This window comes from Janthinobacterium sp. 17J80-10 (assembly GCF_004114795.1).
Taxonomy (GTDB): Bacteria; Pseudomonadota; Gammaproteobacteria; order Burkholderiales; family Burkholderiaceae_D; genus Paucimonas.
Map to the genome: position 1 here is coordinate 515347 of NZ_CP035311.1, position 57671 is coordinate 573017.

Below are 57671 nucleotides of genomic sequence, written 5' to 3' on the forward strand. Positions count from 1 at the left end.
CAGGCGTCAAATTGGTGGGCAAGAAAAGCATTAGCGTGAAAACACCATTTTTCTGGCTAATACAAGCAGTATGCCAGCGAAAATACCTGCAATTGCGGAGGAAATGAGCGCAAGAAACACGTCAGGTGACGTCTGAGTTACCGGCACATGAATCGGCGTGACCAGCGATGTTTGCCGGGTTTGCGGCGGCTGCAATGTGGGTTGAATGTCATTTATCTGCTTTCGCAAGTCCATGATCTCATTTTCTTTTTGAGTCAGCGTAACAAGCAGCAGTGCAGTCGCCGAAAATTTCGGGTCGCTGAATTGGAGCTTCGCCTTATCGAGCGACAGTTGCGCAGCGAATTTTTCTGCCGACTTCAGCTTTTCTTCCAATAAAACCAGTTGCGATTTTTTGGTATTAAAAAGAGGTGCCCACACAGAATTTTGATTTCGCTGAATATCGCGCAGTACCGCTTCCAGGCATTGTTTTGCTTCGTCGGCTGTTGCGCCTTTAAATTTGAAGCGGATGATCGGTGCATTTTTATTAACAGAGGGTTTAAGCTGGTCTGCCAGGAATTCACCGGGCGACGGTTTTTTGTTTTCTGCCTTGCAGGCTGAAAAGGTGGCAACAGAATAATAGAGTGGCAGTTTCAGTTTTTCTGCCAGAATATTTGGTTCTTCGATCAGCTGGCCTGCGACAGCGGCCATTTCGATATTGGCAGAGACCTCATATTTGGGAGGGGCAAACATCACATAGGCAATCCCGACCAGCATAAATACTGCAAAAGTACTAACGATCCACTTTCTACCGTCTTTAAGAAACTGAACGACATCCCGCAGGCTGATTTCTTCCCGATTTTGATGGTTGCCAAAATTTTCCGGCGACGAGTTGTTTTGCATAAAACTTTTTAAGAAATTTAATTAGGGGTAATAATTGCTTCAGCTACTGGGTCTCAGTTTTTCCGGGAATCAACTTGCATGCAAATAAGCATTAAAAGAAGGCAAGTTTCCAGCTATAGCGAGCAGATGGGTTTTCTGAGCATCATTATTTTATTTTGGATAATCTATTTTACGCCAAAGTCTATCGGGCAATTGCTCATGACGCACCAACTTGCTTATCCCAAATTTAAAGACATATCTGTTAATTACGCCGCAGATTTTCAAATTGTACCGGGCCGGGATGGCCGATGGTGGCAACGAAATCGAAGAAATGGGCACGCAATTCGCCTCGAGTACGGGATAAAATCTGGCCCTTTGGGTATCAACCTGACGCTTGCCCAAACAGGAAGCAGCAAGCATTTGCCAGACCCAATTACTTTCATAATCAGCCAAAATGCCAGTTGCACAAATTAATAATGACAATCAAGTGGCCAGCAATATTAATCCGGATAGCGCCTTGACGCATCCTGCATATCGTCCCGATATCGATGGATTACGGGCAATTGCTGTACTGTCGGTCGTAGGGTTTCATGCATTCCCCAAGATATTTACAGGCGGGTTTATTGGGGTGGATATATTTTTTGTTATATCCGGCTTTCTAATTTCGACCATTATTTTTGGCAGCCTGAATCGCAATAGTTTTAGTTTTGTCGATTTTTATAGTCGTCGCATCAAGCGTATTTTCCCGGCATTATTGTTGTTATTGACTGTCAGCTTGGGCGTAGGCTGGTTTGTTCTCTTGCCAGACGAATATGCGCAGTTGGGAAAACATGCGGCAGCAGGAAGCGGCTTTGTATCCAATTTTGTCTTGCTGGCGGAGAGCGGTTACTTTGACAATGCCGCAGAATTGAAGCCCCTGTTGCATTTGTGGTCGCTTGGAATCGAGGAACAGTTTTATATCGTTTGGCCGTTGATCCTGTGGTGGGCCTGGAAAAAGCAATTCAACTTGCTGAAAATTGCCGTAGTTGTTGCTCTCCTTTCCTTTGCGTTAAACATTGGCAGCATCTCAGGCAACGCAATCAAGGCCTTTTATTCACCTCTTACGCGATTTTGGGAATTGCTGGCGGGCTCTGTTTTGGCCTACATGGCCCTTGTTGGGAATAGTGCCGACGCCAGTATCAGGCGAAAATTTCTTTATTTTTTACCTGGATATCTGAAGCCGGACCCGGTGGTGCAAACGTGCATTCAGAAGCCGCACAATGTCCGCGCACTGCTGGGAGCGGGACTGGTCCTGGCCGGTTTCATCTTCATTAATAAGGAACGCGCGTTTCCAGGATGGTGGGCACTATTGCCTGTGGCAGGCTCGGTGATGCTCATTTCTGCCGGGGAGCGGTCATGGATCAATCGCGTCATCCTGTCCCGTCGTCCCTTGGTGTGGGTTGGCCTGATCAGTTTTCCTCTGTATCTTTGGCATTGGCCGCTGTTGTCTTTTGCCCGTATTGTGGAGGGTGAAACGCCTTCTCGGCCGATTCGCGTGGCTGCCGTAGTCATTGCCATTGTCCTTGGCTGGCTGACGTACCGGTTTGTTGAAAAACCTTTGCGATTCGGGAAGGGCGGCCAGTATAAAACTTTTGCGCTGCTTATATTGATGGCACTTGTCGGTATTGCCGGATATGGCCTGCATCGGCAGGCTGGCATGCCTTCACGCGCATTCGCGCCGCAACTCGATGCCTATTTAAAATCAATTGCGGTGCCTGAAAAAAGTGCGGAATGCTTTGAGATCCCGTTCGCCTTTGAGAAACGCGATAACTGGTTCTGTCGTCTGGGCGCTAAAGGTGCAGCACCTAAAATTTTTGCCTATGGTGACAGTCACGCATTAAGCCTTGTGCCCGCCCTGGATAAACTCGGCACAGAGGCAAACATCCAGATTCAATTTACTGGCAATTCCGGTTGTCCGCCTTTGCTTGGTATCCAGTCGATGCGCGGCGCTGAGTGGGCAAAAAAATACAACTGCCAAAAATTGAACAGCAGGATATTCGAGCACGTTAAAAACAGCCGGATTGATACCGTTTTGCTTGTCGCGCGCTGGACTTATTACACCGGCAGCGTAACGAGACCGAATGAATTCAACCCAGTCTCCATGAACGAGTCAGAAGAATCAACGGTGGTTTTTTCAAAAGCCTCGTTCGAACATGGTCTCCAAGAGACAATTGCAAAATACCGCAGCATTGGCGTGAAAGTATTTCTAGTTGAAGACAATCCGCAGCAGATCTATGACCCCAAAGACTCGCTAAAAAAATACCGTCGACCTTCGGACACGCTCATTAACAGGCTATCGGTGTCGAAAACAGAGCATGTCAATAATCAGCAATCGGTTTCCAAGCTGCTGAAAAGCTTCGAAGGGGAAATGGTGAAAACCATAAATTTCGATGACTTATTGTGTACTGATGAAATATGCCCCTTGGTTAAGGACGGTCAATTCCTTTACTCGGATGACGACCATTTAAGTGTGACCGGAGCGTTGCATATTTATCCAAAATTACGTCAGGCGCTGAGCAGTGAATGAGTGGCGGTGCAATGTACTTTCCCGCGATTTCCAGTTTCTGCTGTGACGCAACGGGATTCCCCCGGTTGCGTCCGCCCCGGTTAACAATCGGGAGACTTTCCCTTGAGATATCTCAAGGGTCTCAATTCGCCTACCAGCATTGGCATTTTGCTTGAGGAATTGCTGCGCACCCGAGATCCGGAGTGGTTACTGTATGTGATTGCGCGGGAAAACGCTTTCTCGCAGCAACCAGTCCGGGATACAGAGGCATGCCATGAATCTGGAAAAGGTCATTTTCGCTTTCTTCATCGTCTTTGCGGCGACCCTCAATTTCGGCTTTTTCCTCGGCGATATCGACCGGCCGGAACTCCACAATATCTATGAGCTGTTCGCGGCCATCGTGATCAACATGATTGCCACCGTGCTCAAGTTCGGCGACCGCACCCAGATCGGCGCGGTGCTGCTATCCACCAGCCTGGTGGCCGACCTGCAGCTGATTGCGGCGGCAGTGATCTGGGCGGTTGCCGTGCATGTCAATGGCGCCGGCATGACGCCGGACGTGACGGCGAGCGTCGTGTCCCTGTCCGGCGGCGCCCTGCTGGCCAATATCATTTCCGTCACAATGCTCGTGGTTGAAACGGTCATGATGCGGCGCTAGCCATGAACAGCGTCTTTTTCCTGGTCCTGCGGAGGATGCGGGCGCCGATCATCGTGCTCATCGTGTTCTACGCGATCGCCGTGCTGGGACTGACGCTTGTGCCGGGTGTTAACGCCGATGGCACACCGGCCCCGGCCATGAGTTTTTTTCACGCGTTCTATTTCATCAGCTATACCGCCACGACCATCGGTTTCGGAGAAATTCCGGTCGCCTTTTCCAACGCCCAGCGCCTGTGGACGACAGCCTGCATTTACATGACCGTCATCTCCTGGTCTTACTCCATCCTGACGCTGCTGGCCCTGCTGCAGGACAAGGCATTCCAGCATACGCTGGTGGCATCCGGTTTTTCGCGCCGCGTGGCACGCCTGCATGCGCCTTTCTTCCTCGTGTGCGGCTGTGGCGAAACCGGCAGCCTGATTTGCCGGGCCCTGGATATCCTGGGGTACGACTTTGTCATCCTGGACAAGGATCCGCAGCGCGTGGAAGAGCTGGACCTGGAAGATTTCAAGACCAATGACCCTACGCTCGCCGCGGATGCCGGCGCCGCGGCCAATCTGCTGATGGCCGGCCTGCGCCATCGGCAATGCAAAGGTGTCCTGGCGGTGACCAACGATGAAGAATGCAACCTGGCCATTGCCATCAACACCCGCCTCCTGAACCCGGATATTCCCGTCCTGGCGCGCGCCCGCAGCCCGGGCGTCATGGCCAGCATGGCATCGTTCGGCACACACCACATCGTCAATGCCTATGAGCGGTTTGCGGAGTACCTGGCCCTGGCGGTGTCGTCACCGGAGCGTTTCCGCCTGATCGAGATCCTGACCGGCCTGCCGGGAACGGCGCTGCCGCAAGTGCACCGCCCGCCGCACGGGCGTTGGATCATCTGCGGCTACGGCCTGTTCGGGCGATCGATTGCACGCTACCTGACACTGCCCGGCATTACCCTGACGGTGGTCGATCCGGAAAGTGACGGCCCGGCCAATGGCCGCACCGTGCGCGGCATCGGCACCGAAGTCCACGTGCTCGAAGCCGCCGGGATTCGCGAAGCCCACGGCATCGTCGCGGGCAGCCCGAACGATATCAATAACCTGTCCATCGCCATGATGGCCAAGAAGCTCAATCCGCACATATTTGTCGTGGCGCGCCAGAACCAGGGCGCCAACGATGTGCTGTTCGACACGTTCCGCGCCGATTTCAGCATGGTGCATACGCGCATCGTGGCGCAGGAATGCATTTCGGTCATTACGACCCCGTTGCTGTCACGCTTTCTCGCCGCCATACGCCAGGCAGATGAGCGCGAAAGCCAGGCGCTGGTGCAGCGCCTGGAAGAGGTGTGCAAAGGCCATGTGCCGGAAGTCTGGAGCGTCACGCTCGACCAGCACAATGCCCTGGCCGCGCACAAGGCCTTGCTGAACAAGAGGCCGCTCAGTGCCGGCCACCTGCTGCGCAACGGCGCCAGACGCGAGACGAGCCTGCCCGCAATCATCCTGATGATCGAACGCAACGGCGAAGTGTTTCTTTTGCCGGATGCCGACTTCATGCTCATGGCAGACGATACAGTGTTGCTCGCCGGTCTGCATCTGGTCCGGTCGTCACTGTTGCTAACGCTGCACAATGCGAACGTCTTGCATTACATCCTCACCGGCGAAGACAAAGGCGGGGGCTGGTTGTGGCAGCGGATATCTGCCAGGCGGCACTAAGACAATTTCCGGGACAGGCCCGACACCGTGGCACCTGCCGGCAGCAATCCGACATGCCGCGGCCAATGCAGGGCCTGTTATCCCTTTGGCGTTGGCGTGCTACATGCCTGTGCGCGTAATCAGGGGCGTTCCTTCTGCCGCAGTCACTGTCACGCGGTCGCCTACCTGAAATACCTGGCCGCCCGCAGCCACATGATAGAGTTCACGTTTGCCGTCTTCAAACTGGACCGTCAGCATTTGTCCGATCACGGGGGCGCCTGAAGCCGCTGTCCCGCTGCTGCCGCTGCTCATGCCCTGGCTGCCGCTGCTGCCTGCGGTATCCTTGTTTTGCACGGCAACGACGGTGCCTCCGCGCGCTGCCGCAGTTGATTGCGCAGCCGGTGCCGCTTGCGTTTGCGGTACGACGACGACGTTGGTTGAAGCAGGTTGCCGGGAAGCGCACCCGGAAATTACTGTTGCCGCAGCAACAGCTGCGAGGGCCAATTTTTGATATTGTTGCATATGCACCTCTTCAGTAAGCACGCCTGCGCCCCACGGACATACCAAAGGTAAGGGTGCACAAGCTGGGGATCGATTGCCTGACCACTTTCATCAAGCCTGCCAGCCGCGCGCAAGGTGAATTAATTCCTTTCTTATTGGAATAATTTGAGCACCTATTGTTCGGCTTCATAAACATTGACTTCAAGGTAAGTGGCAAGTTCGACAAAATTGCATCCACGATTTCGCAAAAAGCAAAATCGCAGCGGGTTGTGGGGCCGTCTCGCTCACAGGCGATTAGCGCAATCTGACCGCGACAGGCTTTTCGGCAATACCCGTTTGCGCCAGCCAGGCAAAGACCGAATCCACCGTGACCGTCTCGATGCGGTCGCTGAAACGCTTGTCCGGCGGATGGTCATAGAAAGCGACATTGGCCGCCGTCATGCGTCCGCCAAGCCGCATCAACGGGCCGATTTTCAGCGTTGTCGGCCGGTAACCGCTACGCGACAACCATTCCTGGGCTTGCATGCGCGAATCGACCGAAGGGGCCAGCGCCATGGCCATGGTCTCGATTGCCCACTGGTTAGACTGCTGGTACATGCCGCCCCAGGCATAGCTGACAATACTATAGGGACGGTGATGCAGACGGGTGGCGTGCCAGTCATTCTGCAGCACAGCAAGGATTTTCTCCTGGGCGGCGGCGGACGGTGCTGCATACGCCGCTTCGAAGCGCCACAAGTCATCCAGGAAGAATTCGCCGAGGCCCTGCCGATAGATTGCCGCAACGCTGGTGCCGCACTGGTTAAGCTTGTGTAATACGCGCCAGACGTGGCCGCCATTGCCGGTTGGCTGCTTATACGCAATGCCAAGGTGGGAATAGCGCAAGTTGTAGCGTGACAGATCCTGGCCGGCGCGCGCCAGAAGCACCACCTGGTGGCCGCTTGCATCGAGCGCGCGCATGGTTTGCTCGGCCAGCGACATGCCACGTTCGATAGTCTGTACGGTGGGCTTTTTCTCTTCGCAGGAGCGGCCGGCGTGAGCTGTTACAGCGACGAGCATGCCGGCTGCGAGTGCGCTCAGGGTACGTCCGGTAAGGTAGATGAAGTTGGCCATGATAGTCAGTTCGTCACTTGTTCGTTGTGCAGCAAGGCGCGGCCGATGTCATTGGCGACAAAGGCGATTGCTTCGCCGGCGATGGACAGTAGCGCGCCGGTGCTGATGACGCTGACCGTCACCATGGTGCCAATGCCAACCGATGCTGCCGCGCCCCCCTTGCCGACGACTTCCACGCTGGCGCGCGCGCCATCCGACAGGCGTTCCAGCACGATCAGCGTGCCGCGCGCGGTGCTTTCGACTGTCTTGACCACCAGTACGGCACCCGACACCGACAGGGCAACGGGCAAGGCGACGATGCCGGAAACCGCGGCGCTGCTGCCGGCAATGACCGATGCCACCGGCAGCGCCGAAATGGCGCTTGCGGCCGAGGCGTCATTGTGCGCGTGGGCGTTTGAAAGACATGCAAGACACAAGGTACTGATGATTGCGGCGTTACGGATTTTCATGGGTTCCTCCTGTGAAGATGAGGTCATTCTTGTCGCCTCCGTCGCGCGGCGCCAGCAATAATGATCCAGGTCCGACTATTGGTAGCCGAAAGTATCGCCAGGTGATACTCTGTGCGCAATTGCACGCAGGAGGAAAACATGAGCACGACCGCCAACCTCGTTTCGACGCTAAAGGAAGAACTCAAGGCCGCAGGCATCACCTATGCGAAGCTGGCGCAAAAACTCGATATCGCCGAATCGAGCGTCAAGCGCATGTTTGCCAAGGGCGACATGCCGCTGTCGCGCGTGGATGCCATCTGTTCGGCGATCAAGCTGGACTTTGCCGACCTTGCCCGGCGCGTGGCGGACAGTCAGCCGCTGCTGGCGGAGCTGACGCTGGCGCAGGAAAAGGCGGTGGTGGCGGATAAGAAGCTCTTGCTCGTGGCGATTTGCGTATTGAGCCAGTGGACGCTGGAGCAGGTTACCGCGGCTTACCGCATGAATGACGCCGAGGTGATCAAGTGCCTGACGCAGCTCGACCGCCTGGGCATTATCGAACTGCGGCCGCTGAACCGGTACCGCCTCAAGCTTGCCAAGACTTTCCGCTGGCGCGCGCACGGCCCCGTGATGGGCTTTTTCCGGGAACATGCGCTCACCGACTATTTTGCCGGCGGCTTCGACCGGGAAGACGAATCCCTGGTGCTGGTGCATGGCGCCATCAGCAAGAGCCTGGCGCCGGTGTTCGTCGAACGGCTGCAGCGCGTTGCGCAGGATTTCGCCCAGCAGCACCAGGCTGACCAGAAACTCGGCGAGCAGCACAAGGAAGGCTACACCCTGCTTTTGGCCATGCAATCCTGGGAACTCGAGGCATTCAGGAAGCTGCGGCGCTGATGCCGCAATTGCGCATAAAATAGCGTGAAAAATGGAGGCTGTGCATATGGCAGGACCAACGGTGGAGTTTTGGCAAACCCGGTTTGAATCGGGCAATGTGCCATGGGATCGTGGCAGCGCAAATCCCCAGCTGGAGCAATGGATTGCGGCCGGAATGATTGGGCCGGGTACCACCATGCTGGTGCCGGGATGCGGGCGCGGCTGGGAAGTTGCCGCACTGGCAGCGCATGGTGTTCATGCCACCGGGGTTGATTATGCGTCTGGCGCCATTGACGCATGCGCCCGCCTGCTGCAGTCGCAAGGACTGGCGGCCGAACTGTTCCAGGCCGATGTACTGGATTGGCAACCGGCTGCGCCCGTGGATGCGGTGTATGAGCAGACTTGTTTATGCGCATTGCATCCCGACCACTGGCGTGCCTATGCCGATCAATTGCGCGCATGGATCCGGCCAGGCGGGCGGCTCTTTGCCCTGTTTGTGCAAGCCATCGCGGAAGAGTCCGGGCAGGGATTCGTCAAGGGCCCACCGTATCATTGCGATATTCATGCCATGCGCGCGCTGTTTCCGGCGCGGGACTGGGAATGGCCGGCGCCGCCTTATCCCCGCCTGGCCTCCAACCCTGCCTTTCAGGAGCTGGCGGTCGTCTTGACCCGGAAGGGCTAGCTGCTGCCGCGCTGGTGCGCGGATCGACGACAAGCGTAAATTTGTCATCAATTTGTCACCAGATGCATTCTTTCCGACATGTACAATCCGCCTGTCGATACAGAAGGATGACTATGCCGTTTCCGCAATTGCTACAGCTTCTCCTGACGCTGACCTGTGTCTTCGCGCTGGCTTACATGTTTGCCAAAGTCGAGATTCATATCGAAGGCGAGGGTGGCTGGGCAGCGAACTTGCCGACCTGGCGCATTGAAGAGCATTGGCTGCTCGATATATTCTGGGGCGGGCGCCCCATGACCGGCTACCATGCCTGGGCATTCCCGTTCATTGCCGTCTTTTTTCATTTCCCGCTGTTTTTCATGGGCGAGTGGTCCTGGCAGCTGGAAGCGCGCGTCCTGGCTTCGATCATGGCATTCTGGATCGTCGAGGATTTTCTCTGGTTTATCCTCAACCCTGCCTATGGGTGGAAGCGGTTTCACCAGGATCACGTGTCCTGGCACAAGAACTGGATCGCCGGCGCGCCGGTGGAATACTGGATTTTCGCCATCGTCAGCGCACTGCTGTTCTGGTATGCATACCGGGCGTGAAGGCCGCACCCGGTGTTACTTTCGCTAGGACGAAGCTGGCAAGTCCAGCGCATGGCATACCCGTGCACAGAGTTCTCTGGAAGTGCGCGAAATCACGTCCGCCGGCACGCCGAATTTTTCCGTCAGCCTGGCATGGTCTTCAAAGCCATATGACACCATGAACGGGTGCAGGCCGGTATTGAGCGCCGCATGGAAATCCTTGTGCTCATCGCCGCAGATGTAGCCGCGCGCCGGATTGATATCGAAGCGTTCGCGGATAGCGCGAAATTGCGCCGTCTTTTTTTCTTTCAGCGGTACGTGCACCAGAAAATCGAAAGCATGGATGTCGAGGTCATGGCGCGCGAACAACTGCCGCAAGGTCTCCAGGGGCTCGTTGGTGATGTTGCGCGTCACCAGGCCAACCATGACATCGGGCGCAGCCACCAGCGTACGGATCAGGTCGGCAATGCCCGGATACAGGCGCGCTTCCGTGCGGTAGACCTCGGTCAGGGTATCGATCAACTCTGCCCGGCTCTTTTTACGGATGTTTTTCTTGAAGATGGCGGGGAATTCCTTGATCCCGCCCAGATACTTGAAAAGATTGTGGCGCTTCTGGAAGTGCTCTTCCTCGCCGAGCGACAAGCCATGCCGGTCGAACGCCGCCTCGATGGCCTGGAAAGCATCGATGGTGGTGCCGTCCGCGTCGAGGATCAGAAGTCGTTTATTGCTTTTATACATAGGCCTGTGTGCCTTTTGGAAAGCGGTCCAGGCGAATTATAGAGGTCCGATTATGACGGCTTGATGACAGTGTGTATCATGTCCGGCTACGGGCCTTGGTCTTTCGCGCAAACAGGAGCACTGATGGAAACACCCGAATCAATCCTGGCATTCTGGTTTGGCACCGCTGCCGACGACGCGGCGGTGGCGGCAGCCCAGTCGAAGCTCTGGTGGGCAAAAGATGCTGCCACGGATGCGCTGATGCATCAGCGCTTTGAAAGCACACTGGCCATGGCGGCCAGCGGGGCATTGGCTGACTGGGGCGGCACGCCGCAGGGGCGCCTGGCGCTGATTCTGCTCACCGATCAATTTTCCCGCAACATGTATCGTGATAGTGCTGCTGCATTTGCCTATGACGCACTGGCACTGGCGTGGTGCAGGCAGGGTCTGGACCTTGGCATCGACCAGCGCTTGCGGCCGATCGAGCGGGTCTTTTTTTACCTGCCGCTGGAGCATTCCGAAACCCTCGACGACCAGGCGTTATCGGTGGCGCTGTTTGGGCGCCTGCTGCAGCAAGTGCCGCCCGAGCAGCGCACGGTGTTCGAAGGCTTCCATGACTTTGCCGAACGCCATCGCGTCATCATCGCACGCTTCGGGCGCTTCCCGCACCGTAATGCCATCCTCGGCAGGGCTTCGACTGTCGAAGAAACCGCGTTCCTGCAAGAGAAAGGTTCTTCATTCTGAAAATGGCGCAGGCAGGCAAAACAAGGTAAAACTTGCTTATTTGTCCATAACTAATGCGATAATTGCGTGATATCTCTCATTGCGGGGCGGGTGCGAACCTGTTGCAGTCACTATGAATGAATCTGCCGGCACAGCATCAATTACAGCAGAGGCGCCCTTGCCCCTAGCACTTTCGCTGGCAAGGCTAGTCAAGCAGGTTCATGTACAGCGGCCGTTCCATGGGTGCATCAATCCGTTCACACTGGCGCTGACGCCAGGCTTTGCCGGCACGACGGCGGACGTCCTGCTCGCAAAGGCGGGCAATCAGCAGCTGCTGGCGTATACGGCCCCGGAGCAGCTCGGACGCATCGGCAAGACGCCGGATGCACGCAGCGATCTCTATGCCCTGGGCGTGGTGTTGTATGAACTCGCCACCGGCCAGGTGCCTTTTCGCGGGAACGACCCGATTGAGCTTGCCCATTGCCATATCGCCCACCTGCCGGTTCCGCCGCAGGAAATCCGTGCCGATATCGCGCCTGCATTTGGCAACATCATCCTGAAACTGCTGAAAAAAGACCCGGAAGAACGTTACCAGAGCTGCGACGGCCTGATTGCCGACCTTGCCTATTGCATGGACAGCCTTGCCGATCAGGGGCGCATGCCAGAGTTTGCGCTGGGCCGGCACGACTTTTCCGGGCGCCTGCAATTGCCTGGAAATCTACTTGGACGAGAAGCAGAAACGCGCACCCTGTTCCAGGCCTACAGCCGCGTCTCGCGCGGGGCAACCGAGCTCGTGCTGATTTCCGGGTATTCCGGCATTGGCAAATCGCGCCTGGCACGAGAGATTGCACCGACCATTGTGGCCGCCGGCGGCATTTACCTTTCCGGAAAGTTCGATCAATACAAGCGCAATATTCCGTATGTAACCATCGTCCAGGCCATCCAGGAATTCATCCGGCGCATGTTAAGCGAGCCCGAAGCAAAGGTGGCCGCATGGCGGGCGGCCATACAGGATGCGGTTGGCAGCCAGGGCAACCTGCTTGTCGATGTGGTCCCGGAACTCACCTATATCATTGGTCCCCAGCAGTCGCCGGCCGTCTTGCTTGACCCCTCCGGGGCGGAGAACCGGCTCCTGACTGTTTTCCGCAAATTCATCAGCGTGCTCGCAACTGCCGAGCACCCCCTGGTACTTTTCCTCGACGACTTGCAATGGATCGATGCCGGAAGCCGCAAGCTCCTCGAAGACCTGGTCACGCACGCCGACGTACGGCATCTGCTGCTCATCGGCGCATACCGCAACGAGGAGCTAGACCCGCATCTGGGGTTTGCCCAGCGCATTGAAACCATCCGCAGCCTGCAGGGCGTCGTCCATGAAATCCACCTGGGCCCGCTTTCCCAGGATATCGCCGGGCAGCTGATCGCCAGCATGCTGGGGAACACGCCGGCAGAAGCGGCATCACTGACGGCATTACTGCATGCCAAGACGGGTGGCAATCCGTTCTTTATCGTGCAGTTTCTCGCAGCGCTGTCCGAAGACCGCGCCCTCGAATTCAATCCGCAATCACGCGCCTGGCAATGGGATATCGAGCGCATCCGTGCGATGAGCCTGACGGATAACGTGATCGAACTGATGGTGGAAAGCTTGCGCCGCTTGTCGGAAGGCGCGCTGGAGCTGCTCAAGGTACTGGCGTGTCTCGGGACTACGGCGCAAGTCTCGACGCTGCAAGCCGTTCTTGAAGCACCACCGGAATCGGTCGAGGCGTTGCTGGACGCAGTCGAGCGTACCGGCTTGATCCGCCAGGCGGACGGGCAGGTCAAGTTTGCCCATGACCGAATCCATGAAGCGGCCTATTCGCTCATTCCCCAAGCCGAACGCGCCGCCCGCCATCTCGAAATTGGCCGGAAATTGCTGTCGCAAGTTGCGCCGGGCGAACTTGATCAGCGCATCTTCGACCTTGCCTATCACTTTAATGCCGGGCTGGAACTGGTCGCCGACGAGAGCGAAAGAGCCAGCGTTTGCCAGCTCAACAGGACGGCGGGCGCACGCGCACGGGCATCGGCGGCATTCCAGGCCGCGCGTGATTACCTGGCGCAGGCGATTGCCCTGTTGCCGCCAACGGCATGGGAAGACCAGCATGCGGAGGCTTTCGAGCTGCACCTGGACTGTGGCGAATGCGCGTCTGTGATCGGCAACTTCGAGCAGGCCGAGCGCCTGCTGGACAAGGCTGCGGTGCAGGCACGATCCAACCATGACCGCGCGCGCGTGGCTCGCGTGCGGGCCCGCATGTACCATTTCTGGGCACGCGGGAAAGACTGCATGCGCGTCGGACTGGAAACGCTAGCGCTGTTTGGCGTGTCGTTCCCGCAGACAGATGAGGCGCTGCATGCGTATGCTGAAAAAAGCCTGCAGGAGCTTGATGCCAGGATAATGCAACACGGCATCGATGCCCTCATCGACCTGCCCCGGACAACGGATCCTGAAGTGCGGATCGTGATTGGCCTGATGGCGGAATTGCTGACAGTCGCCTATAGCACGCAGCCTGCAGTTGCCCTGCCTCTGCTGCTCAAGGGGCTTGAGCTATCGCTCACCCTTGGCTATGTCGAAGAATCCTGCGCTCTCTATAATAATTACGCGCTCTTGCGCGTCGGGTTGTTCGGCGACCTCGATGCCGGCTATGCCTATTCTGAACTGGCGCTAAGGCTCAATGCGCGCTTCAATGATCCGAAGCTGCGCGGGCGTCTCATGTATATCTACGGCTATGCGTTTGCCGGCCTGCGCCGGCCATGGCGGCAATGCCTGCCGATTCTGGAAGACGCCTTCAAGGCATGCTGCGATGCGGGTCATATCGGCTTTGCCGGCGCCAGCATCGATGCCTTCATCTGGACTGCCTGGGAATCTGGATTGCCGTTAGCCACGGTCAAGGAAATGGCGGCGCCCTATCGCGACCTGTCCCGCGTCACCAATACATTCCAGGCAAACTGCGTCATCGCCATGCTCGAACTGCTGTTCGCCAAGTTACAGGGCACAGCGGAAAAAGACAGTGATGCCGCTTTCTTAAAACAGATCGATGGCGCAAGCTGGAACTATACGCTAGGGCATTTTTACATTACCCAGCAGATTTCCCACTATATCCTTGGCAATTACGACAAGGCACTTGAATCCGCCCACGCTGTCAAGGTCATGCCCGGGTCCCTGCAAGCGCTGACGTCGATGGTGACGCACCATTTTTACCATGCGCTGACTCTGACCGCCCTCCATGACCGGGCCACATACGAGCAGCAACAAGACTGGAAAGGGGTGCTGCAGCAGAAGGCTGCCCTGCTGCAGAAATGGGCAGAGCGCAATCCGGAAAACTATGGCGCCCGGTACAAGCTCGTTGCCGCAGAAATTGCACGCATCGATGGCCAGGCGGAACGCGCCGTGCAATTGTATGAACAGGCGATCATGCAGGCGCGCGCCAGTAAGAATTTGCATGACGCGGCGATTGCCGGCGAGCTTGCCAGCCGCTACTTCCAGGAACGCGGCTTGCCCATGACGGCGTCTGCGCATCTTGCCATGGCCCGCAACTGCTGGTTGCGCTGGGGCGCGACTGCAAAAGCCGCGGCATTGCAGCAAGCCTTCCCTGCGCATGGCTGGGATGCCGCTGAATTCATCCCGGCGTCCACGGCGCAGCCGCCCCGCTTTCCTGACCTGGACATACTGACCGCGGCCAAGGCCGCGCAAGCCGTATCCGGCGAAATCGAGCTGAACCGGCTGACGCAATCGCTGCTGCGCGCCGTCCTGCAAAACGCCGGCGCAGACCGCGGGGTGCTGCTCCTCTCGGCCGGCACGGATTACCGGATTGTCGCCGAAGCCGTGACAGACGATGGCGCCATCCATGTCATCCTGAACCAGGCGCCGGTTACGGCCGAAGCGCTGCCCGGTACGATCCTGCAGTATGTCACGCGTACCGGCGAAAGGATTTTGCTGGACGACGCGACCCAACACCATTCCTACTCCGCCGATCCGTACCTGGAGAAGCACCGGCCCAAGTCGCTGTTGTGCCTGCCGCTGCTCAAGCAAGCCAAGCTGGTGGGCGCGCTGTACCTGGAAAACCGGCTGACCGGATCGGTATTCACCCAGGACCGCCTGGCGATGCTGGAGCTGCTGACAGCACAAGCGGTGATTTCGCTGGAGAATGCAACGCTCTACGACAAGCTGCATACCGAGAACAGCGAGCGCAAGCGTATTGAGAATGCCCTGAAATCCAAGACGCAGGAACTCGAGGCGCAGGCCTCCTTCATGAATGCGGTGATTGAAAACATTCCGGTCGCCGTGTTCGTCAAGGACGCGCGCAATGAATTCCGTTATACCCTGTGGAACCGGGCGGCAGAAGAGATTTTCCGGATCCCCAAGGAAGCTGTGCTCGGCAAAAAAACGGATGAGATCTGGGCCGACGAAGACATCGCGCAGATACACGCGAGTGATCAGGCCGTCGCCGGGACCAGGCAGCGTATCGACATTCCGGAACAATCCGCATCGACCCGGCAGCAGGATACGGTATTGCTCAATACGATCAAGGTACCGATCCTCAACAGGGCCGATGGCGAGGTCGAGTACCTGCTGGGAATCAGCGACGATATTACCGAGCGCAAGCGCTCCGAGTCATTGATCTGGCAACAAGCCAATTTCGATTCTCTGACGGGCCTGCCCAACCGGAGTCACTTCCGTGACCGGCTGCTGGAAGCGATGGGGAAATCCAGGGCGGAAGACAGCAAGATCGCAGTGCTCTTCATCGACCTGGACCGCTTCAAGGAAGTGAATGATTCACTTGGCCATGCCTGCGGCGACATGCTGCTGGTGGCCGCTGCGCGCCGCATTTCCGATTGCGTGCGCACGGGCGATATCGTGGCGCGACTCGGCGGCGACGAATTTACCGTGGTGCTTTCACAGCTAGATTATCCCGGCCATATTGAAGAAATCAGCCAGCGCATCATCGATGCACTGGCAGTGCCGTTTCAGCTCGGCAACGACCAAGCCTATATTTCCGCCAGCATCGGCATTACCGTATATCCCGACGATGCCAGCGACATCGATGAACTGGTCAAGCGGGCGGACCAGGCGCTGTATATCGCCAAGGATAGCGGCCGCAATCAATTCGGTTACTTCACGCCGGCGATGCAGATGGCGGCCATTCACCGCATGCGCCTGACAAACGACTTGCGCGGCGCAATCGAACGCGATGAATTGCAAATTTATTTCCAGCCGATCATGGCGCTGGCGACGGGGCGCATTGAAAAAGCCGAGGCATTGCTGCGCTGGCGCCATCCGCAGCTAGGGCTGATCGATCCGGCGGAATTCGTGCCGCTGGCGGAATCGAGCGGGCTGATCCTGCATTTCGGCGACTGGGTTTTTCAAAAGGTGGCGCGTGCCGTCAAACACTGGCGCACGTCGTACTGCGCCAACTTCCAGATAAGCATCAATCAATCGCCGCTGGAATTCCAGCGGCATGACGACCGGTATGCGCGATGGCTCGCCACGCTGGAAGAACTGGAGATTTCCGGGCAGGGCATGGTGATCGAGATTACCGAAGGCTTGCTGCTCGATGCCAGTTCAAACGTCACTGAAAAATTGCTCAAGTTGCGACAGGCCGGCGTGCAGGTTGCCCTTGACGACTTCGGCACGGGCTATTCTTCGCTCGCCTATCTCAAGAAATTCCATATCGATTACCTGAAGATCGACCGGGCATTCACGCAAAACCTGGAAGTGGGGTCCGACAACCTGGCCTTGTGCGAGGCCATCATCGTGATGGCGCATAAGCTCGGCTTGAAAGTGATCGCCGAGGGTGTGGAAACGCTGCAGCAACATGAGCTGCTGCAGGTGGCCGGCTGCGACTTCGACCAGGGCTACCTGTTTGCGCGGCCGCTGCCCGAGGATGAGTTTGATGCCATGTTGATGCGATCGCTCGCAGCTTAGGCGGTCGTGTCCGCGGCCTGGTCGGTGCGGCTGCCGGACAAGAGTTCGTATTGCGCAATCACTTGCGCACCGAACAGAAGCAGCGTGGCGGCAAGTTCAAAGCTCAGCGTGACGACCACCGCTGTCGTCAACGCGCCATACACTACGCTGGCTTGCGACAGATGGGCGAAGTACCACATCAGCAAGCGCCGCACACCTTCCCATAACAGCGCGGCTGTCACGCCGCCGATCAAGGCATGGCGGAAAGACAGGCGGCCGACCGGCATGAACCAGTAAATCAGGGTAAACATCAGGATCTCGCTGGACAGCCCCAGCAGGTACAGCAACAATCCCGAAACGCCTTCCAGGCTCCAGTGCCGGGCACCCAGCACCAGATCGTGTTCGCCAAGCAGTTCCACGCCATGCGCGAGGACCGTCAGCATCAGGATGCCGAAGCCCAGCATCAGGATGGCCGTGTATGGCAGCAACGCGGAAATCAGGAAATGGCGCCGGCGCTTGAGAAATCGGTGATAGAAAATGATCGACATCGCCTGGTTCAAGACCGAGAAGGCCAGCGAGCTGAAAAACAGCATCGTTCCCAGCAAGGCCCAGCCGATTACGGAACGGTTTTCCAGGAAGTGCGACAGTTCCTCCACGACCACCGTGGATTGGCTCGGCACCAGCCATTCCAGGTAGTGGCCGGCGGTCTGCAGCAATTCCCCCTGGTCGATGAAATGCGATAGCGCCACGACAATCAGGATCAGCAGCGGCACCAGCGACAGCAGGGCATAGTAAGCCACCGCCCCGGCCAGCAGCAGACCATTGTTGGCAAGAAAGCTTTTGGCCGCCTTGATTAAAAACGCGCCGGGGTGCTTGAGGATCTGCGCAGCATTTTTGCTTATCAGGTGCATTCGCGTCCAGGCAGGATTGAATGTTGCAACAACAAAATCATTCGACATCGCCTCCCTTGAAACGTTTATGCCCTCCCATTTTCGCTACCGCAATGGCGGGGCGATGTTTGGGGTGGAAAAGCTTGCGAAGTGATTAAGACGTGTACCGCCGATCTGGCGCTGCATTGGTACTGCTTCATGCTGTTGCAGCAAGAGCAACCATTCCTCATATCTGCTTGTCTGAAGTAGGCATATTCATACCGCCATACGTAATGAGATTCCACTTCGGTAAGTTGACGCTGCGCACGCGCATCTTGTTCATCATCCTGCTTGCATCGCTGCCGGCTGCCGGCTTGTTCGTGCTGGCGAGTTCCAGACAATATGAAAAATCGCTGCGCGAGGCTGAGAATGCCTTGATGACAATGGCGAGGCTGGCGGCGAGCAACGAAAGCAAGGTGGTGCAAGGAATCAAGGACACCTTGATCGCCATTAGCGAACAGCCTTTCATCCAGAATCTGGACTTGCCGACTTGCCGCACCAAGCTGGCGAGCCTGACGAAGCTGTATCCCGCCTATGACAATTTTTCCTTTATTGATGCCAATGGCAATATTTTGTGTGCCGGCATTCCCCTCGCCGTTCCCATCAATGTAAGGGACCGTCCGTATTTTGTAACGATGCAACGTGAACAGCGTTTCGTCGGCGGTGCCTACCTTGTCAGCCGCGTTACCGGGTTGCAAGCCGCTTCCTTCACACTTCCTCTGCTGCACGATGGAAAATTCAACGGGGCCATCACAACGGCATTGCATCTTGACGAATTTGCTTTCCTGGCGCGCGACATTCTGCTTCCCGCCGGCACCGTTATTGTGATCACTGATCCGCAAGGCATCGTTTTGACACGTCAGCCCTTCCGGCCCGATACCGCCGGCAAGCCAGTGCCGGCGGCAACCATGGGCCGCAGCCTGTCCTTGCAGCAGCCGCATTTTTTGGAAGCGCAAGGGATCGACGGTATCCACCGCTTGTTCGCAGTCGTTCCCAGCCTCTTTGAGGGCAGGCCCTTCTTCTACGTCTACGTCGGGCTCGACAAATCCTTGCTTGCGAAGGCGGCCCGCAAGTCGCTGGCGACCAATCTTGGCGTGTTGGCGCTGATCGTTCTGCTTTCGTACGCCGGCACATGGCTGCTGAGCCGGCGCTTTCTCCTGCATCCCCTGCAGCGCATGATTGCGGCTGCACAAGGCGTGAGCGCCGGCGACCTGACGACCCGGACTGGGCTGAACCATGAAGCCGGGGATATCGGCGAGCTGGCCAGGCACTTCGATGCGATGGCCCACGCGCTAGAGGTACGGGAGCAAGCCAATCGCTCGGCCAGCCAGTACATCGAATACATCGCTCAACACGATCCTCTCACCAATCTGCCAAACCGCCGGCTGCTGGGCATTTCCCTGGAGCAGCAGATCGCCCGCATGAAAGCAGCCGGCCAGCCGCTGGCTGTCCTGTTCATCAACCTCGATCGCTTCAGGCTCATTAATGATTCGATGGGCCAGGCGGTTGGCGACCAGCTGCTGTTAACCGTGGCAATGCGCCTGGAAGACGGCGTGCCGCCCGAAAGCACGGTGGCGCATCTGGGTCGGGATGAATTCATCGGCATCATTCCCGGCGTTGGCGCACAGGAAGTCATGTCGGGCGGCGTCCAGGCGCTGGTCCGCCGGATGACCGAGCCGTTTTTCATTGACGGCGAACGCATCGAGATTGGCGCGACAGTCGGCGTGAGCCTCTTCCCCGAACATAATGAAGATGGGCCAACCCTGGTGCGCTTTGCTGAAGTGGCCATGCATGAAGCCAAGGAAAGTAGCACGCCGATACGCCTGTACTCCCCTGACATGGGGGCCATTGCCATCAAGCGCAGGGTGCTGGAAACCGAGTTGCGGCGGGCTTTGGCTAACCGCGAATTCCTGCTGGTCTACCAGCCCAAGGTCGACGCGCGGGGCAAGCACATTGTCGGCGCCGAGGCGCTGCTGCGCTGGCAGCATCCGGAAAAGGGCTTGCTGTCGCCCGCCGGCTATATCCGCCTGGCCGAGGAAATCCAGCTGATCGTGCCGATCGGCGAGTGGGTCTTGCGCACCGCGTGCTTGCAGAACAAGGCCTGGCAGGATGCGGGACTGCCGCCCATCCAGATCGCGGTCAATGTGTCGGCGCACCAATTCAAGGACCCGGCATTTGTCGACACGGTCAAACGCGCACTGGATGACAGCAAGCTCGATGCCCATTACCTGGAGCTGGAAATCACGGAAGGCGCCTTCCTGCACGGCAGCTGCGATGTGCTGCACGGATTGCGCCGCATGGGCATCATGCTGGCCATTGATGACTTCGGCACGGGTTATTCGAACCTGGGCTACCTGAAGGAACTGCCGGTCGACAAGCTCAAGATCGATCAATCCTTCATTCGCGATATCGTGCGCGATCCGAACGACGTGGCAGTCACGCGAGCGATCATCAATGTAGCCCAGAGTTTGAACTTGAAAGTGGTCGCCGAAGGCGTGGAAGATCGCCCCACCTTTGACATCCTCGAGCAACTGCACTGTGACGAGATCCAAGGCTATTACTGCGGCAAGCCTCAGCTACCTGAAGATTTCAGCGCATTGCTCCAAAGTGGCCATGCAGTGCCGCACGGGTGAGCGTGGCTCAGCCTGGCTGTTTGAGCGAAGCCATATCAATGACAAACCGGTATTTCACATCGCTCTTGAGCATGCGCTCGTAGGCCGCGTTGATGTCCTGGATGCGGATCATCTCGATGTCGGAAACGATGCCGTGATCGCCGCAGAAATCGAGCATTTGCTGTGTCTCTGCAATGCCGCCGATGAGCGATCCGGCCAGGCGGCGCCGCTTCATGATGAGGTTGAAGACTTGCGGGGAAGGGTGCGGCGTGGCCGGTGCGCCGACCAGTGTCATGGTGCCATCGCGCTTGAGCAGTTCAAAGAAGGGGTCGAGCGAATGCGGCGCTGCCACCGTATTCAGGATGAAGTCGAAGGAATTGCGGTGCGCCGTCATTTCGCTCGCATTCTTCGACACCACCACGGCATCGGCGCCCAGTCGTTTCGCGTCCTCGCGCTTGCCAGGGGACGTGGTGAAGAGCACGACCTGAGCCCCCATCGCATGCGCGATCTTGACGCCCATGTGGCCGAGGCCGCCGAGTCCGACGATGCCGACTTTTTGACCGGCGCCGACACGCCATTGCCGCAAGGGTGAATAGGTCGTGATGCCGGCGCATAGCAGGGGTGCGGCGCCCGCCGGGTCGAGGTTTGCGGGAATCTTCAGCACGAACTTGTCGCGCACGACGATATTGCTGGCATAGCCGCCGTAGGTCATGCCGCCGGTATGCATTTCCTCGCCGTTATAGGTACCGACGAAACCGTTTTCGCAATATTGCTCCAGGCCTTCTGCACAGGCACTGCATTGCAGGCAGGAATCCACCAGGCAGCCGACGCCGACGATATCGCCTTCCTTGAAGCGCGTGACCTGGCTGCCGAGCGCCGTGACGCGGCCGACAATTTCATGCCCCGGCACGACCGGATACACAGTATTGCCCCATTCGTTGCGCGCAGTATGCAAGTCGGAATGGCAAACGCCGCAGTAAAGGATATCGATCTGGACATCGTCGGGTTTCGGGTCGCGGCGCTCGAAATCGATTTTGCCGAGCGGTGCGCTGGCGCTGGTGGCGCCGTATCCGGTAGAGGCAAGCATGGCGGGCCTTTCGGTTTTGACAAGCAGAGTAAGTGGACTGGCCGGTTTCAGCCAAGTTCCGGACGGCGCGGGAAAGGGCGGGGATTATTGACGGCCGGGGATATGACGCGCTGCCCGGCGCGGGCAGGACCTACGGCATTTGGTTATGCCAGACGGACTTAGTGGATTGCAAACGCAAGCATGAAAATCTGTAATGCACCTTGATATATATCAATAAAGTCCCTATAGGCAATATGTTCTAATGCGAACAAAATTTTTATCATTGCGTAACCCGCGATGATTATTGTTTACGCAATTCCTTGTGGGGCTGTTTTCTTCAACACAAGGTCACAATGCGCATCGCAATTTGGCGATTCTACCTTGTAATCAGAGGGCTTGAAAAGTAAAAGGCAATACTGGCAAACGGTTCCAGAAGGCGTGCTTTGCCATTATATAAGTTGAAAAAGTTTTCTCACACTAGCGCTATTATGAACAATAAGAATAAAGATAAGCGACCGGGATTTTTCAACTGGATCCAATCGGGAATTCTACCATTTGGATTGATCGCAACGGCCATATTAACTTCAGTAATCCAGTCTGAAATCAAGGACCACAACAAAGTCAGGTTCGAAGTACATTCGAAGGAAATCGTCTCGCGCATTGAGCAGGAATTGGTCCGCTATACCGAAGTTTTGCGTGGCGTGCACTCTCAATTCATTTCAAGCCCCAAGCTTTCCGCCGAGTCATTTGAGCATGCATACAAGACGCTCGAAATCAGCGAACGGCTCCCCGCTATCCAGGCGCTGGGATTTAGCCGGCGAACGGAAAATCCCCAACAAGCCTATGGCAGTCGCAAGGCGCATCCGGTTAGCCAGCGCGCCACCACGCATGACAGCGAACGCTACCTCGTTGAATACGCTGAACCGTTCATTGTAAATAAACTTGCCATCGGCTTTGACCAGCTTAGCGAGCCAACGCGGAGCGAGGCAATGAGGCAAGCCCGCGATAAAGGTGGCCTGGTTGCCACTGGCCCAATCAGACTGCTCAACCCTGTAGATGGCAATGAGGGCGTGATTTTCTTTATGCCGGTATTTGAAGATGGCAACGTGCCGGAAACAATTGCAGACCGGCGAAAGAAGATTATTGGCTTTGTCTTTCTTGCGGTTCGAATTAATGAGGCGCTGACGACGGTATTGAATCCGCAAGTGCTTAAAGGCTTTGATGTCGCCATATCCGATATCCAGGGCTTGAAGCAGACGTTCGAAGGTGAAATGAGCGACCGGATGATCTTCAAAACCTCGGAGTTGGTGGCGGACGGGGCCACCAGGAATTCTTCGAGCGTCTATAAAGAACAATATACCTTGCCCTTCAGTGGCGGGCTATGGCACTTCGAGATTTCAGCGGATCAAAAATACTTTAAAAGCCCGGAATCCTGGATGCCTTTGATGACTGTCGCGAGCGGCATACTGGCAACCTTGTTACTGTTCTTTATTGTGCGCCACCTGCAGGCCCGGCACGAGCAATCACTCATGCAGAAGCTGGCGGCACAATCGGCGCTGATGGTGCGGGAGCGCGCCATTGAGGCCAGTGCAAATGCCATCATCGTTTGCCGTGCCCAGGGTCCGGATTATCCAGTCGAGTACGTCAACCCTGCTTTTGAGCGCATGACTGGCTATGCGCCAGAGGATATTTGTGGAAAGAGCTTAAGAATTCTCCATGGTAGTGATTATGACCAGATCGGCTTGCGTGAAATCCGTGCGGCGGTTAGCCAGCGACGAGAAGGGCATGCCGTTTTAAGGAATTATCGAAAAAATGGCTCAATGTTTTGGACAGATGTCCGGCTTGCGCCAGTTAAAAATGACGACGGGATCGTGACGCATTTTGTGGCAGCCAAGTATGACGTCACGGAAAGCAAGAAATACCAGGAAGAGCTGGAATTTCAAGCAACGCACGATTCGCTTACCGGCCTGCCCAATCGCTCACTTTTGCAGGACCGGCTGGAGCGCACCGTTGCCGATGCCAGGCGCGATGGACGAAAATTCTGGGTTGTCTTCGTTGATCTTGATCGCTTCAAATACGTCAATGACACCATGGGGCACTCTGCCGGAGACATCCTGCTTCAACAGGTTTCTGAGCGGCTGAAATCGGTATTGCGAGCATCGGATACGGTCGCGAGACACGGGGGCGATGAATTTATCCTGATTATCGGCGCCAGAGATAACAGTGAGTTAAACGCCAGCATCATTCAACGCATCATGGATGAATTGGCTGATCCGATAAAGGTGAATTCGCAAGAGTTCTTCGTCACGTCAAGCATTGGAATTGCTGTCTACCCAGACGATGGAACAGAGTCGGAATCCCTGATCAAGCATGCTGATGTTGCGATGTATCGTGCCAAGGAACTGGGTAGAAACAACTATCAATTTTATTCAGCCGAGCTCAACCACAAGGCACTCGATCGCCTGAAACTGGAAAAAGATCTACGTCTGGCGTTGGAGCGCGACGAATTCGTTTTGCATTACCAACCGCAGATAAGCCTGGACGACGGCACTCTCGGGGGCATGGAGGCCTTGATACGATGGAACCATCCGAACCTTGGTGCCGTTTCGCCAGGTCGGTTCATCAGCCTGGCGGAAGAAACCGGACTGATTGTCCCAATCGGTTATTGGGTCATCGAATCGGCTTGCCGGCAAAACAAAATTTGGCAAGACGCCGGGTTTCCCAAGATTCGCGTCGCAGTGAATATGTCGGCCAGACAGTTTGCCGAAAAAAACCTGGTCGACACAATCATCAACATCTTGAACGCAACCGGATTGGCGCCCCAGTACCTGGAAATTGAGCTCACCGAAGGTATGGTGATGCAAAACGTCGAGTATGCCATCGGCGTTCTATCTGCCCTCAAGCAAATTGGTATCCATGTGTCGATTGACGATTTCGGCACAGGCTATTCGAGCCTGGCGTATTTGAAGCGTTTTCCAATCGACATGCTGAAAATTGATCAATCGTTTGTGCGCGACATTGCGGATGATGCAGACGATGCCGCCATTGTCCGGGCGATTATTTCGCTATCTCACAGCTTGAGGCTCAAGGTCATTGCCGAAGGCGTGGAAAACGAAGTGCAGCTGAATTTCCTGAAATCTAACCACTGCGACCAAGTCCAGGGATACTATTTTTCCAGGCCGCTGCCAGCCCAGGAGATGGAAAAATTCCTGCATTCCACATGGACAGTGCCGGTTGCTGGATGATTTTTTAAATGCGGGTGCTTACTCTTGTAAGAGTGCCGCCGATTTTTTTAAAATTTAATATACGTAATTAAGACAGTGAAGTCGTGCATTCGGAAACAACACGTGCGGGGCTGATGCTTTATTGATCGCGATTTGATTGCAAAACGAGATTCCGCCATGCGCGAAAACCTTCCGATTACCCACCACGAATTCATACTGGAAAATGGCAGACCCATTGTCTCCAAAACCGACCTCAAGGGAAATATCCTTTATGTGAATCCCTACTTTGTCGAGGTGAGCGGCTATACCGAAGCGGAGTTGCTTGGGGCTCCCCATAACCTGGTACGCCATCCTGATATGCCACCCGATGCGTTCAAGGATTTATGGGCGACATTGAAGGCAAAGGAAATGTGGTCGGCACTGGTAAAAAACCGCCGCAAAAATGGCGATTTTTATTGGGTCAAGGCCAATGTCGCGCCCACGGTCGAAAATGGCGAAGTAACAGGGTATATCTCGGTGCGTACCAAGCCCACGCGAGATGAAATCACTGCAGCTGAAACACTGTATCGCGATATGCGCGAAGGGCGGGCAAAGCGGCTTAAAATCTTGCGCGGCCATGTGGTCCGCACCGGCATCGCAAACATTTTTGACCAGATCCGGCATGCGTCGATCGAGAAGCGAATTGCATGTACTGCGATTTTTCAGATGATCATTCTTGCCAGTCTCGGCGCATATTTCATTACCACCGCCGACCAATCCGCCGGCGTGTCGCCGCTGCCTTTGGCGGCCATTGCCGTTGGCATGGCCGCCATGGCGACTCAGTGGTTTTCGCTGCATCGGCGGGTCATGCTGCCGCTGATTGACGCTGTCAACACGGTGAAAAGAATTGCTGGGGGTGATCTTTCGCTGTCGCTGCAAGCGACACGACGCGACGAAGTAGGACGCCTGTTGCAAGGCGTGCAGCAGATGAACGTTACCCTGGTTTCCCTGATTGGCGACGTCATGAATAATGTAAATTCCATGACGCATGCCACCAAAGAAATCGCAGCCGGCAACATGGATTTGTCCAGCCGGACAGAACAACAAGCGTCCAGCCTGGAACAATCGGCTTCGACGATGGAAGAGTTTGCTGCGACGATACGCCAGAATGCCGATAATAGCCTGAAGGCACAATCACTTGCCCGATCAGCGCATTCTGTCACGGGAGAGGGACGTAAAAAGGTGGATCATCTTGGAACGACCATGACTGACATCGTGCAGTCTTCCAGGCAGATCCGCGACATCGTCACCTTGATTGACGGGATCGCTTTTCAAACCAATATCCTCGCGCTGAATGCTGCCGTCGAGGCCGCGCGAGCCGGGGAACATGGACGTGGATTTGCCGTCGTTGCGACCGAAGTTCGCACCCTGGCGCAGCGCAGCGCGGCAGCAGCAAAAGAGATTGGCAACTTGATTTCCACTTCCGTCGAAAGTGTCCGTGCCGGTGAGCGGATGGTGCAGGAAACGCAAGGCATGATGCAAAAAATCGCTGAATCCGTGAAGGATGTCGACGTGATCATCAGTGAGATCGCTCTTGCAGGCAACGAGCAGGCGACGGGAATTCAGCAAGTGAACCAGGCCATCTCGCACATGGACGAGGTGACTCAGCAAAACGCAGCACTGGTAGAAGAAGCCGCAGCTGCATCATCAAACCTGTATGACCAGTCAAACCAGCTCAGGGAAGCGATTTCTCTCTTTAACATTTCTCGCAAGTAGGGAGTACCCCGTTGCGGTAATTTACGCCGCGGCCATGCGAGCCAGGCTGTATTACAGAATTGTAAGCTTGCAGTCAGTATGGCGTTGGCATGCCCTAACTAGAATGGCACCATGGATCAGCAGCGGTATATTGCGGCTGGTCCAGTCACTTGGTTAATTTAGATAGGGCTGATATGAAGATTTATAAAAAACACACGCATGCAACAGCAATTACGCTGGCTCTCGCGACACTCTTGACTGCAGCAAGCGCACAAGCCGGCGACGGACTGGTGCAAGGGCTGGATCCAATGAGCCAGGCTGTGGGGCAGAACTCTGTTCAAGCCCGCGCGGGCGCCTTGACGGCGGCGGTGAATGTGAACCGCGCAAGTTCGGGTCAGCAATCCAATGTCGAGAGCTTTGCAGGGCCGGTGCAGCCGTTGGATCCCTTGAGCCAAACATGGTATCTTCACGGCAGTCAAACTGGCTCGCCTGCAAGCTCGCATGGTAGCCACGGTGCAAACTAAAGAACCCAGTTGTTGAAAGTGCCACCTTGGGCCGTATGCACTACTTGTACGGCGCAAGGGGCAATCCTCCGCCAGGTTTTTTATACATGCACTTTTGAATTGTCAATTTCATACGATGCCGCATTCCGGGTTAATGCAAGTACGCTAATGAAAGTTCTGATTGTCGAAGATGAGGCGAAAACCGCGGATTACCTGCGTAAAGGTCTGACAGAACGCAGTCATATCGTTGATGTCGCCAATAACGGCATCGATGGCAAGCATTTAGGCACTGAAAATGACTATGATGCGATCGTTCTGGACGTGATGTTGCCTGGAGCTGATGGGTTTGCCGTCCTGGAAGGCGTGCGGCGCGTACGTCAAACCCCGGTGATCATGTTGACGGCCCGCGATCGCGTGGAGGACCGGATACGTGGGCTGCAGGCTGGCGCAGACGATTACCTGGTGAAGCCATTTTCATTTCTGGAATTGGTGGCCCGGCTCGAGGCTGTCGTCCGGCGTGCCAAGCCTCAGGAAACAGCCCAGTTGCAGGTCGCCGATCTGCACATCGATCTAACCACCCGCAAAGCGATGCGGGCTGGTGTGCGCCTCGACTTGACCTCGAAAGAATTCGTCTTGCTCACTACGCTCGGGCGGCATGCCGGGCAAATCCTGTCCAAGACAGAGATCGCAGAACGGGTCTGGGACATGAATTTTGACAGCAATACCAATGTTGTCGAAGTGGCGATCAAGCGCTTGCGGACGAAAATTGACGACCCGTTCGAGCACAAGTTACTACATACGGTACGGGGAATGGGCTATGTCCTTGAGTCCCGCCTGCGTAGCAGCGACCAGAATGGCGTTTCAAGGGTGAACTGATGCGTTCGATTGCGGTAAGGCTTGCCGTCGCATTTGGCCTGACGGCATTGGTGGTGTTCTCGCTGACAGGCATTGCGCTGTACTATGCGCTGGCTGAAACGCTGGGCAGGCAAATTGACGAGGACCTCCACGGCAAGCTCGAGGTGGCTGAGCGACTGGTAGGCAGTGTGCGAACGATCGAACGATGGGATGAGTTGCGCAACACCCTCGCCACGATTACGACGACTGATGGCAATACGCGTTTCTGGATTGCTTGCGCCGATTCTTCCCTCAATTATGGCTCGCAATTTCCCCATTCCAGTCACCCGCCGACGGATGGTAAGGTCCGAATCTTGCGGCTAAAGGACCATCCGTACGCAATGAAAACCTTGAGCAGTACCTTACGTCCGCTCATAGAAATTCCAGAAGTCCATTTGGTCGTGGGTGTCAGTACCGGGCCAATGTATAAGACCTTGAATGCCTTTGCGGTTGCATTGACTGCAATCACATTGGCGGGCATTGCCATCGTTTCTCTGTTGGGCTTCCGGTTTGCCCGCTACGGCTTGAAGCCTCTCATCGATCTGTCAACAGGGGCCCAGTCACTCAATCCTAAAAACCTGTCACAACGCCTGGCGCTGGGATCGAAAGTTTCGGAACTGGTCCCGCTGGCCAACTCGTTCAATGGCGCGCTCGATCGGCTGGAAGCTGCTTATGTTCAGCTTGAAAGCTTCTCCGCGGATGTGGCCCATGAATTGCGTACGCCGCTTGGCAATATCATCGGCATGGCGCAAGTCGCGTTGACACGTGAGCGCAGCGAGTCCGAGTTGCGTGAAACGCTGGCGTCAGCCCTGGAAGAACTGGAGCGTTTAAGCGCAATAGTGACCGATATGCTGTTCCTGGCCAGGGTTGAACAAGGGGAGGCGCTCCATAACCTGGAATCAGTGTCATTGGCGGCCGAAGTCTATAAGACGATCGAATTTCTTGAACCCTTGATTGAAGAAAAGTCGCTTTCGGTCCATACCGTTGGCGATGCCGTCATTCCTGTGGATAAAGCCTTGTTCCGGCGCGCGATGAGCAATCTCTTGCATAATGCAATTCAGTACTCTGCGGCAGGCGCAAGGCTGCAAGTAGAAATGCATCAATCGCAAGATGAATGTGTTATTGCGGTATCGAACCCGGGAGATCAAATTGGCGAAGAATCACTTCCGAGGCTATTTGACCGTTTTTACCGTGCGGACCCGTCACGTGTCTTCAGTGCCGGTAATCATGGACTCGGGTTGGCAATTGTAAAGGCGATTGCCACGATCCATAAAGGCAAGGTATTTGCAAGAAGCGGCGGCGGCATCAATACCTTTGGACTGACGTTCTGGGCTGGGCAGCCAATGCCCGCGCATTCTTCCGTTTCAGGCTTTCAATAGTAGAGGAACCCCAGGGCTTCGCGCAGACGATCTCCGGTGCTGCGCATGCGGTCCCAGCGTTCCATCGAGACATCGCCTTGACGAAACTCCCGGAAAAATTCGTTCGACTGGAGTTGGGTCATGATGGCTTCGATATTGGCAGGGCTGCTGTTGGCAAAGCCGAATTTCTCGCGCAAGGCCTTCATGCGGCTTGCCATGGAGTCGCCAGCACCTGCAGCGGCTTCGGCGATCTGGACGGGCGCTCTCGGCGTCACCAAAATGAGCGCCGAGCGCTGCAGGTCATTGGTCTTCTTGTTCGAAAACAGGTACTGCACCACGGGCACATCCTGCAGTCCCGGCACACCGTCACGCGTGCTGGAAGTCGATTTTTCACTCAATCCACTCAAGACCAGGGTGTCACCCAGGTTCATTACAACGTTCGCGTTGGCCGTGATTTCGCCGATCTCGATCTGGTAAGCCACCCGGGGGTTGTCGGAACTGGCGTTCAGAGAAGTTCGCTGCGCCTCGACCTTGAGCTGAACGCGCCCCTGCGGCAGGAATGTGGGCGTGACGGCCAGCTTGATGCCGAAGCGTTTATCCAGCGGCACGATGGTGGTGCCGCCCTGGACGCTGGTCGAGACCACCCCGGCGCTCAGGTTGGTGCCTGAAAAAAACTCCGATGGCAGGCCCTCGATTGCGGCCAGGGTGGGGCGCGCCAGCACTTCGTTCACCGAATTGTTGGCGTTGGCGATGTTCAGCGAATAGGACAGCGCCGGAATGGTCACGGCCCGCGTGATGGCGGTGCTGACTGTGGCGGCGGCATTGTTTACGCTATTGTCGGTGACGACCCTGGAATAAGCGGGAACGTTGCCGGCCACCGAGCCAAGCTGGAGCGTCAACGCGCTGAGCAGGTTGACGCCTTTGGATGTCGAGATGAGCTCCTGAGTGGACAGCAGCACCACATCGATGAGCAGCATGCGCGGACCGCTGTCGGCCGCATCCGCGCGCGCCGCCGCTGGCGCGGCGACGGCAGGCGCAGCCGGCGCCGCGTCAACGTCCGACTTGGGGCTGGCACCGGCCGGCGCGGGTCTTTCAGGGGGGGTATAAACTTTATTCGGCAAGGTGAATGCCTGCGCGAGTTCTACGGGGCGCTCCCTGGACGGGACTGGGGGCATGCTCGTCCGCACCATGCCCGCAGCGGCCAGGCTTTTTGCGCCGCCGGCGTCCTGCTCCTGCTTGAGATAAAAAGACTTCCATTGCGCCAGCCGCCGATCCACGCGCTCGAGCTCAAGCCCGCCGCCGCTGAGCTGGTTCAATCGCTCTCGCATCCGGTCGGCCTGTGCAAAATTTTTGCAGGAGGCATACACCGAAATGCTCGACCGGATGAAGCCCCGATTCGGCTCCATCGGCGTTTTCTGGAATTGGTCGGCCATGGCGCAAGCCGTCCGGGCATCCCCCGTCAGATACGACGCCACCATCAAGCCGTAAATGGACACGGCGCTCTCCGGGGTCATCAGCAAGACCTCGGAAAATGCCATCCTGGCGCGGTCGAACTGCTTGAGGTCCATGTATGCCAGCGCCAGGAATTCCTGGGCGATCCAGTTGCCCGGATCGATGCGCAGCGCCTGCTGGTAGCCTTCCAGGGCCATTTCATTTTTTTGCGTGTCGCCCTGTCTGGCTTGCAGGTGGTAGACGAAGCCGTTCAGGAAATGCAGGTGCGAGTTGCGCGGGTCCAGCTGCAAGGCTTCGTTGACCGCCAGATGGGCTTGCGGCAGTTCCAGGCGCTGGATGAAGTTGACCGCCACGGTGACCTTGGCCAGCATCTCCGAATCGTGCGAGCCCACTGGCACCAATGGAAGTTCCTTGACCATGTCGGCGAAGGACTTTGCAGGCTCTTCAGCCCACGCGGCGGGCAGCACGCAGAGCGCAGCCGCCATCGCTGCAGCGATTTTGCCGCGGCGGACGGTTTGGGCGATGTTTTTCATTTTTTTCATTAGCGCGGCCCTGTCGATGAAAAGATCAGTTGATCGGTGGCCTTGCCGGAGCGGCCGGCCATGCAACCCAGCTTTTCGCCGGGCGTGACCGTGTATGCGCCGGGACTGCCGCCGTCGCCGCCATACGGACCATAGGTCTTGCCACGGTTGGTTGTGAAGCTCAGCTGGTCGACGCGGTCGCCGCTGCGATAGTCGACACGCACGATGTACTCACCCTCCCGCAGCGTCACGTCTGCCACCAGAGTACCGCCGCCCTGATTGCCCTGGGCTGGCGCCCAGCCCCGTTTGGCGTACCTGAACTGCACCATGTCCATGCTGCGCCCGGTGCGCACCCGGAAGCCATTGACGTATTGGTTCCCGCATGTTGCATCGTCGCGCCAGGCGCCGCCACCGCCGCCACCCGCGACTTGCGGCCCCGATACCGGTCCGGCAAATGCAGAGTCGGGGCTGCCGTTGCGACCGGCATCGACACCGTCGTTCAACCAGTGCTCCAGCGCATCCGTGTAATTGCCCTTGCCGAGATTGCTCTCGAGATCGGGGTAGCGATCCAGGTAGTCTGCGACGCTGAAGTCGGCACTGCCTTGACGGCCTTGCTCGATACCATTGTCCAGCCAATGCTGCAATGCACATTGATAATCTTTTTTGCCGCACATTTCCTGCACATCGAGGTAACGGTTGCGGTAGTACCTGACGTCGAATTCAAGGCTGCCTCGGCGTCCCTCACTGATGCCGTGGTCAAGCCAGTGCGTCGCCAGATCGACGTTCGCCTTCACGAGATCAGGATACCTGTCGTAGTAATAATCCCAGTCGAACACGGATGCCGCGAACCTCGGATCTGGCCCCTTCTTGTGTTTTTTCTTCTTGCCGATGCCCTTGAAGGCGTTGCCCGCCGCATTGAAGGCATTGGTGGCGGCGTTTGAGGTTTTATTGGCCACATCGCGGGCGGCATTTTTCGTCTTCTCGTACTCCTTGCGAGAAGCTTCCTCTGCCTTGCGTGCCGCGTCCTCGGCCTTTTTCAATTCGGCGTTGGCAGCATTGCTGATCTTCTTCAATTCTGCATTGGCGGCGCTGGCAGTATAGCCGCTCAGATTTTTGTATTCCCCCGCAATCTTGTTGAGCGCCGCCTCGAGTTCCTTGCCGACGCAGCCGCCGATCCTGGTCGGATCGACGTTGGCGCCGCCCTGGCCTTCAAACACGTCAGCGATGTTGGTGCTTGCCTGTAGCGCGACCGTTGTCTTGATCTCAAACGGGTTTGCGCAGCTTGCGGGGACATCGATCGTCAGCGAGCTGCCGCTCAAGATCACATTCACCGCCTGACCAACGACATTTCCCTTGAGACTGATGGTCTGCGTGCCTTTGTCGATATCGGCCATGGCTTGCATCCTGATCTTGAGCCTGCCCAGCGGACCCAGCTTGAGGGTGATAGCTTCGCCGGCTAACCCATGCAGTCCGGATCGGCCTGCGGACGCATCCAGCCAGCCCATCTTTTGCCCCAGGATGACCGTGTCGCCCGAAATTGTCATGAACGGCCCGTTCTGGGCCAGAGGTCCCAGCAAGGCGATATTGAAATACCTGGGGTCGTTGGGCCACGGCTTGCTGCTGTCGCCAAAGCGGTATTCCGGCGCCGGTTGCGGATTTTTCATCTGAAATACCGACAGGGGCTTGGTCGCATCCAGCAAAGCATGTTTGAACGATTCGATGTTGCGGATGAAGCCGCCGCCATACTGGGCCAGGCGCTTATCAGGCGTTGCCATGGCCACCATCACATGCGCAGCATCTTCCAGGGTGAAGTTGGATGGGGTGGCCATGCGAAACTGGAAGTCGAGCAAGTCCAGGGCGCCCGCAGGATCCAGCGGCGTTTGAAACTGGATGAGCACCTTCTTGTCGTTGACGCCCTTGAACGCTGCATTTCCCTTGTAACCGAAGGTGAGGGCGTTGTTGATGAAGAATGTGGCGTCCGTCAGGTTCATCGGTGGCGTGGTCAGCGGCAGCCTGGCATTTGGCGCAAACTGGAATTCCACATAGGCCTCCGGCTTCAAGGCCTCGGCCCCGGCTTTTTTCATGGTGTCGCCATGTTGTACGGCACTGGCCATCCCAGCCCCGGCACCCGCGCCGCCTGCCAGATCGATGGGGATCGGCATCACCACGGCCGCGCGCATCGTCAGCTGGTCGCCCTTTACCCCAAAGGCTTCCATCGTCGACTTGATGGGGCCGCCCAGATTGGCGCGGGCCGCCAGTTGCACGCCGCTGGCGAAGGAAAGCGCGTTGACGTTGAAGTAGTTCTCGCGCACAACCTTCTGCAGCTCGGGTGGCATCTTGACGGTATCCAGGTCGAAGTCCGTCGTGGAAATCGAGATGATCGGTGAGCTCAGCGAGGTATCACCCATGACCTTCTGCACCTTGTCTCCTAGCAGCCTTGGCATGGCGAGCTTCTTTTCGATCACCACCAGGAAGGTTTGCTGGGCTTGGCCGCTCGTGAAAAAATACAGTTGCAGGGGCCCCGACTGGGTGGCATAACAACCTGTGAGGTTGCCACCGCAACTCGTCTTTTTCAGGGCGCCGACCATGTTTTGCAATTCTTCCCTGGCGTCGTCCACGGGAAGCGCGCCCAGCATTTTTTTCAGGCTGGGCGAAACATCCGGAACGCCTTGCGCTTGCACCGCTATGGGGAATGCGAGTGCACCGAGCAGGAGGAAGCCAGCCTTGAACATTGCTTTTTTCATGGGGGGCAAAAGTGGCTATAAAGCCAAGAGTATAGACATTTCCAAAAGGAAACTTCCTGAGCGATTCTGAGCAAATCTGAGCGTTCGCCGTCTGGAAATACGTGCCGTGTGGCACTACAAAGTCCACTGTGAATTTCCAGAGATAGCAAAATTTCGCGCTGAGTGCCGCAATGGATGATGCACAGGCATCCACTGAAATCACTGAAGACCTGGTCTCACGAATGGTCCGTGATCAGCGGCAGATCTTGGCTTTCTCGTAAAAGTGGAAGCCAAGGCTGCGTAACGTATTTACCGGAAGTTGTTGGCCGCAAGCTTCCGTGACCTTGCGTCGCAAACGACGCATTTGCGTATCTAACCGGCGCTGGTCATATTCCAGGAAATCTTCCCCTAACGCTTCGACAATGGTTCTTCGCGTAACGCATTCGCCTCCGCTCATCAGTGTCAGCAAAACGATGTGGTCTTGGCCGGAAAGCGAGATGCTGATCCCCTGGGGCGAGATCAGCCGCCTTGGTGATGCAGACAGCTGCCAGTACGATGGGTCATCAGGAAGGAGCTGAGGCGCAACCATTTCGCCGTCATCGAATTTGCGCTGGGTGATGTCGCGTGCCACGCCGATTCTTAGCTGATGCTCTTCCGACCAAGATGCCGACCAACTGATATAAACGACCTGTCCATCCTTGCGTATGTAGCGGTTTTCAAAATAGCGCTGGAGGTAACCGCCCATCACTCTGTCGATCGATTGCAGCGTTCTCTCGCGGTCTTCGGGGTGGACGAGGTCAAGCATCTGTTTACCCACCATCTCTGCAGGCGTATAGCCAAAAATCCGTTCGCACGCACCAGTGACGGATACGCACTTGCCTTGCGCGTCAACCGCGCAAATCGCGTCGAGCATCAAGTGTCCGTAGTCGCTTTTCATGGCGCCGTCTTTTTATTCATGTGGTGCACTTTCAGGAATTGATCTCGATCGTCGTTCTTCATGCCAGGGACGGTCTGGCGTGGCAGTCGGCTTTGGCGCTGGACATGGCGGAAAACGACATTTTACGGAATACCAGGGCCGCTTGCAGCTTGTATTGAAACAGGCAAGCGTTACCTCTCGAGACAATGGATGCACTGACAATGCCTGCTATCTGGTTTGGGAGGGTAACTCGCCAGGAAAATGAGCAATGATGGCCAAGCCCAATGGGCGTGCACCTGCGTTAGCCCCTGACCTTGGCAACAGGGCTATGCCGCAAGCGAAATGCATCCGGCATGCCCGACCCCAAAAGCGGCCGCAGATACAAGCGGAAGGCATCGGTAATGTCCGTGCCGCTGGCGGCAATGAATTCATCTTCCATGGTGCGCGTCTTGCCTGCCACCGCATCGAGCGCCAGCAATTCGTACTCGACCGAGTAATAGCCGGTGCGCCTGATCGCCACCGAGCCGTCGCGGTCGCCCCAAAACGCAAATTGCACCGCCTTTTCGCCGACTTCGCGCGCTTCGCGCTGGTCCACGTCCGACACGCAGCCGATGAAGGAGCGCTGCAGGTAGCCGAAAGTGTCGCCGCGTACCCGCTTGATGCCGAGCTTCGACTTGATTTCCTCGCACAGCAGATCCGCCAGCGCGCCGGTACCGGAGAGTTGCACATTGCCATGCGCATCATGTTCCAGATCTTTGGCCAGCAGGCTGGCAATGGGCGTGCCGGACGCATCGTGGATGCCTTCGGAGACGGCAATCACGCAGCGGCCGAAGCGCTCATAAGTCGCCTTCACATCGGCCAGGAATTTTTCGAGAATAAAGGTGCGTTCCGGCAGATAGATCAGGTGCGGGCCATCGTCCGGGAATTTCTTGCCCAGTGCCGACGCCGCCGTCAAAAAGCCGGCATGCCGCCCCATCACCACGCCCACATACACGCCGGGCAGCGCAGCGTTGTCCAGATTGGCGCCGGCAAAGGCCTGCGCCACGAAGCGCGCGGCCGATGGGAATCCCGGCGTGTGGTCATTGCCAACAAGGTCGTTGTCGATGGTCTTCGGGATGTGGATGCTGCGCAGAGGATAGCCAGCCTTGCGCGCTTCCTCGGACACGATGCGTACCGTGTCCGAGGAATCGTTGCCGCCGATATAAAAGAAATGTTCGATCTCGTGGGCGCGCAGCACCTGGAAAATTTCCTGGCAATACTTCAGGTCCGGTTTGTCGCGAGTGGAGCCCAGTGCGGAAGAAGGCGTATTGGCGACCAGTTCGAGGTTATGGCTGGTTTCTTGCGTGAGATCGACAAACTCTTCATTGATGATGCCGCGTACGCCATGGCGCGCCCCGTACACGCGCTCGACCTGCCGGAAACGCCGCGCTTCGAGCGCCACGCCGACCAGGGATTGGTTGATGACCGCAGTAGGGCCGCCACCTTGGGCGACCAGGATTTTTCCGGAAGGCATTCGGTTCCTCCATGTTGTTATCGATATCGATCGGCGCGTGCGTCGATTCTATACCCTGCTGCATCCAGAAAACCGAAACCTACCTGCGCGATGTGCCGGGCGAATGCGCCACTTGCGCTGCCATTACCGGCCTGCACCGGGTGCCGCAACCGGATGCGCTGCGATAAACTCGCCTGTCAGGCGGCAGGTTTCATCCAGGTATTCATCGATGAAGCCATGGCGGGCGCCGTCGATGATGGCAAGCTGCGCATGCGGGATCGCGTCTGCCAGAATTTGCGCATTGGCCGTTGGATTGACGCGGTCAGCCGAACCATGCAGGACCAGGGTCGGGCAGTCGATGTCGGGCAGCCGGTCCCATACGTCGTGGCTTTCACTGGCCGTGAAATGCAGCTTTTTTGCAAAGTCTGGCGTGGCAGCCGATGGCAGTGAAAACTTGTGGTGCTCCAGGTATGCGGGGCTGTAAAACACGTCGGCCATGCCGGCTGTATCGCCCTTGACGAATAGTGCCGAGACCCAGGGTTCTCGTGCGACGCCATGGCGGTTGCCGGGCGTAGTCGCGCCCAAAATCAGGCTGGCCACGCGTGTGCGATGCTTGATCGCCAGCCACTGGCAGACACGGCCACCCATCGAATAGCCGAATACATGCGCACGTTCAAAGCCGGCGGCGTCCAGCACGGCAATGGCATCATCGGCAAACATTTCGGTGGTGTAGGCCGGCGCCGCAGGTTTGTCGCTGTCGCCAGTGCCGCGGTGGTCATACCGGATCACTGTGCAACGGCTGGCCATGGCAGCGGAAAATTGATCCCACAAGTGTCGGTCGAAGCTCTGCCCGCTAATCAGCAGCAATGGGTCGCCGGCACCTTGCACATCATAGGCAATGCGGGTGCCGTCAACGGCGATGGCAAAAGGCATTTCATTCTCCGAGTGTCGTATCGAAAGGCGGCGCAACGCCGCTGTTCCGCCTTGCTGCCACTCTGTCATGAATCGCTTACTTTCGTCCAGCGGCGGGGACCGCAAACCCCTGATTTTTCAAGCCAGTTTTAAGCTGCGGCGCAGGCGCCTTCCTGCGTTTCAGCCGGCTGCATAACCGATGCAAGCATTCTGTCCATGGTTGTAATATGGGAAGTGAGCCACTGGGAGAACAGGCCGCCTATTTCCCTTCCCTCTGCTACGGCGCCTTCCTTGACGCGCAGATTGGCATACCGAAGCGCGTTCAGGGCCTGGCCATGCTGATCGCGATGACATGCGATGCCGGGAAAGGCGATTTCTTCCATCGCCTGTTCTTCCGCCTTGAAATGATCACGGACTTGCTGAAGCAATGCCTCAAATACCGACGGAAAATCGGCATCGGACACCGATGAAAGCTGATCGAGCTGTTCGTGCAGCATCTGGTGGGACTCATCCATGAAGGCGATGCCCAATGCGAACGGATTTGACAAAGACTCGGGAGACGGATTAATACACATACATGTTTTCTTGAAAAGGAAATTGGCTACGGCTCCGTGCATCGGGCAGGCGTGAAATACGTAGCGGCCCGATGCAATAATGACGATGCCGAGCGGCGATGGTAGAGCTCGCGGCTGAGAATTTGGTTGATTTAAGTCAAAGTGCCCAAAACCGGTTGACTCCAAGGAGGGTCGTAGACATTCATCTTTAAACACGCTTCCAAATAAAAAGGCTGCATTCTTGCGAACGCAGCCTTTCTTTTCCTTTTTAACCCCAGGTCTTAAGTCAATTGCATCAACTATGCTACTCCAGCAACAGAGTTATGGCACGAGTTGCAATGAGTTTGGCGGCCTGCGGATCCTACAACATCAAACGTCAATATTCCCCGCCTGGAGCGCATGCGATTCAATGAACGCCCTGCGCGGCTCGACATCATCGCCCATGAGCGTGGCGAAGATCTGGTCTGCTGCAATCGCATCTTCGATCTGCACCTTCAACAGTCGGCGCACGGCCGGGTCCATCGTGGTTTCCCACAGCTGTTCCGGGTTCATCTCGCCCAGACCCTTGTAGCGCTGCTTGGAAACGCCACGCTCGGCTTCGCTGCGCAGCCATGCCATCGCCTCGTGGAAATCGTGGATCGCGAATTCCTTGACCTTCTCGCCGGCGCCGCGACGCACCAGCGCGCCTTCGCCGATCAGGCCCTTGAATGTCGCTGCTGCCGAAGACAGCACCGCATAGTCGGGGCCGGCGACGAAGTCGGCGTCGATCACGGAAACTTTGAGGTTGCCATGGTGGCGGCGCAGGATGCGCAGCATGTGCTTGTCGGACAATTCATCCGACGACACTTCGACCTGCACCGCCGGATCATTGATGGCCTTGGCCATGACCTGGGCCGATTGCTCGGCGTCGGCGACCGTCTCCAGGTGCAGGGTCACGCCGGTCATGATCGCCGACAGCGCGGCCGCATCGACCGCGCGCGTCAGGCGCATGATGATGGCATTGGCGGTGTTGTACTGGCGTACCAGCTCGGCCAGCGCATCGCCGGTGATCGGTGCCGCGTTTTCGGTCGGGATCAGCGCGGCGTCCTGCAGCGCAACTTCCATCATGTAGGTCGCTTCCTCAATATCGCCCTGCAGGTAGCGTTCGTCGCGGCCATGCTTGACCTTGTACAGCGGCGGCTGCGCGATGTACACGTGGCCGCGTTCGACCAGGAGCGGCATCTGGCGGTACAGCAGCGTCAGCAGGAGCGTACGGATGTGGGCGCCGTCGACGTCGGCATCGGTCATGATGATGATGCGGTGGTAGCGCAGCTTGTCGATGTTGAATTCGTCGGCGCCGATGGAAGTTCCCAGTGTCGCGATGAGCGTGGTGATCTGCTCGGACGACAGCATCTTTTCGAAGCGTGCCTTCTCGACGTTCAGGACCTTGCCGCGCAGCGGCAGGATCGCCTGGAACTTGCGGTCGCGGCCCTGCTTGGCCGAGCCGCCTGCGGAGTCACCCTCGACGATGTACAGTTCGCACAGGGCAGGGTCTTTTTCCTGGCAGTCGGCCAGTTTCGACGATAGCCCCAATCCATCCATGACGCCTTTGCGACGTGTCAGTTCGCGCGCCTTGCGGGCTGCTTCGCGCGCGCGCGCAGCTTCGACGATCTTGCCGCAAATGATCTTGGCGTCGTTAGGCTTTTCCGCCAGGTAGTCGGTCAGGGTCTTGGCAACGATTTCCTCGACCGGGCCGCGCACTTCGGAAGACACCAGCTTGTCCTTGGTCTGCGAGCTGAATTTCGGCTCTGGCACCTTCACCGACAAGACGCAAGTGAGGCCTTCGCGCATGTCGTCGCCGGCCACTTCGACCTTGGCCTTCTTGGCGAATTCATGTTCTTCGATGTACTTGTTGATGACGCGGGTCATCGCCGCGCGCAGGCCTGTCAGGTGGGTGCCGCCGTCACGCTGGGGAATATTGTTGGTGAAGCACAGCACCTGCTCGTTGTAGGCATCGTTCCATTGCATCGAGACGTCGACTGTGATGTTGGTGCCGTACTCGGACACCTTTTCGCCGGTGGCCTGGAAGATGGTCGGATGCAGCACCGACTTGCTCTTGTTGATGTATTCGACAAAGCCGCGCGTGCCGCCTTCGAACGCAAATATTTCTTCCTTGCCGGTGCGCTGGTCGGAGAGCTTGATGCGTACGCCATTGTTGAGGAAGGACAGTTCGCGGATGCGCTTGGCCAGGATGTCGTAATGGAACTCGACATTGTTGAAGATTTCTTCATCGGCCCAGAAGTGCACTTCGGTGCCGCGCTTGTCGGTGTCGCCGATGACCTTGATCGGCGAGACCAGCACGCCATCCTGGGTTTCCGTCTCGCGGTTTTGCGGGATGCCCTTGGCAAATTCCATGTAATGGGCTTTGCCATCGCGGCGGATGGTCAGCTTGAGCAGCTTGGACAAGCCGTTGACGCAGGAGACGCCCACGCCGTGCAGGCCGCCCGAGACCTTGTACGAGTTCTGGTCGAACTTGCCGCCGGCGTGCAGTTCGGTCATGACGATTTCGGCAGCGCTGCGCTTGGGCTCGTGCTTGTCGTCCCACTTGATACCGGTCGGGATGCCGCGGCCATTGTCGGCCACCGAGATCGAGTTGTCGGCATGGATGGTGACGTGGATTTCGGTGCAATGGCCAGCCAGCGATTCATCGATCGAGTTGTCCAGCACTTCGAATACGCAATGGTGCAGCCCGGTGCCGTCGGAAGTGTCGCCGATGTACATGCCGGGGCGCTTGCGCACCGCTTCCAGGCCTTCGAGGATCTGGATCGAGGAGGCGCCATACTGGGCTTGTTGCTGCGGCTCGCGCGGAGTTTCCGGGGTTTCTTGCGGTAGTGCGGACATTGGCTGCCTTTACAAAAACTGACGACTGAATAAAGCTAAAGAACGAAGGATTTATTTGTTTCTGCAAACAAATTTACTGCTTTTAAAATGTGGCAAAGGGGCGCGCTGACCTTCCGCACCCCCCTTTGTCGGTTGCTTCTTGCTGGATCAAATACGCATCGGCATCACAACGTATTTGAAGTCGGCGTTCTCCGGAATCGTGATCAGCGCGGAGGAATTGGCGTCCCCGAGGGCGATGTTGATGCTGTCGCACTTCAGGTTGTTCAAGACATCCAGCAGGTAAGTCACGTTAAAGCCGATATCGATGCTGTCGCCGCCGTAGTCGATTTCGATTTCTTCGACGGCTTCTTCCTGGTCGGCATTGGTGGAGCTGATCTTCATGCTGCCAGGGGCGACGATGCAGCGCACACCCTTGAATTTATCGGAAGTCATGATCGCGGCGCGCTGCAGCGATTGCAGCAGCGTCACGCGGTCGATGGTGAAATTGTTCTTGTAACCCTTGGGGATCACGCGGGTGTAGTCCGGGAACTTGCCCTCGACCAGCTTCGAGATCAGTTCGATATCGGCAAAGGTCAGCTTGACCTGGTTGTTGGCGATTTCGAGATTCACCGGGTTTTCCAGGTCTTCCAGCAAGCGCTGCAATTCCAGGATGGTCTTGCGCGGAATGATGACTTCCTGGCGCGGGAAATCCTGGTCGGTCTCGACCTGGCAAAACGCCAGGCGGTGGCCGTCTGTTGCGACTGCAATCACGTTCTTGCCATCGACGACCAGCAACAGGCCATTCAGGTAATAGCGGATATCCTGCTGCGCCATCGAGAAGTGCACCATGTTGAAGAGGTGCTTCAGGGTCTTTTGCGGCAGCGTGACTTTCGCATTGAAATGCTCGGCTTGCGCCACCGTCGGGAATTCTTCGGCGGCCAGCGTCTGCAGGGCAAAGCGTGATTTGCCGCTTTGGACCGTCATGCGCTTGTTGGCCAGCGACAGCGACACATCGGTGGAATCCGGCAGCGCGCGCAGGATATCCAGCAGCTTGCGCGCGGCCACCGTGATGGCGGTCGCCTCACCGCCGCTGCCGACATCGGCGTGGGTCGTGATCTGCACTTCGATGTCGGTCGACAGGAAAGAGACGCGCTCGCCATCCTTGCGAATGAGGATATTGGCCAGAATCGGCAACGTGTGCCGACGCTCGACAATACCGCTCACTATCTGCAGTGGCCTGAGAAGCGTGTCTCGGGTGGTTTTGACCAATTGCATAGTTATATCCCTGATAGTGATTGAGAACCGTGATGATTTACAGGTATCAATTTTGACCAAAAATCCCCGCTCTGACCACCAATTTATTTATGGCTTTACAACGGGGCTTGTTAGGTGCAGTGCAAAGTTATCCACAGGCACTTAGGCAAGCCTTTAAAAATTTCTATCCTTTAAGAGTTTGCTCAAGTACATGAAGTTCGTGGTTGATTTCCGGATTCTTGGCGCGGTCACCGGCAATCTTGCGCACCGCGTGCAAGACGGTCGTATGGTCACGCCCGCCAAACAGTTCGCCGATTTCCGGTAAACTCTTTTGCGTTAGCTCTTTGGCAAGATACATGGCAATCTGGCGTGGCCGGGCAATATTGGCCGGGCGCTTTTTCGAATACATGTCGGCGACCTTGATATTGAAAAAGTCCGCCACCGTTTTCTGGATGTTTTCGACAGAAATTTGCCGGTTTTGCACTGACAGTAAGTCTTTTAATGCTTCCTTGACCACATCGATGGTGATTTCCTTGCCGTGGAAGCGCGAATACGCAAGGATCTTGCGCAAGGCCCCTTCCAGTTCGCGCACGTTGGAGCGCAGGTGCTTGGCAACGAAGAACGCCACGTCATCCGACAGGGGCGTACCTTCCTGAACCGCTTTTTTCAGCAGAATCGCCACCCGCATTTCCAGCTCCGGCGGCTCGATGGCCACCGTCAGGCCCGAATCGAAACGGGAAATCAGGCGGTCATCCATGCCGGTGATTTCCTTGGGATAGGTGTCGCTGGTGATGATGATTTGTTTCTTTGCTGCAATCAGGGCTTCGAACGCATAAAAGAATTCTTCTTGCGTGCGGCTCTTGCCGGCAAAGAATTGAATGTCGTCGATCAGCAACAGGTCAAGCGAGTGGTAATACCGCTTGAAGTCATCGAAGCCCTTACGTTGGTAAGCGGTCACTACGTCGCGAACGTACTGTTCTGCGTGGATGTAGCGAATGCGTGCATTCGGATTGTCGACCAGGAGCTGGTTGCCGATGGCATGGATCAAGTGGGTTTTACCCAGGCCGACACCGCCATACAGGAACAGCGGGTTGTAGGACGTGCCGGGGTTGTTGGCGACCTGGATGGCGGCGGCGCGTGCCAGCTGGTTGGCCTTGCCGGTAACGAAACTGTCGAAGGTCAGGTCCGGGTTGATGCGGCTTTGCTCGCGCCGCGGCGTCATGGTCTCGACCGGGATTTCCTGGAAGGCATGCGGCATGCTGGCTTGCTGGGGACTGCCGGAGTGGGCGGGTGCGGACACGCCGGTGGCCGGTTTTTTGGCGACGTTGGTGCGCGGGTCGAGCACGAACTGGACTTCGATCGGGCCATCCCAGTGCTGGGCAGCCAGCGCATGGATGCGGCTGGCGAACTGGGTCTTGACCCAGTCCAGCTTGAAACGGTTGGGCGCGGCAATACGCAACAAGCCCTCCTCGAAATCCAGCGGTGCGAGAGGCTTGATCCAGGCGTTAAATTGTTGCGGAGTCAGTTCCTGCTCCAGTTGGGCGGAACAGGCCTGCCAAAAATTTTCCATGTATTACTTAGAATGACTTGATTAGGAGCGTGCGGTGCTGCATGTTGGTCGTCCCGCAGTGCACGGTTGAGGAGGCCCGAAAAGCGCGGGAAGGTGCCGGGGCGACCGGAAATTTAACGCTATTTTACCCTTCATCGCCCAAGTTATCCACAGGCACGCCATGTATTTCTACTGTGCGGGGCCCGCATCTGCTTCGCTTGACAATCTCTAAGTGATTGACAAACAAGCGGAAAATGCTGTCTAATTCTGGGTTCGCCGCCCGTTGTGTCCATGACGCGATGCGTTGCACGAGATACTGAACCCCAAGCATTTCCTTTTAGCTGATTAGCGAGATAACAATGAAACGTACTTACCAGCCTTCCGTCGTTCGCCGCAAGCGCACCCACGGTTTCCGCGTGCGCATGGCCACCCGCAGCGGCCGCGCTATCCTGAACGCACGCCGTGGCAAGGGCCGCAAGCGTCTGGCTGTCTAAGCCAGGCCACTGCTTTCCCTGCGTGAACCGCGATCGTTCGCAGGATTTCGCCCGCGATCGGCGCATCGTTAAAACGGATGAATTTTCATCCGTTTTTCGTTTGCGGCCGGTGCAACGCAGCGCGCATTTCGTACTCTATACCCGGATTAACAACTTGCCGCATGCCCGCCTGGGCGTCGTCGCCGCGAAACGCCTGGCGCCGCGCGCCGTGACCCGCAATGCCATCAAGCGCGTGACACGCGAATTGTTCCGCCAGACGCCGTTGCCAGGTCTGGATTGCATCGTGCGCCTGGCCAAGCCGGTCAATACCAAAAAGGCGCCGGCCAGCACGGCAGCCCTGAAGGCGGCCATGCGCCGGGAGTTGCAGCAATTGTTCCAGACACAAAAGTTGCCGGAGGCTGCGCCATGAAATCCCTGCTGATGTTGCTGGTGCGTGGCTATCAGTTATGCATCAGTCCATTCCTGGGGCAGAATTGCCGCTTCTATCCGAGTTGCTCGCAGTACGCCATGGAGGCGATTGGCCGGCATGGCGCGCTGAAAGGCGGTATGCTTGCGGCGCGCCGCCTCTCCAAATGCCATCCGTGGCATGCCGGGGGTGTCGATCCGGTGCCGGACAACCTGCCCGCCAAGCCGGCATCCGCCTGCGGCTGCCACCACCACTGAATTTTGTACATTAACCGCCCACCAGGCGACCAATAAGCGACCGAAAGCCATGGATATCCGACGTACCTTCCTCTGGGTCATATTTTCGATGTCTATCATCCTGTTGTGGGACAACTGGATGCGCTACAACGGCAAGCCATCGATGTTTTTCCCCTCGGCGACCCAGCAGGCAGCACCCGCTGCCGGCGCCGGCAGCACGGCGCAAACGGGCCTGCCGCAAGCCGGCCAGGCGGCTGTGCAAGCCGCTCCCGGCACGCCTTCCGGCATAGCCGCCCCGGCCGCCGGCCAGGCTGCGGTCAAGACCGAGCGCATCCTGATCACCACCGATCTTTTCAAAGCCCAGGTCGATACCCTGGGCGGCAACCTGGTCCACCTGGAACTGTTGCAACACAAGGAAGGCGCCCAGTCTGCGAAAAACGTGGCGCTGTTCGATGAAAGCCGCAACTATGCGGCGCAGACCGGCCTGATCGGCGGTCCTTTCCCGAACCACAAGTCGGCGTTCGTCGCCCGTCCGGGCGCCCGCGCGCTCGATGGCGGCAACCAGGTGCAACTGGTGCTGGAAGCCGAGCAGAATGGCGTCAAGCTGGTAAAGACCTTTACCTTTACCCGCGGCAGTTATGTCATCGACATCAAGCATGAAGTGGTCAACGCCAGCGGCGCGCCGGTTACGCCGACGGCTTACCTGCAACTCGTGCGCGACAACAGCAAGCTGCCGGGCGAGTCGATGTTCTACAGCACCTTCACTGGTCCCGCCGTCTATACCGATGCCGCGAAATTCCACAAGGTGAGCTTCGAGGATATCGAAAAAGGCAAGGCACCCAAGGCCGCGGCCACCAATGACGGCTGGGCGTCGATGGTGCAGCATTATTTTGTCTCGGCCATCCTGCCGCAGGACAAGGCGCCGCGCGAAATCTATACCGACAAGGTCGCCACCAACCAGTACTCGGTCGGCACCAAGCTGCCGCTGGGGACCGTGGCGCCAGGCGCGACGGCTGCTGTCAATGCACAGCTGTATGCGGGACCGCAGGAATCGGCGCGGCTGGAAAAGTTCGCTCCCGGCTTTGACCTGGTCAAGGATTATGGCTGGCTGACCGTGGTTGCCAAGCCGATCTTCTGGCTGATGACGCAGATCCAGAAAGTGATCAGCAACTGGGGCTGGACCATCATCGCCCTGACCGTGCTGATCAAGCTGGCATTCTTCCCGCTGACGGCAGCCAGCTACCGCAGCATGGCCAAGATGAAAACGGTCACGCCGAAGATGCAATCCATCCGCGAGCGCCACAAGGGCGACCCGCAAAAGATGAACCAGGCCATGATGGAGCTGTACAAGACCGAGAAGATCAACCCGCTCGGCGGTTGCCTGCCGATGGTGATCCAGATGCCGGTGTTCATCGCGCTCTACTGGGTGCTGCTGGCCTCGGTCGAAATGCGCAATGCGCCCTGGATCGGCTGGATTCACGACCTGGCTTCGCCCGATCCTTTCTACATCCTGCCGGTGGTGATGGCGGCATCGATGTTCCTGCAGACCAGGCTGAACCCGACGCCGCCGGATCCGATGCAGGCCAAGATGATGATGTGGATGCCGATTATTTTCTCGGTGATGTTCTTCTTCTTCCCGGCCGGCCTGGTGCTGTACTGGGTCGTCAACAACATCCTGTCGATCGGACAGCAATGGTTGATTAACAAGAAAATGAAAGCGTAAAAACAGCGCGTTGTTTTTCATCCATAAAAAGCCCGCGAAACAGATCGCGGGCTTTTTTGTTATCTGCGCATTGGCATAGAATCAAATCATGAAATTCGATACTTCTCCCATCGCGGCGATTGCGACCGCACCAGGCCGCGGCGGCATCGGCGTCGTGCGCATCTCCGGCAAAGACCTCTCCACCGTGGTCGAGGCTGTCTGTGGGCAGGCCACCGGCGCGCAGTTAAAACCGCGCCATGCGACTTACCTGAACTTTTTGAATGCCGACGGCAGCACCATCGACCAGGGGTTGGCGATCCACTTCAGGGCGCCGCATTCCTATACCGGCGAAGACGTGCTGGAATTGCAGGGGCATGGTGGGCCAGTGGTGCTGCAAATGCTGCTGGCGCGCTGCCTGGAAGCCGGCAGCGGCATCGGCGTGCGCCTGGCCGAGCCGGGCGAATTTACCTATCGTGCTTACCTGAACGACAAGCTCGACCTGGCGCAGGCGGAAGCCGTGGCCGACCTGATCGATGCCTCCACCGAGGCGGCGGCCAAATCGGCAACGCAATCGCTGTCGGGCGAATTTTCCAGGACCATCAATGCGCTGGTGCAGAAGGTGATTGCGCTGCGCATGCTGGTGGAAGCCACGCTCGATTTTCCGGAAGAGGAAATCGATTTCCTGGAAAAATCCAATGCCCGCGGCCAGCTTGCGGCGATCCGCGCAGTGCTGGAGCAAGTGTTTTCGCAGGCCTCGCAGGGCGCCTTGCTGCGCGAAGGCTTGAACGTGGTGCTGGCGGGACAGCCCAATGTCGGCAAGTCGTCGCTGCTGAATGCGCTCGCAGGCGCGGACGTGGCGATCGTTACGCCCATTGCCGGCACCACGCGCGACAAGGTCACCGAAACCATCCAGATCCAGGGCATCCCGCTGAACATCATCGATACGGCCGGCATCCGCGAACTCGGCCAGAATGGCGACGAGGTCGAGCGCATCGGCATCCAGCGTACCTGGGCCGAGGTGGAAAAGGCCGATGTCATCCTGCACCTGCTGGATGCGGCGCGCGGGCCGACCCGCGCCGATGAAGCCATCGTCGCGCGCTTTCCTGACAACGTGCCGGTGATCCGGGTGTGGAACAAGATCGACCTGTCGGGCCACAAGCCGGCGGCCGATGTGCAGCCGGATGCCACGCATGTCTATCTGTCGGCGACCGACCGCACCGGTGTGGATTTGCTGCGCGACGAATTGCTGCGCATCGCCGGTTGGCAGCAGACGGGCGAGTCGCTGTACCTGGCGCGCGAACGCCACCTGATCGCGCTGAAAATGGCGCGCACCCATCTGGACCTCGCGGCCGAGCACGCTGCCACGTCCGACCAGGCGCTGGACCTGTTCGCCGAGGAATTGCGGCTGGCACAGGAGCGCTTGAACAGCATCACCGGGGAATTCACCCCGGACGATTTGCTGGGGGTGATTTTTTCCCGGTTTTGCATCGGCAAGTGAATAGGTGTTTCAGGGGCGCTCACCGAATATCAAAAAAACCTGGAGCCCCTGTAAACACTGAATTACAGTGTTTCACCAGTGCTCACCACGGCTCACCAAATTCTGTTAAACGTGCGAGTGACGCGCGACATCTACAAGGGCCGGGAAACCATCGATATTCGGGTCTGGTTCAGGGACAAGGCCAAGGGGGAATTTGTCCCCAGTTCGAAAGGGGTGACGATCGATGCCGGGAAGTGCGAGGCCTTGATTGAAGCCCTCAAAACTGCTGCTTAAATCCGAGTTAATCCGCCATTCTGGAGTGGCTGGTGGCATTCACCGCTGGAACGTAGTCACCAAGAAAAATACTTGCCGGGGGTACGATGAAATTAATTTGGCTTTGGAAGATGCGATAGAAGGTCAGCCACCATTTTTTCGACCTCTATTCGACTTTCCCTAATTGCATCTGCATATGCCTGCAATTGTTGCAATAAATGTGCCGATCGAGCTATATCATTCATAGAATTTGTTTGATCAGCCAACGCCTGTACAGCATCGAATTTTTGAATCATCTGGTTGTTGCCTTTAAAACTCGAAATTAAGCCAGATGCATATGCATATGTAACGATGATTTTCTGTCGTATGACATGGTTTTTGATTTTTCCAATTCTATCTACGCAAGCATCGTAGACAGCAAAAGGACTTTCTTGTATCGGCCACTCAGATAGAAACGCTGTTCCATCCGGGTCATTTGCTAATTGTTGCCCTACACGCAATTCAAAGATGTCCCAGAGAGAGGTAATCTCATCCCTAAGACTATGAAGCATGCTTAATTCGTCCGCTTCATCACGCATACAATCGCGTTCGACTTGTTTTTCATGCTGATGATGCGAAACCCATATTGCAATTCCGATTGCTGCTATGGAGCCAAGTGCCTGAACCCATGAAGCCACATCGCTGCTCTTCATCGTTGGAAAGAGCAGTATTAGAACGGTGAATGCAACTGCTGTAAGAGCCGTCGCAGCGATAATTTCAAGGGTACGGGAAGTGGTATTGCTCATGATTCTCAACCTGGTTGTTCTTGGAATTATTTCGTACCAAATAGACGGTCTGGCCAAGTTAGATGCCGGTGTTTGTATAAATTGTGGCACCACAGTATGGCTCTGGAAATTGGCCGTGCAGGCCAAGATTGCTCAAAACTTCGCGCTTCCCCAAGGGCGAAGTCGGCATCGTATTCAGCAGTTTCAAGTATTTCATTGACCGAGGTAATGCGCGTCTTTAGATTCTCCAACTCTTTTGCAGAGAGGGGATTGTCCTGCGCATAAGGGCTACAAAGAGCCATGTTTGTAAGAATCAGCGCATTGCGAGCTGCATAGAGTGAGGTAATCCGAGCATGGCTTATTTCACGGTTCTCAAGAGCATGGATGCGTTCCAGTAAATCATTCAGGTGAACATCGTCTCGACATGAAGAGCGTGGTAACTTTGCTAAAGTAATCGGTCCATTTAGAAAATTCAGGACATCACCAAGCAGATACCGGCACGACGTCGCAAGGGCAAGATTTAGTTCGGAGCGTTGGCGCCGCAAATCGAGCAACTGGGCATGCCGCTGATAGGCAGGGACGGCAATGGCTAAGACGAGCGCGACTGTTGCTCCAACAGCTTGGGCCCAACCCGCCAAGTTTGTATTCTCTGGCAATCGCATCCAGGCAATTGCTTGATCGATAAATTCCATTAATTTCCCCTTTTTTTTATCCGCAGTGCTTGGCCGATGGCCTATTATTTTTTCTTGGACGTGTATCCCAATGGGACTGCGGCGCCGGACCCGGCAATGCCAGTAGCGCAGATCTGGTCGAACTCGGCTTCGTAAGACGAATTCTTGTACGGGATGAAGAATGGGTCTGCGTGCTTGCTTTCGTCCCATGTCATTTGATCGCGCCAGAATTGCTTCCTGAAATACCTGGTTTTGGCCAAGGCGGAGTCTTTGCTGGTGCAGTCGACAAGGAAGGTTTCGACCCTGGAGAAATGGGGCGGTATGTGGACGATGGTTTCTTTCACTTCCTGGTCGAATTGGCAGGTTAAATACATGTCCACTTCAATTGGCGCCCTGGGCGGCGTCTTCACCACCGTTGAGTATGCAGTACAGCCTTGACCAGCGCGGCCGGCAAACCCGAGGTGAGGCAGTCCTTCGGCAGCATGGGAAAGTAACGGCAGCAGGATTGCCAACGGTGGCAGGAAGTATCTCATTCGGCACCTATTCGCGAACAGAAATGCAGCGATCCGGAAGCGGGACGGCGGAGTGCCGGCCATCCCAAGAGGGTTCCACTGAGTGCTACGCCCGAGGTTGTGAGTCACAGAGCTGATGCCGATCTTGGTGTTTTGCTTCCTCCAAGATGCTCAGGGGAAATGTCATTGTAACAAAACCATTGCCCGGGCAATCCATGTAGAGATTCCGAGTGTTGTCTGCCTAAAAATTGGGCATGACCATCAAATCTCGTTTTTGTCCACTCGCGTTTCAAAAGTGCGCTGATGTACCATTAGGTTACCAGTGGGGCCATGCCTTTTACCGGTAACCTAACAGGAATTCTGGCCTTCGAGAGTTTGGTGGAAATTGTGGATAACTTGCCTGCGGCAGGGAGGGCACTGGACGGTTGTCTCCTGCCTAAATCTTTGCGGCAGAGATTGGGGCAACTTCCTTCGGCAGGTCCCCCCTGTGTCGCTTCACGGTGGCGCACCACAGCTCGACCAGGCGCTCACCGGCAGAATAGCGAGGCTCTGCACCAGAGTTTTTCCAGCCCATGAGCGTTGCCTTGGGTACGTCGATCAGATCAGAAACGGCATAGATACCCAAGCCGGCCGTTTTCAAATCGGCCAGGATCCTGAACCAATCCACGGTCAATCGCTGCGACATTTCTCTCCACTCCCACTGTTGGCGCTCGCGTCGATCCCGCGCGCGTGCGCGTTTTATATATAAGGCACCGGGCGCCGCTCCCCGGCTATTCGCCGGCAAAAGATTCGGGCTGTTGATGTGGCGTCGGTCGCTGGCAATCCTTGGGGTTGGAATTGTTTTTTGTGCCCAAGATTGTGCCCAAGCAATGTTAACAGGATCAGTGTTTTCGTGGAAATTCAATTACTTGCAGGATATTTCAAGCTACTGCATCGAAACGAATGCTTGCCTGGCCGTGCCTTGCAGGCCTGGCATAAACATGCATAAGTGCCGCATGTTTATGCCGGGATGTGGTATCATGTTTTGCAATGAGAAACTGAAAGTGTCGAGTCAGGAGCCCACCATGAGCAAGCAAAACATACGCAAGGCTAGCGCAGCATACCGGCCTGGTACCTGGAGCACGGATGAATACATCCGGAAATGGGCTGCAGATGCATGCAGCGGCCGCGCAGAGTGCGTCATTCCGCTGCAAAGCCTGCAGGATTCCTGGGTCGCCCGGGTGCGCCTCGATGCACCGGGCAAGCCGGTAGAACGGCTTCTGGCGGAACAGGTCTGAACGCGAGAATTCTTTAAATCCAGCACGCATCAGGAAGCCAGCTGGTGACTGCCTGCGGCATCACCTTGGCCAGTGCGGGATAGTGTGCCGGCAGGTGATTTCCCCCGGTTCTTTACTAAGACGCCCGGTACCGTTTTTTGAGAAACGGACCGGGCGTTTTTTTATGTACTGTGGAGATACTCCAGTGTAATTCCGCTGGTTCAATGCTGGATCTTCATAGGAGCGCACACTGACGCTAGCCGGGAAGGCTGGCAAGAAAGCGCGGATCGGAGGCGTACGTGACGTTATAGCGTGCCCATGAAGTGACTTGCTGGGGGTCGACCAGGAAAATGGCGCCCGGCGCCAGCACGATATTCTGCTTCATCAAATTCCGGGCCAGCTGCATCGAATCGGGCGCGCCCGGAATCGTGGCCCACAAATAAAGACTGTGCCGGGCTTGATGGAATACCGGATAGCCCCGGCTTGAAAAAATCCTTGCGGCGGAATCGGTTGCTTCTTCGAGGCGGTCGCGCAGGCGGCTGATGTTGCGCTTGAAGCTGCCCTCGGTAACGATCGCTTCCAGCGTCCGTTCGCAGTATTCCGAACTGCTGACGTGCAGCAGCATCTTGACGTCCGCGAGGTCGCTGGCAAGGTCCGGATGGCAGGCGATGAACCCGACACGCAGCGCTGGTGAAACCGTTTTGGAAAAACTGCCAATATAGATGGTGCGGTTCAACTGGTCGAGCGTCGAAATGCGCAGCATGCTGTCCGACTTGAGGTCGGCGAAAGGGTCATCCTCGACAATCAGCAGGTCATGCTGTTCGGCCAGGTGCAGGATGCGGTGCGCCTTGGCCGGCGAAGTATCCGAACCGGTCGGATTGTGTCCGAGAGTCTGGGTGAAAAAGAGCCGCGGCCTGGTGGTTTGAAGGATCTGTTCAAGCGCCTGGACATTAGGGCCATCCCACTGGCGCGGCACGCCCACGATCCGGGCACCGCGCAACTTGAGCTTGCCGAAGAGCGGGTAATAACCCGGTTCATCCACCAGCACCGTGTCGCCCGGCTTGACGAAATTGGCGATGACGATCTCCATCGCGGCATTGGCGCCGTGCGTCAGGACGATCTGGTTTGGCGTCGCTTCGATTGCCATGCCGGCCAGCCTGCGCGCGAGGTAATGGCGCAGCGGCGCATAGCCGAACCGCGTGCCGTAGCGGCACATCGTGCCCAGGCGCGTCGCATGGCTGAGCTTCTTCGAACATTTGTCGAATTCGACTTCCGCAGTCCATGCGACCGGCATAAAGCCATCGCCCACATGGAGGTCGCCGGGCGCATCGCGCAACTGCTCCCGCATCAGCCAGACGATATCCATCGCGCAGTCCAGCGATGTCGGCTCGACGTCAGACATGGTTGCGCGCGGCATGCCGGCGACAAAATAGCCGGAGCCGCGCCTGGGTTCGATCAGCCCTTTGGCGGTCAGGTCGTCATAGGCATTGATGACCGTGTTATTGGAGTGGCCATGCGATTTTGCATACTCGCGAATCGAAGGAAGTTTTTGGCCTTCGGCATAGATGCCTTGCGTAATCTGGAGTGCAATGAAGTTCGCAATGGAGCGGGCGATCGAGGTTTCACGGGTATTCATGGCACATCCGTTTGCTGTTGCAATGCATCAAAGTGTTATAGGTACACCTGATAGTGTGTTTGTTTCTATTGTAACTTTCAAGCATGCAAGGCTGATGCTACTCTGCGTCGGTTTGATAAAAAAATTTCGCATTCCTCATATCACAATCCAGGCAAGCCTTACCTGTCTCATGCATGTTGATTCCTTTGCAATAGTACGGATCCGTGCCTTTCAGCAGGCCAGCAAGGAAGTTGCACTCTCCTCTTGCCTGGCGAGTCGATATGGTCGTGACTTTTTTCTGCGCCCGGCAAATGACAATCACAACAATGCCGGGCAAGGGGTGCGCGCAGTAGAGTTTTGATAACAATGTGTGGAGACGACAATGACAGACACAAACGATACGCATGCCAAGCAGGAAAGCCGGGTATTCAACCCGCCGGCGGCGCTGGTAAAAGATGCCGCGATATCCGGCATGGACGCGTACCGCGCCCTGTGCGCCGAGGCCGAGCAAGACTATGCCGGTTTCTGGGGCCGGCTCGCCCGCGAAAACCTCGACTGGCACAAGCCTTTCACGCAAACCCTGGATGAATCGGCTGCGCCGTTCTACAAGTGGTTCGGCGATGGCGAACTCAACGTTTCGTACAATTGCCTCGACCGCAACCTGGCCAATGGCAATGCCGACAAGACCGCGGTGATCTTCGAAGCCGATGGCGGCGACGTCACCCGGGTGACGTACCGCGAATTGCACCAGCGCGTCTGCAAGCTTGCCAATGGCTTGAAATCGCTGGGCATCCGGAAGGGCGACCGCGTCGTCATCTACATGCCCATGTCGGTCGAAGGCATTGCCGCCATGCAGGCGTGCGCGCGCATCGGCGCCACCCACTCGGTGGTGTTCGGCGGCTTTTCCGCCAAGTCCCTGCAGGAACGCATCATCGATGCCGGCGCGGTGGCCGTGATCACCGCCGACGAGCAGCTGCGCGGCGGCAAGCAACTGCCGCTGAAAGCCATCGTCGATGAAGCGCTGGGCCTGGGCGGTTGCGACTCCATCAAAAATGTCATCGTCTATCGCCGCACCGGCGGCAATATTGCCGTCAACGCTGGGCGCGACCTGTGGCTGCACGAGCTGGTGGCCGACCAGGCCGAGGCGTGCGAGCCGGAATGGGTCGATGCCGAGCATCCGCTGTTCATCCTCTATACGTCCGGCTCCACCGGCAAGCCCAAGGGCGTGCAGCATTCTTCCGGCGGCTACCTGCTGTGGGCCGCCTTGTCGATGAAATGGACCTTCGACATCAAGCCGGCCGACATCTTCTGGTGCACCGCCGACATCGGCTGGGTCACCGGCCACACCTACATCACCTATGGGCCCCTGGCCGTGGGCGCCACGCAAGTGGTCTTCGAAGGCGTGCCGACCTTCCCGAACGCCGGGCGTTTCTGGGACATGATCGCGCGCCACAAGGTGAGCATTTTCTATACCGCGCCCACGGCCATCCGCTCGCTGATCAAGGCGGCCGATGCCGACGCCGCTATCCATCCGTCGAAGTACGACTTGTCTTCCCTGCGCATCCTGGGCTCGGTGGGCGAGCCCATCAACCCGGAAGCATGGATGTGGTACTACAAGCACATCGGCCGCGAGCAATGCCCGATCGTCGACACGTTCTGGCAAACCGAGACTGGCGGCCACATGATTTCGCCGCTGCCGGGCGCCACGCCCATGGTGCCGGGGTCGTGCACGCTGCCCTTGCCGGGGATCATGGCGGCCATCGTCGACGAGACGGGCAATGAGTTGCCCAATGGCCAGGGCGGCATCCTGGTGGTCAAGCGGCCCTGGCCCTCGATGATCCGCACGATCTGGAATGACCCGGAGCGCTTCAAGAAGAGTTATTTCCCGGAAGAGTTTGCCGGCAAGCTGTACCTGGCGGGCGACGGGGCGATCCGCAACAAGGACACGGGGTATTTCACCATCACCGGGCGCATCGACGATGTGCTGAATGTCTCGGGTCACCGCATGGGGACCATGGAAATCGAGTCGGCCCTGGTGGCGCATCCGCTGGTGGCCGAAGCCGCGGTGGTGGGCAAGCCGGATGAAACCACGGGCGAGGCGATCTGCGCCTTCGTGGTGCTGAAGCGCAGTCGCCCGACCGGGGAAGAGGCCAGGCAGATTGCCAAGGAATTGCGCGACTGGGTGGGCAAGGAAATCGGCCCGATCGCCAAGCCCAAGGAACTGCGGTTTGGCGACAACCTGCCCAAGACGCGCTCGGGCAAGATCATGCGGCGGCTGTTGCGCGTCCTGGCCAAGGGCGAGGATATCACCCAGGATATCTCGACCCTGGAAAATCCCGCGATCCTGGAACAGTTGAAGCAGGCCCAGTAAGCAGCAAGGTAAAGGCTGCACCCGCAAGCGTCACATCAAGAAAGGCGCGGGATGCAGCAAACAATTCGCAGTTCATGAGATTGCGAAATCCATTCATCAAAAGGAGAGACAATGCAGGACGATTTGGTACAGAAAATCAAGACCAATCCGAAGTACCAGGAACTGGTCGCGAAGCGCTCGCGCTTCGGCTGGTGGTTGAGCGCCATGATGCTTGTGGTGTATTACGGCTACATTCTCTTGATCGCTTTTAACAAGGAATTGCTGAACCAAAAATTAGGCGATGGGGTAATGACCGTGGGCATGCCGCTTGGCTTGTTCGTGATCCTGTTTACCGTTGTTATCACAGGGATTTACGTTCGCCGCGCCAACAGCGAGTTCGATGAGCTGACCGCTGCAATCCGCAAAGAGGTGAATGTATGAAAAACCTGAAAAACCTTTTTGCGCTCGGCGCGCTTGCATTGCTGAGCGCCGGTGCCCATGCTGCTGGCGCGGACCTCGGCCAGGCCACCAAGCAGCCAACCAACTGGACCGCGATCATCATGTTCGGCGCGTTCGTGTTGTTTACCCTGTTCATTACCAAATGGGCTGCGGCAAAAACCAAGTCGGCCGCCGACTTCTATACCGCGGGTGGGGGCATCACTGGCTTCCAGAACGGCCTGGCGATCGCCGGCGACTACATGTCGGCCGCATCCTTCCTCGGCATTTCGGCTGCGGTGTACCTGAATGGCTATGATGGCCTGATCTATTCGATCGGCTTCCTGGTCGGCTGGCCGGTGATCACTTTCCTGATGGCTGAGCGCCTGCGCAACCTCGGACGCTTCACTTTTGCTGACGTTGCCGCGTACCGCTTTCAGCAGGCGCCGATCCGCGCGTTTGCTGCCTCCGGCACGCTGGTGGTGGTGGCGTTCTACCTGATTGCCCAGATGGTGGGTGCAGGTCAGCTGATCAAGCTGCTGTTCGGTCTCGAATACTGGATGGCGGTCGTCATCGTTGGTTCGCTGATGATGGTGTACGTGCTGTTCGGCGGCATGACGGCAACCACCTGGGTGCAGATCATCAAGGCGATCATGCTGCTGGCCGGTGCCAGCTTCATGGCATTCATGGTCATGGCCGAGTTCAGTTTCAGCCCGGAGGCGCTGTTTGCCAAAGCGGTGTCGCTGCACGACAAGAAAGAATTGATCATGGGGCCGGGGACCTTCATCAAGGATCCGATTTCCGCAATTTCCTTCGGCATGGCGCTGATGTTCGGCACCGCCGGCCTGCCGCATATCCTGATGCGCTTCTTTACGGTGCCGAGCGCCAAGGAAGCACGTAAGTCGGTGTTCTGGGCAACCACCTGGATCGGCTATTTTTATATCCTTACCTTTATCATCGGCTTTGGCGCCATCGTGCTGGTCAGCGTCAATCCCGTCTATAAGGATGCAGCCGGCAAACTGCTTGGCGGTAACAACATGGCGGCGATTCACCTGGCAAGCGCGGTCGGCGGCAACGTTTTCCTCGGCTTCATCTCTGCCGTTGCCTTCGCGACCATCCTGGCAGTGGTCGCCGGGCTGACGCTGTCGGGCGCATCCGCCGTGTCGCATGACCTGTATGCGACTGTGTTCAAGAAGGGCAAGGCCAGCAGCAAGGATGAGCTCAAGGTATCGCGCCTGACCACCATCGTGCTCGGCATCGTCGCCGTGGTGCTGGGCATCGTGTTCGAGAAACAGAACATCGCCTTCATGGTGTCACTGGCATTCGCTGTGGCGGCATCGGCGAATTTCCCGGTATTGTTCATGTCGGTGCTCTGGAAAGACTGCACTACCCGCGGCGCAACGATCGGCGGTTTCCTCGGCCTGATTACGGCCGTGGCGCTGACGGTCCTGTCGAAGTCGGTATGGGTTGATGTGTTCGGCAATGCGAATGCGATCTTCCCCTACACCTCGCCGGCGCTGTTTTCCATGACCGCTGGCTTCGTGGGCATCTGGCTGTTCTCGATCCTCGACAATAGCGACCAGGGTAAGCGTGACCGCGCAGGCTACGACGCCCAGAAAGTTCGTTCGGAAACCGGTATCGGCGCGGCTGCCGCCTCCGGCC

General features: G+C 57.1%; 47 protein-coding genes (1 of these 47 running past the window's edge). 26 read left to right on the forward strand and 21 right to left on the reverse strand.

Features of this window, described 5'->3' with window-relative positions:
* Positions 1-30: 30 nt before the first annotated feature.
* Positions 31-879 carry a Wzz/FepE/Etk N-terminal domain-containing protein gene (locus EKL02_RS02210; RefSeq protein ID WP_128900508.1) on the reverse strand — a complete coding sequence of 283 codons (849 nt, stop codon included), beginning with the start codon at positions 877-879 and terminating at the stop codon, positions 31-33.
* Positions 880-957: 78 nt separating this feature from the next.
* On the opposite strand from EKL02_RS02210, the gene EKL02_RS02215 reads away from it, so the two are divergent.
* The 4 genes from EKL02_RS02215 to EKL02_RS02230 all read left to right on the forward strand — a co-directional run bounded on the left by EKL02_RS02215 (position 958) and on the right by EKL02_RS02230 (position 5758).
* Entirely contained in the window at positions 958-1332 is a 375-nt protein-coding gene (locus EKL02_RS02215) for a hypothetical protein (RefSeq protein ID WP_128900509.1), read from the forward strand.
* On the forward strand, positions 1313-3424 hold the full coding sequence (locus tag EKL02_RS02220; protein ID WP_128900510.1) for an acyltransferase family protein: 2112 nt from the start codon (positions 1313-1315) through the stop codon (positions 3422-3424). Before EKL02_RS02215 ends, EKL02_RS02220 begins: the two co-directional genes overlap by 20 nt.
* A gap of 253 nt (positions 3425-3677) precedes the next feature.
* Complete coding sequence (locus tag EKL02_RS02225) at positions 3678-4061, forward strand: DUF6394 family protein (RefSeq protein ID WP_128900511.1); 384 nt, start codon at positions 3678-3680, stop codon at positions 4059-4061.
* A 2-nt stretch (positions 4062-4063) separates the two neighbouring features.
* The gene (locus EKL02_RS02230) at positions 4064-5758 is read left to right on the forward strand and encodes a potassium channel protein (protein WP_128900512.1); all 1695 of its coding nucleotides are present in this window, start codon (positions 4064-4066) and stop codon (positions 5756-5758) included.
* 99 nt (positions 5759-5857) lie between these two features.
* Here EKL02_RS02230 and EKL02_RS02235 read toward each other — a convergent pair whose 3' ends face one another.
* From EKL02_RS02235 to EKL02_RS02245, 3 genes are all read right to left on the reverse strand, one after another.
* Positions 5858-6259: a hypothetical protein gene (locus EKL02_RS02235; protein WP_128900513.1), complete on the reverse strand. Its 402-nt coding sequence runs from the start codon at positions 6257-6259 to the stop codon at positions 5858-5860.
* Between the two features lie 273 nt (positions 6260-6532).
* Entirely contained in the window at positions 6533-7348 is an 816-nt protein-coding gene (locus EKL02_RS02240; protein ID WP_128900514.1) for a DUF2145 domain-containing protein, read from the reverse strand.
* Between the two features lie 5 nt (positions 7349-7353).
* On the reverse strand, positions 7354-7797 hold the full coding sequence (locus tag EKL02_RS02245; RefSeq protein ID WP_128900515.1) for a hypothetical protein: 444 nt from the start codon (positions 7795-7797) through the stop codon (positions 7354-7356).
* Positions 7798-7935: 138 nt separating this feature from the next.
* Here EKL02_RS02245 and EKL02_RS02250 point away from each other — a divergent pair, with 138 nt between their 5' ends.
* From EKL02_RS02250 to EKL02_RS02260, 3 genes are all read left to right on the forward strand, one after another.
* Complete coding sequence (locus EKL02_RS02250) at positions 7936-8667, forward strand: helix-turn-helix transcriptional regulator (protein ID WP_128900516.1); 732 nt, start codon at positions 7936-7938, stop codon at positions 8665-8667.
* Positions 8668-8713: 46 nt separating this feature from the next.
* Complete coding sequence (locus EKL02_RS02255; protein WP_128900517.1) at positions 8714-9328, forward strand: methyltransferase domain-containing protein; 615 nt, start codon at positions 8714-8716, stop codon at positions 9326-9328.
* Between the two features lie 113 nt (positions 9329-9441).
* Positions 9442-9912: a hypothetical protein gene (locus EKL02_RS02260; protein ID WP_128900518.1), complete on the forward strand. Its 471-nt coding sequence runs from the start codon at positions 9442-9444 to the stop codon at positions 9910-9912.
* Positions 9913-9936: 24 nt separating this feature from the next.
* Here EKL02_RS02260 and EKL02_RS02265 read toward each other — a convergent pair whose 3' ends face one another.
* Positions 9937-10629 carry an HAD hydrolase-like protein gene (locus EKL02_RS02265; protein ID WP_128900519.1) on the reverse strand — a complete coding sequence of 231 codons (693 nt, stop codon included), beginning with the start codon at positions 10627-10629 and terminating at the stop codon, positions 9937-9939.
* Between the two features lie 123 nt (positions 10630-10752).
* On the opposite strand from EKL02_RS02265, the gene EKL02_RS02270 reads away from it, so the two are divergent.
* Together EKL02_RS02270 and EKL02_RS02275 are read left to right on the forward strand one after the other, a co-directional pair.
* The gene (locus tag EKL02_RS02270; protein ID WP_128900520.1) at positions 10753-11352 is read left to right on the forward strand and encodes a DUF924 family protein; all 600 of its coding nucleotides are present in this window, start codon (positions 10753-10755) and stop codon (positions 11350-11352) included.
* A 157-nt stretch (positions 11353-11509) separates the two neighbouring features.
* Positions 11510-17287, forward strand: coding sequence for an EAL domain-containing protein (locus EKL02_RS02275; protein WP_164931928.1), 5778 nt, complete (start codon positions 11510-11512; stop codon positions 17285-17287).
* On the opposite strand, the gene EKL02_RS02280 is transcribed toward EKL02_RS02275, so the two are convergent.
* Positions 17284-18177, reverse strand: a complete 894-nt coding sequence (locus EKL02_RS02280) for a YihY/virulence factor BrkB family protein (protein WP_128900522.1) — start codon at positions 18175-18177, stop codon at positions 17284-17286. The genes EKL02_RS02275 and EKL02_RS02280 overlap by 4 nt on opposite strands.
* Positions 18178-18428: 251 nt before the next feature.
* Between EKL02_RS02280 and EKL02_RS02285 the strand changes: the two genes are divergently transcribed.
* Positions 18429-20828 (forward strand): EAL domain-containing protein, encoded by a 2400-nt coding sequence (locus EKL02_RS02285; protein WP_128900523.1) that lies wholly within the window; start codon positions 18429-18431, stop codon positions 20826-20828.
* A gap of 7 nt (positions 20829-20835) precedes the next feature.
* Here EKL02_RS02285 and EKL02_RS02290 read toward each other — a convergent pair whose 3' ends face one another.
* Entirely contained in the window at positions 20836-21894 is a 1059-nt protein-coding gene (locus tag EKL02_RS02290) for an NAD(P)-dependent alcohol dehydrogenase (RefSeq protein ID WP_128900524.1), read from the reverse strand.
* A gap of 467 nt (positions 21895-22361) precedes the next feature.
* On the opposite strand from EKL02_RS02290, the gene EKL02_RS02295 reads away from it, so the two are divergent.
* From EKL02_RS02295 to EKL02_RS02315, 5 genes are all read left to right on the forward strand, one after another.
* On the forward strand, positions 22362-25118 hold the full coding sequence (locus tag EKL02_RS02295; protein WP_128900525.1) for an EAL domain-containing protein: 2757 nt from the start codon (positions 22362-22364) through the stop codon (positions 25116-25118).
* 156 nt (positions 25119-25274) lie between these two features.
* On the forward strand, positions 25275-26852 hold the full coding sequence (locus tag EKL02_RS02300) for a PAS domain-containing methyl-accepting chemotaxis protein (RefSeq protein WP_128900526.1): 1578 nt from the start codon (positions 25275-25277) through the stop codon (positions 26850-26852).
* A gap of 173 nt (positions 26853-27025) precedes the next feature.
* A complete protein-coding gene (locus tag EKL02_RS02305; RefSeq protein ID WP_128900527.1) occupies positions 27026-27355 on the forward strand; it encodes a hypothetical protein in 330 nt (109 codons plus the stop codon).
* 147 nt (positions 27356-27502) lie between these two features.
* On the forward strand, positions 27503-28210 hold the full coding sequence (locus tag EKL02_RS02310) for a heavy metal response regulator transcription factor (RefSeq protein ID WP_128900528.1): 708 nt from the start codon (positions 27503-27505) through the stop codon (positions 28208-28210).
* Positions 28210-29607 carry a heavy metal sensor histidine kinase gene (locus EKL02_RS02315; protein WP_128900529.1) on the forward strand — a complete coding sequence of 466 codons (1398 nt, stop codon included), beginning with the start codon at positions 28210-28212 and terminating at the stop codon, positions 29605-29607. The genes EKL02_RS02310 and EKL02_RS02315 overlap by 1 nt, the downstream gene beginning before the upstream one ends.
* On the opposite strand, the gene EKL02_RS02320 is transcribed toward EKL02_RS02315, so the two are convergent.
* From EKL02_RS02320 to dnaA, 9 genes are all read right to left on the reverse strand, one after another.
* Entirely contained in the window at positions 29601-31571 is a 1971-nt protein-coding gene (locus EKL02_RS02320; protein ID WP_128900530.1) for a secretion protein, read from the reverse strand. The genes EKL02_RS02315 and EKL02_RS02320 overlap by 7 nt on opposite strands.
* An 8-nt stretch (positions 31572-31579) precedes the next feature.
* Positions 31580-34303, reverse strand: a complete 2724-nt coding sequence (locus EKL02_RS02325; RefSeq protein ID WP_128900531.1) for a jacalin-like lectin — start codon at positions 34301-34303, stop codon at positions 31580-31582.
* Positions 34304-34535: 232 nt separating this feature from the next.
* A complete protein-coding gene (locus EKL02_RS02330; RefSeq protein WP_128900532.1) occupies positions 34536-35219 on the reverse strand; it encodes a PAS domain S-box protein in 684 nt (227 codons plus the stop codon).
* A gap of 280 nt (positions 35220-35499) precedes the next feature.
* Positions 35500-36711: a 6-phosphofructokinase gene (locus EKL02_RS02335; protein ID WP_128900533.1), complete on the reverse strand. Its 1212-nt coding sequence runs from the start codon at positions 36709-36711 to the stop codon at positions 35500-35502.
* A gap of 123 nt (positions 36712-36834) precedes the next feature.
* Positions 36835-37623 (reverse strand): alpha/beta fold hydrolase, encoded by a 789-nt coding sequence (locus tag EKL02_RS02340; protein ID WP_128900534.1) that lies wholly within the window; start codon positions 37621-37623, stop codon positions 36835-36837.
* A 128-nt stretch (positions 37624-37751) separates the two neighbouring features.
* On the reverse strand, positions 37752-38342 hold the full coding sequence (locus EKL02_RS02345) for a hemerythrin family protein (RefSeq protein ID WP_128900535.1): 591 nt from the start codon (positions 38340-38342) through the stop codon (positions 37752-37754).
* Positions 38343-38525: 183 nt separating this feature from the next.
* Positions 38526-41036, reverse strand: a complete 2511-nt coding sequence (gyrB, locus tag EKL02_RS02350) for a DNA topoisomerase (ATP-hydrolyzing) subunit B (RefSeq protein WP_128900536.1) — start codon at positions 41034-41036, stop codon at positions 38526-38528.
* Between the two features lie 147 nt (positions 41037-41183).
* Positions 41184-42290 (reverse strand): DNA polymerase III subunit beta, encoded by a 1107-nt coding sequence (gene dnaN, locus EKL02_RS02355; RefSeq protein ID WP_128900537.1) that lies wholly within the window; start codon positions 42288-42290, stop codon positions 41184-41186.
* 163 nt (positions 42291-42453) lie between these two features.
* Positions 42454-43839 carry a chromosomal replication initiator protein DnaA gene (gene dnaA, locus EKL02_RS02360; RefSeq protein WP_128900538.1) on the reverse strand — a complete coding sequence of 462 codons (1386 nt, stop codon included), beginning with the start codon at positions 43837-43839 and terminating at the stop codon, positions 42454-42456.
* Positions 43840-44177: 338 nt separating this feature from the next.
* Here dnaA and rpmH point away from each other — a divergent pair, with 338 nt between their 5' ends.
* The 6 genes from rpmH to EKL02_RS02390 all read left to right on the forward strand — a co-directional run bounded on the left by rpmH (position 44178) and on the right by EKL02_RS02390 (position 48427).
* Positions 44178-44312, forward strand: coding sequence for a 50S ribosomal protein L34 (gene rpmH / locus EKL02_RS02365; protein ID WP_128900539.1), 135 nt, complete (start codon positions 44178-44180; stop codon positions 44310-44312).
* A gap of 22 nt (positions 44313-44334) precedes the next feature.
* Positions 44335-44721, forward strand: a complete 387-nt coding sequence (rnpA, locus tag EKL02_RS02370; protein WP_128900540.1) for a ribonuclease P protein component — start codon at positions 44335-44337, stop codon at positions 44719-44721.
* On the forward strand, positions 44718-44975 hold the full coding sequence (gene yidD / locus EKL02_RS02375; RefSeq protein ID WP_128900541.1) for a membrane protein insertion efficiency factor YidD: 258 nt from the start codon (positions 44718-44720) through the stop codon (positions 44973-44975). The genes rnpA and yidD overlap by 4 nt, the downstream gene beginning before the upstream one ends.
* A gap of 49 nt (positions 44976-45024) precedes the next feature.
* The gene (yidC, locus tag EKL02_RS02380) at positions 45025-46677 is read left to right on the forward strand and encodes a membrane protein insertase YidC (protein WP_128900542.1); all 1653 of its coding nucleotides are present in this window, start codon (positions 45025-45027) and stop codon (positions 46675-46677) included.
* Positions 46678-46765: 88 nt separating this feature from the next.
* A complete protein-coding gene (gene mnmE / locus EKL02_RS02385; RefSeq protein ID WP_128900543.1) occupies positions 46766-48154 on the forward strand; it encodes a tRNA uridine-5-carboxymethylaminomethyl(34) synthesis GTPase MnmE in 1389 nt (462 codons plus the stop codon).
* A 78-nt stretch (positions 48155-48232) separates the two neighbouring features.
* A complete protein-coding gene (locus EKL02_RS02390) occupies positions 48233-48427 on the forward strand; it encodes a transcriptional coactivator p15/PC4 family protein (RefSeq protein WP_164931929.1) in 195 nt (64 codons plus the stop codon).
* Positions 48428-48519: 92 nt separating this feature from the next.
* Here EKL02_RS02390 and EKL02_RS02395 read toward each other — a convergent pair whose 3' ends face one another.
* From EKL02_RS02395 to EKL02_RS02410, 4 genes are all read right to left on the reverse strand, one after another.
* On the reverse strand, positions 48520-49191 hold the full coding sequence (locus tag EKL02_RS02395) for a hypothetical protein (protein ID WP_128900545.1): 672 nt from the start codon (positions 49189-49191) through the stop codon (positions 48520-48522).
* Positions 49192-49217: 26 nt separating this feature from the next.
* On the reverse strand, positions 49218-49862 hold the full coding sequence (locus tag EKL02_RS02400; RefSeq protein ID WP_128900546.1) for a hypothetical protein: 645 nt from the start codon (positions 49860-49862) through the stop codon (positions 49218-49220).
* Between the two features lie 44 nt (positions 49863-49906).
* Positions 49907-50374 (reverse strand): hypothetical protein, encoded by a 468-nt coding sequence (locus EKL02_RS02405; protein ID WP_128900547.1) that lies wholly within the window; start codon positions 50372-50374, stop codon positions 49907-49909.
* A 415-nt stretch (positions 50375-50789) separates the two neighbouring features.
* Positions 50790-51038: a hypothetical protein gene (locus tag EKL02_RS02410; RefSeq protein ID WP_128900548.1), complete on the reverse strand. Its 249-nt coding sequence runs from the start codon at positions 51036-51038 to the stop codon at positions 50790-50792.
* A 379-nt stretch (positions 51039-51417) separates the two neighbouring features.
* On the opposite strand from EKL02_RS02410, the gene EKL02_RS02415 reads away from it, so the two are divergent.
* The gene (locus EKL02_RS02415; protein WP_128900549.1) at positions 51418-51630 is read left to right on the forward strand and encodes a hypothetical protein; all 213 of its coding nucleotides are present in this window, start codon (positions 51418-51420) and stop codon (positions 51628-51630) included.
* A gap of 235 nt (positions 51631-51865) precedes the next feature.
* Here the strand turns inward: EKL02_RS02415 and EKL02_RS02420 are convergent, their stop codons facing one another.
* Positions 51866-53245 carry a PLP-dependent aminotransferase family protein gene (locus EKL02_RS02420; protein WP_128900550.1) on the reverse strand — a complete coding sequence of 460 codons (1380 nt, stop codon included), beginning with the start codon at positions 53243-53245 and terminating at the stop codon, positions 51866-51868.
* Between EKL02_RS02420 and EKL02_RS02425 the strand changes: the two genes are divergently transcribed.
* From EKL02_RS02425 to EKL02_RS02440, 4 genes are all read left to right on the forward strand, one after another.
* Complete coding sequence (locus tag EKL02_RS02425; protein ID WP_128900551.1) at positions 53244-53585, forward strand: hypothetical protein; 342 nt, start codon at positions 53244-53246, stop codon at positions 53583-53585. The two genes, EKL02_RS02420 and EKL02_RS02425, sit on opposite strands and share 2 nt — an antisense overlap.
* A gap of 21 nt (positions 53586-53606) precedes the next feature.
* Positions 53607-55595, forward strand: coding sequence for an acetate--CoA ligase (gene acs, locus EKL02_RS02430; protein WP_128900552.1), 1989 nt, complete (start codon positions 53607-53609; stop codon positions 55593-55595).
* Positions 55596-55706: 111 nt separating this feature from the next.
* Positions 55707-56015, forward strand: coding sequence for a DUF485 domain-containing protein (locus tag EKL02_RS02435; protein WP_128900553.1), 309 nt, complete (start codon positions 55707-55709; stop codon positions 56013-56015).
* Positions 56012-57671, forward strand: partial view of a cation acetate symporter gene (locus EKL02_RS02440; protein ID WP_128900554.1) — the 5' portion only. It continues 5 nt past the right edge of the window; only the first 1660 of its 1665 coding nucleotides appear in the window; the start codon lies at positions 56012-56014; the stop codon falls past the right edge of the window. The genes EKL02_RS02435 and EKL02_RS02440 overlap by 4 nt, the downstream gene beginning before the upstream one ends.

Bases quoted from the DNA above. Each gene is read 5' to 3' on its own strand.
- EKL02_RS02215 (WP_128900509.1), top strand. From the start codon at position 958: ATGCAAATAAGCATTAAAAGAAGGCAAGTTTCCAGCTATAGCGAGCAG.
- EKL02_RS02225 (WP_128900511.1), top strand. From the start codon at position 3,678: ATGAATCTGGAAAAGGTCATTTTCGCTTTCTTCATCGTCTTTGCGGCG.
- dnaA (WP_128900538.1), bottom strand. From the start codon at position 43,839: ATGGAAAATTTTTGGCAGGCCTGTTCCGCCCAACTGGAGCAGGAACTG.
- EKL02_RS02395 (WP_128900545.1), bottom strand. From the start codon at position 49,191: ATGAGCAATACCACTTCCCGTACCCTTGAAATTATCGCTGCGACGGCT.
- EKL02_RS02405 (WP_128900547.1), bottom strand. From the start codon at position 50,374: ATGAGATACTTCCTGCCACCGTTGGCAATCCTGCTGCCGTTACTTTCC.
- gyrB (WP_128900536.1), bottom strand. From the start codon at position 41,036: ATGTCCGCACTACCGCAAGAAACCCCGGAAACTCCGCGCGAGCCGCAG.
- EKL02_RS02435 (WP_128900553.1), top strand. From the start codon at position 55,707: ATGCAGGACGATTTGGTACAGAAAATCAAGACCAATCCGAAGTACCAG.
- EKL02_RS02240 (WP_128900514.1), bottom strand. From the start codon at position 7,348: ATGGCCAACTTCATCTACCTTACCGGACGTACCCTGAGCGCACTCGCA.
- rpmH (WP_128900539.1), top strand. From the start codon at position 44,178: ATGAAACGTACTTACCAGCCTTCCGTCGTTCGCCGCAAGCGCACCCAC.
- EKL02_RS02285 (WP_128900523.1), top strand. From the start codon at position 18,429: ATGAGATTCCACTTCGGTAAGTTGACGCTGCGCACGCGCATCTTGTTC.
- acs (WP_128900552.1), top strand. From the start codon at position 53,607: ATGACAGACACAAACGATACGCATGCCAAGCAGGAAAGCCGGGTATTC.
- EKL02_RS02330 (WP_128900532.1), bottom strand. From the start codon at position 35,219: ATGAAAAGCGACTACGGACACTTGATGCTCGACGCGATTTGCGCGGTT.
- EKL02_RS02415 (WP_128900549.1), top strand. From the start codon at position 51,418: ATGAGCAAGCAAAACATACGCAAGGCTAGCGCAGCATACCGGCCTGGT.
- EKL02_RS02315 (WP_128900529.1), top strand. From the start codon at position 28,210: ATGCGTTCGATTGCGGTAAGGCTTGCCGTCGCATTTGGCCTGACGGCA.
- EKL02_RS02325 (WP_128900531.1), bottom strand. From the start codon at position 34,303: ATGAAAAAAGCAATGTTCAAGGCTGGCTTCCTCCTGCTCGGTGCACTC.
- EKL02_RS02400 (WP_128900546.1), bottom strand. From the start codon at position 49,862: ATGGAATTTATCGATCAAGCAATTGCCTGGATGCGATTGCCAGAGAAT.
- EKL02_RS02425 (WP_128900551.1), top strand. From the start codon at position 53,244: ATGGCACATCCGTTTGCTGTTGCAATGCATCAAAGTGTTATAGGTACA.
- EKL02_RS02310 (WP_128900528.1), top strand. From the start codon at position 27,503: ATGAAAGTTCTGATTGTCGAAGATGAGGCGAAAACCGCGGATTACCTG.
- yidC (WP_128900542.1), top strand. From the start codon at position 45,025: ATGGATATCCGACGTACCTTCCTCTGGGTCATATTTTCGATGTCTATC.
- EKL02_RS02260 (WP_128900518.1), top strand. From the start codon at position 9,442: ATGCCGTTTCCGCAATTGCTACAGCTTCTCCTGACGCTGACCTGTGTC.
- dnaN (WP_128900537.1), bottom strand. From the start codon at position 42,290: ATGCAATTGGTCAAAACCACCCGAGACACGCTTCTCAGGCCACTGCAG.
- EKL02_RS02305 (WP_128900527.1), top strand. From the start codon at position 27,026: ATGAAGATTTATAAAAAACACACGCATGCAACAGCAATTACGCTGGCT.
- yidD (WP_128900541.1), top strand. From the start codon at position 44,718: ATGAAATCCCTGCTGATGTTGCTGGTGCGTGGCTATCAGTTATGCATC.
- EKL02_RS02265 (WP_128900519.1), bottom strand. From the start codon at position 10,629: ATGTATAAAAGCAATAAACGACTTCTGATCCTCGACGCGGACGGCACC.
- EKL02_RS02290 (WP_128900524.1), bottom strand. From the start codon at position 21,894: ATGCTTGCCTCTACCGGATACGGCGCCACCAGCGCCAGCGCACCGCTC.
- EKL02_RS02320 (WP_128900530.1), bottom strand. From the start codon at position 31,571: ATGAAAAACATCGCCCAAACCGTCCGCCGCGGCAAAATCGCTGCAGCG.
- EKL02_RS02250 (WP_128900516.1), top strand. From the start codon at position 7,936: ATGAGCACGACCGCCAACCTCGTTTCGACGCTAAAGGAAGAACTCAAG.
- EKL02_RS02235 (WP_128900513.1), bottom strand. From the start codon at position 6,259: ATGCAACAATATCAAAAATTGGCCCTCGCAGCTGTTGCTGCGGCAACA.
- EKL02_RS02335 (WP_128900533.1), bottom strand. From the start codon at position 36,711: ATGCCTTCCGGAAAAATCCTGGTCGCCCAAGGTGGCGGCCCTACTGCG.
- EKL02_RS02340 (WP_128900534.1), bottom strand. From the start codon at position 37,623: ATGCCTTTTGCCATCGCCGTTGACGGCACCCGCATTGCCTATGATGTG.
- mnmE (WP_128900543.1), top strand. From the start codon at position 46,766: ATGAAATTCGATACTTCTCCCATCGCGGCGATTGCGACCGCACCAGGC.
- EKL02_RS02230 (WP_128900512.1), top strand. From the start codon at position 4,064: ATGAACAGCGTCTTTTTCCTGGTCCTGCGGAGGATGCGGGCGCCGATC.
- EKL02_RS02245 (WP_128900515.1), bottom strand. From the start codon at position 7,797: ATGAAAATCCGTAACGCCGCAATCATCAGTACCTTGTGTCTTGCATGT.
- EKL02_RS02410 (WP_128900548.1), bottom strand. From the start codon at position 51,038: ATGTCGCAGCGATTGACCGTGGATTGGTTCAGGATCCTGGCCGATTTG.
- EKL02_RS02220 (WP_128900510.1), top strand. From the start codon at position 1,313: ATGCCAGTTGCACAAATTAATAATGACAATCAAGTGGCCAGCAATATT.
- EKL02_RS02270 (WP_128900520.1), top strand. From the start codon at position 10,753: ATGGAAACACCCGAATCAATCCTGGCATTCTGGTTTGGCACCGCTGCC.
- EKL02_RS02280 (WP_128900522.1), bottom strand. From the start codon at position 18,177: ATGCACCTGATAAGCAAAAATGCTGCGCAGATCCTCAAGCACCCCGGC.
- EKL02_RS02300 (WP_128900526.1), top strand. From the start codon at position 25,275: ATGCGCGAAAACCTTCCGATTACCCACCACGAATTCATACTGGAAAAT.
- EKL02_RS02210 (WP_128900508.1), bottom strand. From the start codon at position 879: ATGCAAAACAACTCGTCGCCGGAAAATTTTGGCAACCATCAAAATCGG.
- EKL02_RS02295 (WP_128900525.1), top strand. From the start codon at position 22,362: ATGAACAATAAGAATAAAGATAAGCGACCGGGATTTTTCAACTGGATC.
- EKL02_RS02255 (WP_128900517.1), top strand. From the start codon at position 8,714: ATGGCAGGACCAACGGTGGAGTTTTGGCAAACCCGGTTTGAATCGGGC.
- EKL02_RS02420 (WP_128900550.1), bottom strand. From the start codon at position 53,245: ATGAATACCCGTGAAACCTCGATCGCCCGCTCCATTGCGAACTTCATT.